This window comes from Streptomyces sp. NPDC093149, from assembly GCF_044754145.1.
GTDB lineage: Bacteria > Actinomycetota > Actinomycetes > Streptomycetales > Streptomycetaceae > Streptomyces.
Genome location: NZ_JBIVON010000004.1, coordinates 380,446 through 437,988, shown reverse-complemented (window position 1 = coordinate 437,988; position 57,543 = coordinate 380,446). Strand labels below are relative to the sequence as shown.

Sequence of the window (57,543 nt, the reverse complement as noted above, 5' to 3'; positions counted from 1 at the left end):
CGGGCGGCCGTGTCCAGGATTACGGAGCCACAGCAGTTGGCAGGCGCGTCCGCCGCGACTTCGTGGGATCCGGCGTTGAGCGTTGCCCTCACCGAGCACGGAGTTCGTGTAGAAGAGGAAGCGGTGCTCGACGAGCTGCTCTCGGACCTGGAAAAGCAGGCCCGCCGAGGTCCATCCGGAAGTGCCGAGCGCGCCGCTCCGAGCTCGCCGCGGAGTACGACCCGGTAGGCGTCGGCCCTGGGGCCGGTGGGGTACTCGCGCTCGTCGGGACCGGTGGACCGAGGGTGGCCCGGGACGTCCGCCGCGCGACATACCCTGTGCGCCTCACCTCAGGGCAGCATGGTCGCCAGCGCTCCGGCCGCCTGCCGCATCCGCTCCTCGTCGTCGCGCACGCTCCGGCTGAACTCCATGTGGAGGAACGGGACACCGTCCGCCGCCGCGCGTCGCCCCTGTTCGTTGCTGCGGCCCTCCAGCGCGCAGCGTCGTGCCCAGGCCCGGCAGACGGCGAAGCCCTCCCGCCGCAGGGCGGTCGCCGTGCGGCGGGCCGTGGTACGGCCCTGGTCGCCCTTGCCGGTGGAAGCGATCACGTCGTAGTCCGGTTCGGTGGAGTCGGCGAAGCCGTGCACCTGCAGACCCGGCAGCCGGTGCCGGACCAGTTCGTCGCAGACCACGTCGAACACCGAGTCGCTGCGGTGCGCGACATCGGCGCGGTCCCCCTTCCCGGCGTTCCGGTGGGCGCCGGCCAGCACCAGTACCCCACCGGTCCTGGCACGCAGCACCCCGATGCCCAGCTGCTCGCTGCGCGTGTCGGCGACCGGATGCGGGACCTGGACCGACCAGCGGGCCGGGGTGCTCAGGTCGACGTAGACCCGGCCCCAGCCGCGCCTGACCTCCGCCGCGCGGTCGGCGATCTCGGCGAAGCGCCGGCCGGTCCCGGTGTCGGTGAAGGTACGGATGCCGAAGTCGACCTCGGCCAGGCGGCGCCCGGCTTCGGCCCGGTGGCCGTCCAGGAAGAGCCCGACGGCCTCGGCGACGGTACGGCGCTGGGCGGGCAGAGGCCGCTGATAGTCGCTGTGCGCGACCGTTCCTCTGGTGAATTCGGTGATGCGCCGGGCCAGGTCGTCGCCGTCACGGGCGTCGGGAGCGACCGGAGCGTGTCGGGCCCGGTCGGGGGACGGGACGAGAACCGCCACCAGCGCGCCGAGCGTGACCAGTATCACCACGGTACTCAGCAGTATTGCCTTGATCGTTATCTTCACGGCAGGGTCCCGTGTCCTGTTCGAACGAAAATATCAGGGGTGTCATCATTCCCTCTCCACTCCTTCGCGGCCCGCGCCGCCGTGCTGGCGCTCCTCGCCGCCACCGCGGCGGGCTGCTCCCTGCCGGGCAGTGACAGTGACGCCGCCGACGCGCAGTCGGGCCCGTCGTTCACCGTCGCCGCCGCGGGCGACATCCTGATCCACCCCCAGCTGACCGAGCAGGCCCGCAAGGACGCCGAGTCGGCCGACGGCAAGGGTGCCGGAAGCGGCGCCACCGCGGCCGACGGGCTCGACTTCGGTGCGATCATGGCTGGCGTCAAGCCCGTGATCAGCAAGGCCGACCTGGCGATCTGTCACTTCGAGCCGGTCATCGGCAAGCCGGAGGGACCGTTCCAGAGCTACCCGGACTTCCTGGTGCCGCCGCAGATCACTGCGGCGATCAAGGATGTCGGTTACGACACGTGCTCGACGGCGTCGAACCACACGCTCGACCACGGAGCCGAGGGCGTGAAGCGCACGCTCGACACCCTCGACAAGGCAGGTCTCAAGCACACCGGTTCGGCGCGCAGCGGCGCGGAGGCGGCCAAGCCGCTGATCATGGATGTGAAGGGCGTGAAGGTCGCCCAACTGTCGTACGCCTTCGGGTTCAACGGTCGTGAGATCCCGGCCGACAAGCCCTGGATCGTCAACCAGAACTCCTTCGACAAGATCGCCGCCGCCGAGAAGGCCGCCCGCAAGGCCGGTGCCGAAGTGGTGATCCTCAGCATCCACTGGGGCCGCGAACATCACCCGGATCCGAGCGCTCCGCAGCTGAAGCTGGCCCGCAGGCTGGCGAGGGAGACCGGGATCAACCTGGTGATCGGCCACCACGCGCACGTGGTGCAGCCGATGGAGAAGGTCGACGGCACATGGGTGGCGTACGGCCTCGGCAACCAGCTGGCGCGGCACGACGTGCCGTCCGGGCTGACCGAGGAGGGCGTCATCGGCTGGTTCGAGTTCCACAAGCGGGGCGACACATGGGATGTGGACGCGCGCTACGTACCGACGCTCGTCACCATCCCGCCGGACGTCGACGAGAGCGACCCGGACTCCGTGGAGGCGGCCGGTGAGCGGGGTGCGGTGAAGGACCACCGGCTGCTGAATCTGGCCGAATCCCTACGAGACGAAAAGGACCTCTCGCCGGAGGAACGGGCGAGATACCGGCTGGCATTCGAGCGCACCCAGGGCACGATGCTCAACCGGGGTGCCGCCAAGGACGGTCTGAAGCCGTTGGAGGGCCTTCCGGACTGATCACCGTCCTCCAGGAGGACCGTACGCCGACCTTCCCGTCGATCAGCGGCCGAGCAGTAGCCGGCCGGTGGTCGACGCCTGGCTGTCCCACAGGTGTCCCACAGTTTTCCAACAGGTGACGCACAGCTGAGTGATCGCCGAGTGGGTCCGAAGTCAAGAATCTGGCTTCAAACGTCGCGTACGTCACACCGGCAACTCTCCGTACAACTTTCCGCCAAGCTTCCAGGTCGTGGAACTGATCGCTCCATCTCCATGGCATGCATCGGCGCGGGCCCTGACTCGGGCCGGAACCTGAAAGGCAACATTCATGGCCGCTTCGCCTGCGAAGCGGCGGCACAAGGTCCGACGCCGGGCCGACATGTCGCTGCTGGGTGGCATCCGCCCACCCATCGCGGTCCTCTCGGCCCTGCTGCTCTCCCTCGCGGGCATCACCGCCCTCGGTCTGGGGAGAGCCGGTCAGGACCCCGTACCCAAGGCTGTGCTGACCTCGCAGCAGCACTTCGCCGAGGACGGTGCCGTCGCCATGCGCGCCTCGATCGACGAGAGCGCCACCGACCTGACCCGTACCGCCGGCCTCTTCAGCGCCGGCGATCCGGTCTCGCCGGACGCCGTCCTCGACAAGATCGGCAGTGTCTACCAGAAATGGATGGGCACGGCCGTCGTGGAGATCAAGTCCGGGCGGATGCTTGCCGCGCGCGGTGAGAACGTGCCCGTCACCGCCGTCGACACGAGCAAGCTCGCCGAGAAGGACGGGCTCAGCCCGCGCATGGTGCGGCTGCAGAACGGCGAGACCCGGCTGCTCGCCTTCGCACTGCTCTCCTGGCCGGACCGGCCGCAGCAGTTGCTGATCGCTTCGAGCAGTCTGCGCTTCCCGGGCATCAGCCTCGGGCAGTTCCGCTCCATCGCCGTCATCGACAGCGAGGGGCGCATCCTCAGCAGCGACGGCATTCCGGAACCCGAGCAGGTCCTCACCGATCTTCAGCGTGAAGGCGTCAAGCGCTCCAACAAGCAGCTGAAAGCTTTCTCCAAGATCGCTGCCGTCAAGTCGGCGGAGCACCCGCTCAAGGCGAAGGAGCCCGGTTCCGGAGGCTTCCTCGGGGTCAGCGGCAGCCTGCTCGGCGACTCCTTCGAGGGCGACCGTTCCATCGCCGGGTATGCCACGCTCACCGGCCCGGAGCCCGGCGAAGGGACTGTCGCGACCGCGCTCGGCCTGACCGTCGTCTCCATGGTCGATGTCGCGGTGGACCCCACCAGGGTCGCCGGGCCGCTCTTCGGCCTGCTCGCCGCGGCCGCGCTGCTGCTGATCGGCGCCCTCGCGGTCGCCCTGCTGCTCGGTACGGTCCAGCGACCGCTGCTGAAACTCTTCCTGGAGAGCCGCCGGCTCACCCGCGGCGATCTGACCCGCCCCGTCACCGTCCCGAGGTACGGCGAGGCCGGGCGGATCGGGCAGGCCCTGGAACGGCTCCGCCGCCAGCTCCTCGGCGAACCGGCCGGCACCTCCGACGCGTCGTCCGGCGCGTCGCACCGCCGCCGTGTCGGCACCCGCGGCCTCGTCGTGGTCTGCGGTGTCCTGCTCCTCGCCTGGTCGGCGCCGATGCTGCTGCTCTTCAACCGCGCCGACTCGACCGTCGCCGTACCGGAACAGATCATCAGCGACCAGCGCGAGCGCACCGACACGCTCTCCGACCGGGTGCGCCGCGCGCTCAACGAGGGCCACGCCGACCTGGTCTCCGTCTCCGCGCTGATCGGCAACCGGACCAGCCCCGACGACATGAAGAAGGTCCTGGAGCGCACCCGCACCGAGCACGTGCGCTACCGGTCGCTGTACGTACGCTCCGCCGAGGGCACCGTCCTCGCTCGGGCCGGCGAGTCCCCGCACGGCCTGCCCGCGAGCGGGAGCGGCGACGACAAGCTGTCCGCGCAGCCGATCAGCGTCCTCAACGACTCGGGCAAGGAGCCCGTCATCGCCGGATACGCCGAGATCCCGGGCCGCGACGGAGCGGCCGTGATCGGTGAGTTCCGGATCGACTTCATCAACTCGCTGCTCAAGCGCCCCGGCCTCGGCCAGATCCGGGTCGTCGACGACGAACGCCGGGTCATCGGCGGCAACACCGGCTACCTCGCCTTCGAGAGCCTTCCGAAGCGGCTCGACGAACTGGCGACCGGCACCAACCAGAAGACCGGCCTCAGCGCCCGCGCGAGCGGTGTCATGTACCGCGACGGTGACGGAGTCCAGGTCGCCGGAGCCGCACCGTTCGTCGGCGGCGGAGCAGCGAAGAAGCTCGGTTGGACGGTGGTCAGCTGGCAGCCCGCCGCGGGTCTCGCGATTCCCGAGTACAGCCTGCAGAACCGCACCGTCCTGGCCGGACTGCTCGGCGTCACCGCTGCCGCCGCTTGCCTCGGCTGGCTGCACATCGTCGTCGTACGGCCGCTGCGCGAACTGGCCGGCAAGGCCGAGGCGCTCGCCGACGGCGATCGGCGCACCGTGCTCTTCCCGCACCACCACGACGAGGTCGGCGCGGTCACGCGAAGTCTCGAACTCGTCCGGCAGCAGCTCCAGGAGCAGCGCAGACGCGACGGCGCCCCCCTCGCCGGAAGGAACTGATCGGCCTTGCTCTTCCTCTACACCGTGCTCGTGATGTGCTGCGCGATCCTGCTGATCGCGGGCATCGTCGAGCAACGTCGCCACTTCAGCAATCTGGAGCGGATCCCGACCCGGGTGCTGGTCAACGGCATCCGCGGCAAGAGCTCCATCACCCGGCTCTGTGCCGGCGCGTTGCGCGGCGGTGACCTCGTCACCGTCGCCAAGACGACCGGCACCGCGGCCCGCTTCATCCACCCGGACGCCACCGAGGAGCCGGTCTACCGCAAGTTCGGCATAGCCAATGTGGTGGAGCAGATCGGCATCGTGCGACGCGCCGCCGCGTACAACCCGGACGCGCTCGTCATCGAGTGCATGGCCGTCATGCCGGCGCTCCAGGAGATCAATCAGTCGAAGCTGATCCGATCGACGATCGGCGTGCTCTGCAACGTACGCGAGGACCATCTGGCCGAGATGGGCCCGACCCTGGACGACGTGGCCCGCTCGCTGTGCCGCTCGATGCCGGAGGGCGGCATCTGTGTCACCGCGGAGAAGGACCGGTTCGACATCCTCCAGGAGGAGGCGGACGCGCGGGACTGCAAGCTGATCTACGCGGACCCGGAGACCGTGAGCGACGCGGAGCTGCGCGGGTTCAGCTGGTTCACCTTCAAGGAGAACGTGGCGATCGCGCTGGCCGTCGCCGAGCTCCTCGGCGTGGACCGGGAGACCGCCCTCCAGGGCATGTACGACGCGCCGCCGGACCCGGGCGTCCTCTCGGTCGAGCGCTACCGCACCCACGACGACAAGCGACTGCGGTTCGCGAACGTCTTCGCGGCCAACGACCCCGAGTCGACGCTGATGAACATCAACCAGCTGCTCGACCTGGGGGCGATCAGCCGGCCGCTGAACGTCGTCATCAACTGCCGCCCCGACCGGGTCGAGCGCAATGGGCAGATGGGCCAGATCATCCCCGACCTCCAGCCGGAGAAGGTCTTCGTCATCGGGCACCCGGCGAAGAGCGCCATCGACGCCATCCCCGCCGAGTGGCGGCACACGGCGGTCGATCTGGGCGGTGACAAGCGCGATCCCGAGGAGTTCATGCGCCAGTTGCTCGACCGGCTCGGCCCCGAGTCCTCGCTCGTCGCGATCGGCAACATCCACGGGCAGGGCGAAGTCCTGCTGGAGCATCTGGCCGAACTCCCCGCGGACGAGGCGGAGGACGAGCCGACGGACGCGCCGGGCGTGAGGGACATGAAGGACGCGCGGGACGGCCTGCCCGAAGAGGCCCATGCCGCAGCACACGACGACGGCCCGCCCACCGCGGCCGTTCCCGTGATCCCGGCCCAGCCCCGGCGCGAGGCGCCCGCCCTCGAACCGGGCCATGCGCGGCACGACGAGACGCTCGCGCTCCCGCGGTACACACCGCGCCTCGACCCGTTCGCGCCGTACCCCGAGGCCTACGAGGCCCGGTACCAGCAGCGTCAGCCGGCCGTGCTGCCGCTCGCCGTACGCCCCCGGCAACCCGGATCGGAGCAGTCGGGAGAGCAGCCGCGGCAGCACCCGCAGGGGCAGTCGGGACTGCCGGTGCGGCGGCCCGGACCGGAGCAGCTCGGACAGCAGCCGCAACGGCCCGGACCGGAGCAGCCGGGACTGCCGATGCGGCAGAAACGACCGGAGACGCCGGAACAGCAGCCGCAACAGCCCCCGCAGGAGCAGCCGCAGCAGCCCCCGCAGCAGCCCCCGCAGGAGCAGTCGGAACAGCGGCCGCAGCAGCCCCGGCAGGAGCAGTCGGAACAGCAGCCGCAGCAGCCCCGGCCCACATCCGGGATTCCGGCACAGAGTCCGGCGCAACCGCCCGCAAAGCCTCATGTACGCGGTCCGTTCGAGCCGGTTCGGCCGCCCGTCCCGGCCCAGCAGCAGAACCCAGGAGAACCCCGTTGATCCCCTCCGTCCTCACCCCCGAGATCGCCGCGATCGGTATCGCCCTGGGGCTGATGTTCTCCCTGGTCTGCTACCTCACGACCAACCTCTCGCCCGGCGGCATGATCACCCCGGGCTGGCTGGCCCTCACCCTCGTCGAGGACCTCCAGCGCGCGGCCATGGTGGTCGGCGTCACCGTGCTGACGTACGTCGCCGTCCTCGGCCTGCAGCGCGTCGTGATCCTCTACGGCAAGCGGCTGTTCTCCACCGTCGTGCTCACCGGCGTCATCTTCCAGGCGACGCTGATGATCGTGCTGTCGCTCGAGTTCCCGCTGATGTACACCAACCAGACGCTCGGCTTCATCGTCCCGGGCCTCATCGCCTACCAGCTCGTCCGCCAGCCCAAGGGCGCGACGCTGCTCGCGACCGGCACGGTGACGCTCATGGCGTACGTCGTACTCACCGCCGGAATCCTGCTCGGCGCCCTGCCCACCGTCTGACCGACCGACACCGCTCGACCCACCACCCGGAGCTGACCGACCCATGAGTGCCAAGACCAAGCGTGGCCCCCGCCCGGTGCTGCATGCCGTCACGGTGATCAGCCTGCTTGCGGGCAGCGCCTACCTCACCGTCGAACTGCGCAAGGACGAGCAGGCCAAGGCCCCCGCCGTGCAGGCCGTCACCGACAACCCCGCCCTGCGTTCCTCCGGCTCCGGTCTCAACGGCGAAAAGAGCTGGGAGCGACTGCAGAACCCCGCCCGCACCCTGCTGCGCGGTGCCGATGGCGAGGTCCTCGCCAGCTTCACCGACGGCGCCCGCACCGCCACGCTCACCGGTCCCAGCCGAACGTTCACCGAACCCGCCTACACCAAGTCCCGGGTCGTCACCGAGGACTGGGTCCGGCTGATGCCCTACCAGTGGAAGAAGGGCTCCGAGAAGGAGAAGTGGTTCAAGGACTGGTTCAAGGAGTTCTTCGGCAGCGAGGAGGACGACCTCTTCGCGATGGCCTTCCAGTACGTCGACCAGGCGCCGATCAAGAAGGACGACGAGGGGGTCCCGTACGCGGGGGACGCCAACTTCGGTCCGATCAACCCGAACGGCAGTCCGGGCAACGACTACCGGCTGGAGGAGTCCGACTTCTTCGACTACCTCGGCATCCCGTACACCTTCCGCAACGGCACCACGATGCAGCCGCGCGCCGAGCGCGCCCGCTCGATGGACTGCTCGGGCTTCATCCGTACGGTCTTCGGCTACCGTGCCCGCTATCCGCTGATGGCCACCGACGTCCTCGGCGACGGACTGCCGCGCACCGCGAACGGCATGGCCCGCTCCGGGCGCGGCGCGGACGTCATCGAACTCAAGGGCATCACCCCCGCGGACCGGCCGAAGAACATCGACGTGCTGCAGCCGGGAGACCTGGTCTTCTTCAAGCTCGACCGGCGGACCAAGCAGCGACTGGACCACGTCGGCATGTACATGGGGCACGACACCGACGGGCACAAGATCTTCGTGTCCAGCCGGGAGGAGGTCAACGGCCCGACCATCGGCGACAAGGGCGGCACCTCCAGGCTGGACGGGAACGGCTACTACGCTTCTACGCTGCGCAGCGCCAAGCGTCTGTGAAGCAGCCCCGGCCATTTTGCGCCGCACCGCCCGGAGTCCCGCCGCTCGGCGTGGTTCCGGGCGGTGCGGGGCACGGGGCGGGAGGCCGCCCGGGCCGTTCGCGCCGTCGTCATTGGCCGCGCCAGATGTTGTCGAAGGCCGCCTCGTCGAGCGCTCGCCGCTGCCGCTGGAACTCAAGGTCGCGCAGGGCGTCGTCCACGGCGGCGAGCACCGTCGTGATCGACTCGTCCGGCACGCCCGGGGAGTCGCCGGTCGGCTTGTCGCGGATTCCGGCCGCCGCCGCGAGCGCGGCGAGGACGGGCTCATCGGAATTCCAGCGGTCCGCCGCCCGGCGACGGGCGGGCGAATCGGCAAGGACCATCCGACTGGTCGCGGAGGGCACCCAGCGGGATCGGCTCTGCGGAGTGAGCTGTCCCTCCGCCTCGAGGGTGGCCAGATAGGCCGTGGACAGACCGCGGCCCCGGCGCCACAGCCAGTCGTCGAGCGATTCGTAGGGCGGTTGCCGGACGAGCGACGACACGGCCTCGTCCAACAGGGGATCCTCCATGGCCGGCGCGTGGCCCGGCACGATCCGATCGCCGTCCAGCCCGACGGCCTCGGCACCCAGGAGATCGATCACCTCCGCTCCCGCGAGCACCAGCGAAAGATCCCCCCGCTCCAGGGGGCGGCTTGCCGCTCTGTCGATGGCGGCGATCAACAGGTCCCGCGGTGTGCTCATGAATGGCTCCACGTCAGGGGCGTCCGGGGGGCGGGCGGGCGTATGAGCGCCTGGGCGTCGACACCATCGACGCCATCGACGCCGTCATGCGGCGAATGGCTGCGGTTACCGGTCTGCGGTTACCGGTGTCGCCGGCGGTGATGCCGCGAGTGCTGCGCTGTCCGGCGGAGCGGCACCCGTCTCCTGCTGCGACGAACGCGGCGGTGGTCACCGACGGTCCGACCCGTTGCCGACGGCGATCACGCCCGTATTCGAGTCCGATCACGCTCGCATGTCCGATCACGCTCGCATTCGAGTCTACGAAGCGAGGACGTCAGCCGCATCCCGCGCCGCCTCCCGCCCCGCCGGGGACGCGCACCCCGGCAGGAGGACCGACGGCCCCAGTGGTGCGAGGGGGCGGCCGGAGGCTCGGGGTACCGGAAACCGACGCCCCCGTCTGCGCGGACGATCACGCACCCGCTCGACTCGACGGTGCGTTCCCGGCGGTCGGCCGACACCACGTCGGCGGGATCCCGGCGAGCACGTCAAGGGGTCGGGCGGCGCAGTGCCCTCGGGAGGACGAACCACAGGCCGGTGAACATGACGAGTGTGGCGGCCGTGACCGTGACAGCGGCGGTCCGGCCGAGGACGACATCCATGAGCAGGAGAACAGCGCCGTTGAGCGCGAGGGCGAGGAAGACCAGGCCGATTTCGGCGAGCTGCGCGGACAGAGCGACAATCCGGACCTTGGCGCCCCGGTGGAACAGGCCGCGGTGCAGTGCGACCGGAGTCGCGAGCACTGCCGAGGAGACCACCGTGAGCAGCAATGTCACCACGTACGTGGTGCGTTCGAAGTCATCGAGGTGCGGAAATTGGCTGGTGAAGGCCACGCCGAGGAGAAAGGCGAAGACGATCTGTACACCGGTCTGCACAACCCTGAGTTCCTGGAGCAGCTCGACCAGGTTGCGGTCGGCCCGCTCCGCAGGCGTCTCCCGGCCGAGCGGAGACGGATCACCACCATCCATCGGGATATGAGACATGCGACTCATTGTTCTCGGGCCGCCCGGCCACCTCACGCGGCGCACCGCGTCACGTCTGAACGGGCCGAACACTTTCGTCCGGCGATCCACAGCCCTTGCCCTCGTCCCAGGGATGCCCACGGGGTCTCAGGACCGAGGAGCTCAGTGAGGAGAACGAGGGCCGACGGGGGAGTGGTGGACACCCCCGGGCCGTGACGGACCGTCGGCCGTGGTGGCGGTCGAGGCCGCTCGACGCGGCGGGCCGCGCTATCCGTACGAGAGGTTGGAGCAGGGGTTGTCGTCGGCGGAGCGTGCGTCCTCGGCGACCTGGGAGGGCAAGACGGACGGCGGGGCCGACGCGGTGGCCTCCGGCTCGGTCGCGTACGTCGTGCCGAGGACGACCGCGATGCCGGTCGTGGCGACCGGGGTGAGCTCCGCGCCGGGGAGGGCCCGCGCGACCTTCCCGGCCTGGTCCTTCTGGCCGGGGCCGTACTCGATCACGGTCTTGACCTGGGTGCGGACCGAGGCCGTCGTGGTGTCCGTGACGGTGAAGCCGTGCTCTTCGAGCATGTGGGCGGCACGGGCCGCGAGGCCGGTGACGGTGGTGCCGTTGTAGACGGCCACGGAGACACCGGTGCCGTAGTCCGGTTCGTCGGCGCCAGGTGACGGCGCGGTCGTCTCCGCGTCCCCCTTGCCGCCGGAGTCCTTGCGGCCGGCGTCCTGGCCGTCGATGGTGCGGTCGGCCCTGAGCGACGCCCACAGCGCGTCGGCGTCGGGGTGGACGATCGCCACGCGCGCACCCTGGTACTTCCACGGCACGGTCACGAACTTGGTGTTGTGCAGGTCGATGTCCTTCATCGACATCGCGAAGGAGACCAGTTTGTCCGCGGAGCCGAGTCCCGGGTCGACGGTCATCGACCTGGTGGCCGCGTCCGCGAGCGGCAGCAGTTTGGTGGGCGTGAGTCCGTCGCTCTTTATCTGCTTCAACAGGCTGGCGACAAAGGCCTGTTGGCGTTTTATGCGGCCTATGTCGGAGCCGTCCCCGATGCCGTGCCGGATGCGCACGTAGTCGAGCGCCCGCTGGCCGGAGACGGTCTGCGGGCCCTTGGCGAAGATGCGCTTGCCGCGGGTGAGGCGATTGGGATTGAGGTCTCGCTGATAGACGTCCTGCGGCAGGCAGACCTCGACGCCCCCGACGGCCTCGGTCATCGTCGCGAAGCCCTTGAAGTCGACGACGACGGTGTGGTCGACGCGCAACCCGGTCAGCTTCTCGACCGTGTTCTGGGTGCAGGCGGGGTTGCCCTTGGCCGTCCCGCCCACCGAGTACGCCGCGTTGAACATGACGTCGGTCTGCGGCCGGGACCAGGTGCCGTCGGGCAGTTTGCAGGGCGGGATGTCGACCAGGGTGTCACGCGGGATGGAGACGGCTATGGCGTGCTTCTGATCCGCGTACGTGTGCAGCAGGAACGCGGTGTCCGAGCGACCGATGTCGTCCTTGTCCCCACCGCCCAGATCGCTGTTGCCGCCGGTCCGCCCGTCCGAGCCGATCACCAGGACGTTCGACCCCTTGGTGGAGGCGGGCGGCCGGTCGCCGGACACGCCGTCCGAGCTGAACGTGCTGATGTTCCCGTTGAGCCGCATGTAGACCCAGCCCGCACCGGCCGTCACCAGGACGAGCAGTGAGACCGCGACGGTCAGGACGGTCCGGGTGCGGCTTCGCTTGCGCCGTCGACTGCGCTCGGCCGCTGCGCGCGCACGGTGCCGGGATGCCTGGCGGCTGCCTGTCATTCGTCCACACCCCATCAGTTCCGGTCAGGGGGAAGGGGTGACCGTTCCCGGCTCGACGGTTGTACAGTTGCGCAATGTAGCAAGCATTTACGAGAGATGGCGCCCCGCGTGGTCCATCGAGGAGAGAGAAGGGTTGGGTGGAGTGTTCCGTAACGCGCTGGAGCCCTGGCATCTGCTGATCCTGGGGCTCGTGATCGTCCTGCTGTTCGGTTCGAAGAAACTGCCCGACACCGCACGGGCGCTGGGGAAGTCGCTCCGCATCCTGAAGAGCGAGACCAAGGCCATGAAGGAGGAGGGGGCGTCCCCGTCGGCCGCTTCCGAGGCCGACGCCCCCGAATCGCCCGCCCCGAGGATCATCCGGTCGGCCCCGGGCGACACAGCCTCGGCCCGCCCGGTGGCGGAGAGCAGCGCCGAGCGTCACTGAGCGTCGCGCGTCCGCGGCGAGGTGGCTCGGTTCCTGCGGTGAGGTCATGGCGGTGCGTGGCTGGCGCTCCCGTCCGCGTAGGGGTCTGCGTCTGCGTGTACGGGTCCGGTGCGGGTGGGCCCCGGTTGCGGGCGCCTGCCGCCTGCGCCGCCGGGAGCCGGTCCGCGCCCCGTACGCACGGTCCGCCCCCGGGGTCTCGTCGAGAACGGCGGCCCCGGGGGCGGTCTCCGCACCCGCGTCCGGGCTGTCACCCCACGGTGACTTTAAAGGTTGCGCAATATTTGAATATGGTGGATCCACTACGCGTCCGGCGGAGCCCTGTTGTTCCGGCGGGCGCATCACCGGCGCGTGTCGAAGGAGAGCAGTGGTGTTGGGCGTCAGTCTCGCCAAAGGTCAGAACGTCGTCCTGAACCAGGACGGCACCCCGCTCGCGGACGTCACGGTCGGCCTGGGCTGGGACGCCCGTCCGGTCGGCGGCACGGACTTCGATCTCGACGCGTCCGCGATCATCTGCGGACCGGACCAGAAGGTCGTCTCCGACCGGCACTTCGTCTTCTACAACAACCTCACCAGCCCGGACGGGGCGGTGCGGCACACCGGCGACAACACCACCGGGGAGGGTGACGGCGACGACGAGCAGCTCCTCGTCGACCTCGACCGGCTCGACGAGAAGACCGGGCAGATCGTTTTCACCGTCTCCATCCACGACGCCGAGAACCGCGGCCAGAACTTCGGACAGGTCGAGGACGCCTACATCCGCGTGCTCGACAACCTCACCGGCCGAGAGATGTGCCGCTACGAACTCTCCTACGACGCCGCGGGCGAGACGGCGATGGTCTTCGGTGCCCTGTACCGCAGGGGCGGCGAATGGAAGTTCCGCGCGATCGGCCAGGGTTACGCATCGGGTCTGGCCGGTATCGCCGTCGACTACGGCGTCGACATCGCCTGAGAGCCTGTCGGGTGGCCTCCGACCGGGCGGTCACGCCCTGGCACGCACGCTTCCCGCGTCGTCGGTCGCCGACGCCCCGCGTCGACGCCCTCCTCCGCCTCAAAATCGCACGCGCCGGACCGCGGCCACCAACTGATCCGAGGCCACCCGACAGGCTCTGAGCCGGCGGGAGGGGTGGCCCCGTGCCAGGAGCGCGGGGCCACTCGGAGGCATTACGGGCGCCGTGTGCCGGGGAGGTTCGGTCCGCTGAAGTCCGGGCCCACGAAGTCCGGGCTGCTGAAGTCCGGGCTGCCGAAATCCGGACTGCTGAAGTCGGGGCTGCTGAAACGGGGCCGGTGGCCCGAGCCCGCACTCCGGCCGGGCTCCGGCGCCGCGGGCTCCTGCGCGAGCTGCTCGATGAGGAACGGCCGGATGCCGTCGCGGCGCAGGGCCCGGAGCCACGCCTCCCTGGCCCGATCGAGGTCGGCGTCGGGGCCGGGAGACCGGGGCGCACCGCTGCTCGTACGGGGTTCCCGGTGCGCGGCGGCGGTCCGGTAGAGCGCGAGGACGCCGAAGGCGGCGGTGAGCGCGGCGATGCCGAGGCTGATCCAGCCCGCCCCGATCAGCGTGCCGGCCGTGGCGGTCATGCTGTCGGCGAGCCGGAGCACGTACCCGAGGAGAAGGAACGTGGCCGCCGCAACCGCGGCGAGGACCGGGGTGAGTACCGCCAGAACGGGCACCAGGCCCGCGCCCTTCTCCTCCTGATGCCCCGGCTCGGACAGGGGCGTCGCCCGATCGACGGGCCCGCCGCCCTGGATCCGTCCCCGCAGGTCCGTGTACGACCGGTACTCGGACTCGGCGGCCGCCGCCACATGAGGACCGGCCGCCAGGCCTCTGACGCGCAACTGGTCCGCGCCGATGCCGGACTGGGCCAGCAGGCGTCGAATCTCCGCGGACCCGATGACGTCGTCGAGAGCTGACGCGTAGTCGGCTCCGTCCTCGTCCCGCAGTGGAAACGACCGGTCCATTCCATCCCCCGATTTGTGTGATCCGTTGTTCTGGGCCTTCGCGGCGGCGGCGACGGCGTTCGAGCCGCCGCGGGCGGTCGGCGAATGAGGGCATCCGGCCCTGAGGACGCGCCCGCCGTCGCCGCCGCCGATGGTGGCCGACCGTCAATTGGGCCCGGAGCGCCGCGGGTCGACGGTCAGGGAGCCGCTGTTCTCAGGGGCGGGCGCGTCGCACGAGACGCCGTGTTCAGAGGTTGACGCCGAAGTCCGCGACGATGCCGCTCAGGCCGGAGGCGTACCCCTGGCCGACCGCGCGGAACTTCCAGTCGGTGCCGTTGCGGTACAGCTCGCCGAAGACCATCGCGGTCTCGGTCGAGGCGTCCTCGCTGAGGTCGTAGCGGGCGATCTCGGCCCCGCCGGCCTGGTTGACCACCCGGATGTAGGCATTGCGGACCTGCCCGAAACTCTGGCCCCGCCCCTCCGCCTCGTGGATGGACACGGGGAACACGATCTTGGAGACCTCGGCGGGCACGGCGGAGAGATCGACCTTCACGATCTCGTCGTCGCCCTCGCCCTCGCCGGTGAGGTTGTCGCCGGTGTGCTCGACCGAACCGTCGGGGCTCTTGAGGTTGTTGTAGAAGACGAAGTGCGCGTTGGAGAGCACCTTGCCGGCCGCGTCGCACAGCAGTGCGCTGGCGTCCAGGTCGTAGTCCGTTCCGGTGGTCGTACGGACGTCCCAGCCCAGACCGACCAGCACCGCGGTCAGTCCGGGCGCCTCCTTGGTCAGCGAGACATTTCCGCCCTTGGCAAGGCTCACACCCACAGCGTTTCTCCCTCTTCACGGCATCGGCCCCGGACGGTCACCGTCCGGGCGCTCTGTGACAGCAGACTGAAATCTACAACACTGTAGAGTTGATGAGTGGCAGTTGTCCGGACGGCGTGGACGGACCGCCTGCGACGGTCGGTACGATGCCCCGTCGCCCGGCACAGCGGGCGACCGTACGGGAAGGGGACCGCGTCGTGACCGCAGAGGAGGACGGGCGGCCGGGGCCGCGCGCCCGCAGACGGGGCCAGGGGGAGCTCGAAGCCCTGGTGCTGTCCGTGCTGGGCGACGCCCGTACACCGGTCACCGCGAGCTGGGTGCAGGAGCGACTCGACGGCGATCTCTCGTACAGCACCGTCATCACCATCCTGACCCGGCTGCACGAGAAGAAGGCCGTGTCACGCACCGGCTCCGGGCGTCCGGTCCTGTGGCGGCCGGTCGCGACGGACGAGGCCGGACTCACGGCCCTGCGGATGCGCCGGCTCCTCGACAAACAGGACGACCGCGACGCGGTGCTGTCCAGCTTCGTCTCGGCACTCTCCTCGCACGACGAGGAGTTGCTGCGATCGCTGCTCAACGAGAGCGCGCCACCGGCGCCCGGAACACCGCCGGCCGAACCGGAGAGCTGAGCGATGGGCGTCTTCGTCTTCCTGCCCCTGGTACTGCCGTTGACCGCGCTGCCGATCGCGCGTCTGGCCGAGCAGCATCTGCACCCGCGGCGTGCCGCCCGTCTGCTGACCACCGTGGCGGTGATCCTCGCGTCGTGCAGCACGGTCTGTCTGGGGCTGCTGATGGTCGTCGGCACGGCCCAGCTCCCCGGAAACCCGCTGCCCGACGGCTGGTCCGACGACGAGGTGCGCGAGGCCGTCCCGCACGACAGATTCGTCGGCAAGGCGGCCATCGTCGCGCTGGCGGCCGTGGCCACGGCCTGGGCGGTCACCGTGCACCGTCACTACCGCTTCCGGTCCCGCGCCCACCGGGTCCTCGCCGCGCTGCCGTCGCGGGCCGAGGTCGCGGTCCTGTCCGACGCCGTGCCGTACGCCTACGCGCTCCCCGGCGCACCTGGCCGGATCATGGTGTCCACCAGCATGCTGGCGTGCCTCGACGAGGCCGAGCAGCGGGCACTGCTCGCGCACGAACGTGCGCACCTCTCGGGGCGCCACCACCGGCTGCTGCTCGCCGCCCAGCTCGCGAGCGGGGCGAACCCGCTGCTGCGCCCGCTCCGGGCCGCCGTCGCCTACAGCACCGAACGCTGGGCCGACGAGGAGGCCGCGCGGGTCACCGGCGACCGGCGGACCACGGCTCGCGCCGTTGGCAAGGCGGCTCTGATCTCCCACCGGGCCGTCTCGCCGACCGTCGCGGCCTTCGCCGTCTCCGGACCCGTCCCGCGCCGGGTCGCCGCGCTGCTCGGGCCCGTTCCGCCCGACCGCGGCTGGCCTCCGGCACTCACCGCGACCGGCATCGCGGCCCTGTTCGCGGCGGCGGGCACCGCAGTGTCCACGCTGTCCTCGCTCAACGCCGCCTTCGCCCTCTTCCTCGTACTCGAAGCGGCGACCCCGCTGTCATGACACAGTCGTGCCGCTTCTGTGCGCGGCCGGCCGGCCCGGCAACGACCTCTCCGTCGGGGGAGGCCGGGAGCAGCTCTTCTCTACAGGTATGTAGGGTTCGTCCACCGCAAGTTGCGGTGAACGAGTCAGTGGTGAGCGAGCGGCCGATGGGCCGGGCGGAGGGACAGCGTGAGCAAGGAACGCAGGAAACCGCGCGGCAGGGCGGGGCGCAGGGCCGACGAGAATTCACGGGGACGGCTCACCAGGCGGGGCAAGTTCGTCGTCCGCGGCGGCGTCGCCCTGGTGGTGCTGCTCCTGGTCGCCGGTGGTGCCGGTGCCTGGATCTACCAGAACCTCAACGGGAACATCCATTCCGCCGACATCGACGACAAACTCGGCGCCGACCGGCCGGCCAACATGAGTCCCGGATCCAAGAACATCCTGGTGGTGGGCTCCGACTCCCGTGCGGGCGACAACGGGAAATACGGCAAGGGCCTGACCACCATGCAGTCGGACACCCTGATGGTCATGCATGTGGCGGCCAACCGGGAATGGGCCACCGTCGTCTCCCTCCCACGGGATTCATGGGTCGGCATACCGGCATGCGACCGTGGCAACGGCACCCGGTCCACACCGCACCACTTCAAGATCAATGAGGCCTTCGCCGTCGGCGGAACCAGCGGCGACGTCGCCGGGGCGGCTGCCTGCACCATCAAGACCGTCGAACAGAACACCGGCCTGCGTATCGATCACTTCATGTCGATCGACTTCCAGGGCTTCAAAGGCATGGTGAACGCCCTGGACGGCATAGAAGTCTGTCCCGAGACGGCGATCCACGACAAGAAGGCGCACCTCGATCTGGAAGCGGGATGCCAGACGATCAAGGACGAGAAGGCCCTCGGCTATGTCAGGACCCGCTACAGCGTGGGGGACGGCTCCGACCTCGGCAGAATAGGCCGTCAGCAGGAATTCATGGAGGCGCTGGTGGCCAAGGCGCAGAAGAAGCTGACCAGCCCGACCGCCCTGTACGGCTTTCTCAACTCGGCGACCAAGTCACTGACCACGGACAAGGAACTCGCGGGGGTCACACCGATCGCCGCGCTCGCCTCCGAACTCAAGGGCATCCCCGGCGACCGGCTGACCTTTCTGACCGTGCCGAACTACGCCCGTGAGGCGGATGTGCCCACCGACAAGGCCAATGTCGTCTGGCAGTACCCCCAGGCAGCGGACCTCTTCACCTCCTTGGCCACGGACAAGGAAGTCGACAAGAAGTCGCTGGAGGCCGCCGGCAAGAATCCCGTGTACGCCGCCACGATCCAGGTACGCGTACTCAACGGGACAGGAAAGCCGGGGCAGGCCGCGACGGTCGCGGAAGCCCTGCGTACGGCGGGGTACACGGTCATCGGCACGGGCAACGCCCCTCAGGGCACGTCGAGGACGGCGGTGACGTTCCCGCAGGGACTCGACCGGCAGGCGAAGGTGTTGGCCTCCCGGCTGCCGAAAACGCGCGCGACCCAGGATGCCGCTGCCGCCCCGGGCGCGGTGACCCTGACGGTCGGCGAGGACTTCGACGGCCTTCGCTGAACCCTCGGCCGGCAGTCGCCACGCCGGTGGGCGGCATCCGTCGAACCGGCGGGCGGCTTTCGTTGCGCCGACGCATGGCTCCGCCGAACGGCGGTCGGCTCTCCGCCGCGGCGGCGGGCGGTTTCCGCCGAACCTGTGGAGGGCGGACGGCGGGCGCACCGGCACGGCGACGCCTCCGGGCAACGCGCGGTCCGGTGACGGGCATCGGACCCTCCCGGGCCGGCAGCAGGAACCGCCGGCCCGGGAGGAGGGCCGCCCCCTCGGAGGGTGAACTCATGCGGCGTCGGAGATCAGATGCGTGTGCCGGGCTTCCCGGGCCAGGCCTGACCCGGGCCGGTGAAGCCACCGTCGCCACTGACGACGATGACGCCGATCCGCATCACGGCACGCGCCTCTGCGGCTGTTTCTGGGCCGGCCGTGCTCCGTGGCGGAGCAGCCGACGGAACGATCAACGACGGGACTGCCGCCGGCCGATGAACGGTGGGCTCACCCTTCGTCGTCGCTCTCGCTCTCCTCGTCCTCGAAGGCGTCACCGATTTCGTCGACGACTTCGGCGGCGACCATGCCGCCGACGACTCCGACCGCGACGCCCGCGGCGACGCCCGCGACCACCGCACCGGTGCTGGGGCCGGAGCGCCGGTGCTCATCGCCGTGCTGTGCGCCGTGGTGGAACTCGGAGTGGTGCGCGTCGTGGTGCCCGGTGTGTCCGTACGAGGAGGAGTACGGGTCGACGGGAAAGCCGCCGTGCGAGCCGTGACCGGCCACGATCTGCTTGATCCACGAGTCGACCTCGGCGATCCAGTCCGTGTGGCCCACGGCCTGGTGGGAGACGGTGAAACGGTGGACGGCGTCGTGGCCTTCGGAGAACGGGCCGCCGCGCTTGTCGGCCTCGATGACGATCTCGACACCGCCGGACGACGCGAGGAAGGTCACCTCGATCTCATCGACGGCATGCGCGTGGTGCGCGGGCGGGGAGAGCTCGATCTCCTGGTAAAAGGGCAGCCGCTGGCCGGTGCCGTGGATGTGGCCCAGTTCCAGATCGGCGGACTTGAACCCGAAGCCCAACTGCCCCAACGCTTCGAGGACTGCTTCCTGGACGGGAAGCGGCCCCACGTCGAGAGCGTCGAGATCGCCCTTGTCCTTGGCTCCGGCCACCTCCACCTCGGTCCGCACTCCGAGGATCACCCCGAGAGGCTGCCCGTGGAGACGGGTGAGGGGTGTCTCCCACGGCAGCGTGAGAGAGAACGGGACCGTCTGGTCGGCCCCCTCCGCGAGCCGGAACCCACCGCCGACCGTGACGCGGTCGAAGACGACTGTGCCGTGTTCCTCCCCGTCGTGGCTCTCCGCCTCCACGTGGGCGACCAGGTCGAGGGTGATCTGCTCGATGGTCACGTCGGCCTGGCCGCCGCGCAGATGAACGCGTCCGGTCAGCGGGCCGCCGGGCAGGACGGGGCCGGGGTCCAGGACCGTGTCGACCGACGGACCACCGACTCCGATGGCTCCCAGCAGCTTCTTGAACACCATGGTGGCGTCCGCTCCTTCATTTGGGTCTGTACTCAGGTGTGCCGATACGCCGGGCCGCCTCATTCCTGGTCGGCGCGCCCGGCGACGGTGGGGCGGAGCGTTACTTGGCGGCGGCGTCGAGTGCGGCGAGGGTCTGGGCCCAGCGGGCGTACTTCAGGTTGGCCAGATCTGCCACCGTCTTGATCCCGAACGCCTCGTGGAGAAGATCTCCCTGACGGTCCGACACGCCCTTCAGGGCGGAGACCGGGGCCGAGAGAATCGAGGACAGGTCCTTGTCCGCGTATGCCTTGTCGAGCACCTTGTCCAGGTCGATCGGGACCACTGCTGCCTCCTGTGAGCGCACTGCCCCGCCGGTTCGGCGGAGTGCCGCGGGCGCGGCTGTCAGCAGAACTACCCCGGAAGGTAAAGCAGTTCCCAAGAAGATCGACGGGAGGTGCATTTTCGGCCATGTTGCCATGTCGTGCTGACCGGCATAATGCAAGGTCAGCCCGATGGGTCGTCCGGGGGTGGTCGGGGCGGTGCTGCTTTGCCTTTGCTTTACGCGCTCGGTCGAACGGGCTTCCGGGGGCGGCGGTGAGAGGGGTGCGCCGCCACGTTCGGGAGGGATGTGCTGCCGCGATCGGGAGGGCCGCTTCCGGTCGTGCGTCGTGCACCTCCTCCCGGCCTGCGGGGGTGCGTCGGCCGGGGCAATGGGTTTGCGGCCCGCGGTGGTCGGGGTGGGAGGCGCACCCTTCGGAACCCTTCTCCCGGATGTCTGTGGCATCGTCATCGAGCGGCACATCGAAGGGCGCGGGTCCGGTTCGTCATGAACTGGGACGATCTGGGTTGATTCCCTGCCGGAGGAAAATCGCCCGAAGCGCCGCCGACGCGTCAAGAACCCCGAATTCCTTGGGCAGGCTTCAGGGGCGACGTGGAGGATGGGACAGACCGGCGGTGCGAGGGAGAACATGATCGAGAAGATTCTGCCGTCCCAGGTGACCGTGGCCGAGGCGCTCTCCGATCCGCCCGACGCCTCGCTCTTCCCCGGTGAGGAAGAACTGATCCGCAATGCGGTGGAGTCCCGGCGCAAGGAGTTCACCACCGCACGGTGGTGCGCCCGGCGCGCGCTCGGTGAGCTCGGGCTCGCGCCCGGCCCCATCCTCAAGGGCGAACGCGGGGCGCCGATATGGCCGAGAGGCGTGGTCGGAAGCATGACCCATTGCGACGGCTACCGGGCCGCCGTGGTCGCCCGCCGGGCGGACGTTCTCACCGTCGGCATAGACGCCGAACCGCATGACCCCTTGCCTGACAGGGTGCTCGAGACCATCTCCCTCGCGACGGAGCGGCAGCGGGAACGCGAGCTGCGCGAGACCTCCCCCGAGATCCGCTGGGACCGGCTGTTGTTCAGTGCGAAGGAGAGCGTCTACAAGGCGTGGTTCCCGCTCACCCACCGCTGGCTCGGCTTCGAGCAGGCCGAGATAGTCCTCGGCAGGGACGGCACCTTCACCGCCGAACTGCTGATCTCCGCCACGGTGCCGGACCAGGTCGGCGGGTCGATTGCCGCCCCCACGGCCTTCCGTGGCCGCTGGCTGGTCGCGGACGGTCTCGTGGCGACCACGATCGCCGTGGCGAACGAGGCGGACGCACCCACCGGGTAGCCGAGCGGCCGGCGCCCCCACCACTGCGGTACAGGACGCGGCGGGCACACCCCGGGGTCACGCGTGAGGACGTCGCGAGAACGGTGACCGGTCACCCGACGCGCCGTCCGGGGCGAGGCCGGCGGGAGGTGCCGGCCGTGCCTCGTCGGACGCGTGGGTGTGCCCGTAATCTCTGACCGCATGAGCCAAGACCGCATGAGCCGACAAGGCATGAGCCAAGACCGCAAGCGTGCACGTGAGTTGGGTATACCGCTGACGGGGGAGCCGGGACCGTGGAACGCGATCACGGACGTGCCCGGTGTCGAGGTCGGGTACGTCACCCTCGTCGAGGGCGATGACGTGCGCACCGGGGTGACGGCGCTCCTGCCGCGCGGTCGCGACGGCGTGGGCACGCCCTGCGCGGCCGGCTGGCATTCCTTCAACGGCAACGGAGAGATGACCGGGACCACCTGGATCGAGGAGAGCGGCTCGCTCGCCGTTCCCGTGGTCATCACCAACACGTACGCGGTCGGACCGGTGCACCGGGGCGTGGTCGACTGGGTGCGCGTCAACTGCGGCGGCATGGCGCCGGAGTGGCTGCTGCCGGTGGTCACGGAGACCTGGGACGGCCACCTCAACGACATCCACGGCTCGGCCGTGGAGCCCCGCCACGCGGCGGCCGCGATCGAGGCCGCGGCCTCGGGTCCGGTCGATGAAGGGTGCGTCGGCGGCGGAACGGGCATGCGCTGCTACGGCTTCAAGGGCGGCTCGGGGACCGCTTCGAGGGTGGTGGAGTACGGCGAGGACCGGTACACCGTCGGCGTCTTCGTGCAGGCCAACTTCGGCGCGCGGAGCGAGCTGGTCGTGGCCGGCGTCCCGGTCGGGCGCGCGCTGTCCGATCCGGTCGAGGCACCCGCGGCCGAACCGGCGCCCGGTGGGGAACGCCCGGTGCCGCCCGGCGCGGGCTCGGTGATCGTGGTGGTGGCGACCGACGCGCCGTTGCTGCCGGGGCAGTGCAAGGCACTGGCCCGTCGGGTGACGCTGGGCCTCGCCCGCACCGGCACCACCGGCAGCCATTTCTCCGGTGATCTCTTCCTGGCCTTCTCCACGGCCAACCCGTCGGCGCTGACCAGTACGTTTCCCGAGAACGACGGCAGCGCACCGTACGAGTCGATGCGCTTCGTCCCCTGGGGCCGGATGGATCCCTTCTACGGGGCGGTGGTCGAGTCGGTCGAGGAGGCGGTGCTCAACGTGCTCACCGGCGCTGAATCGATGACCGGCCGGGACGGTCATCACGTCCCCGCGCTTCCGCTGGACCAGGTGACGGAGCTTCTGGCCGCGCGGGGACGATGACGCGGTTCTCGAAGCCGTGGCCGAAGGCGCGTTCCGAGAGGCGTGCCGAGACGCTTCCGGGTGCCTGATCGGGTGCCTGATCGGGTGCGTTCAAGGGTGCGTCAGGAGGTTCCCGCGAGGGGAGACGGGCACACGGCGCGGTGGTCACTGGTCTCGTACAGGTTCGTCGGCCATACTGCCCGCCGTGGAGCAGCGCATAGACCCCAACACTCAGCCCGGGTACGCCGCAGGGACAGACCCGGCGTACATCCCTGGTCTCACGGCCCCCGTCACTGCCGGAAAGCCTGGCACGAGCGAACCGGAGACGAGCCAGGAGCACACGGACGAGGAGCAGACAGAACGGACGGGGGAGCGGGCCCCCGGTGCCGTCGCCCCCGACGACGCCGTCGTCACGACCGTGTCCGAGGACGCGGCAGCCGACGACAAGGAGGCGGAGGAAGGCCCGGCATTCGAGGTGAGCGACCGTCGGGGATCGATCACCGCGGACCGTGGTGGCGTCACGTTCCGGCTGGACGACCAGGAGGCCGAGTTCGGCTGGGACGAGATCGGTGCGGTCGAGGTGAAGACCCCCCGGTTCGGCCGGCGGTTCACCGTCACGGTCCACATGTCGACCCGTCGATGGTTCAACGCCGAGGTCGAAGCACCCGTCAGGAGCGACCTCAAGCGCTGGGAGGAGGAACTCGACGCGGTCCTGGACGTCTACTTCGAGGAGTCCTGACCGGGTCGGCGCCGTTGGCGCGGCGCAGGGGGCCGGGATGTCCGCCGGCCCCCGCACGTCCGTGTCTCCGGCCTGACGCCCCGCCTGCTGTCCGCCCCGCGGCGGCATGCGTATCAGGCGCGGAGGGGGTGGCCGCCGCGCAGTGCGTCGAGTACGTGGGGCCAGGCATCCGTCCCGAGCGCCGCGTCCGCCGCGGGTGAACCTCCGTACAGGAACGAAGCGGAGACGGGAGCCGGACTCTCGCCCGGGAACCGTGGGCGGTGGCCCGCATCGGGGCTGCTGATCAGCCGTACCGGCAGGCCGGCCGTCCGGCGACGGGCGGCCAGTTCCTCGGCGCAGGGCAGCGAGGGCCACATCGCGTCGTCGCCGCCTGCGACGAGGACGAGGTCCGCGGCGGACTTCTCCACCGAGATCGTCGCCGCGTCGACGCGGTCGGCGAACGTCTGCCGGCTGCGTTCGTACCAGCCTCGGACGGCGACCGGAGCGCCCACCGGCCGCGGGGGCGTCGGCGCCCAGGAGTCGTCGAGCGGGACGAACGGCAGCGGCTCGCCACGCCATGTCCAGGAGGACCGTTGCGGGCGGGTCCGGCCGTCCCGGCCGGGACCGACGTTCGCCCAGGTCGTCGAAGTGGGAGAGAGCGCCACCACGGCGTCGATGCCGGGCAGCAGCACGGACAGGTGCAGGGCGGCTTCGGCTCCCTTGGACACGCCGAGGACACCGATCCGCCGGGCGCCACCCGCGCGGAGCAGCTCGATGGCGGGCGCGAAGGTCTCCAGCGGGACTTCACAGATGCCGGGCGGCTGCCCGAGCCCGCCGAACCAACGGATCGACAGGGCTGTCACGCCCTCCCGGGCCAGGATGCGGCACCGTTCGTCCTCGATGCGCCCGCTGGACCCGGCGAGGACGAGCACCGCCACTCCGCCGTCCCGGGCCGGGCGGTGCGCTGGCATGGCGAGAAACCCCTCGCGAACGCCCGGATGAGGGGCTCCGTGAGGGGTTTCGCGGGCACTCTCGCGAGCGCTCCCGCCCGGATCGCTGAACGCGCGCTCGACGATGTCCATCGGTCGGTCAGGCGTCCGCGAGCACCACCGAGCGGGTCAGGTGGCGCGGGTTGTCCGGGTCCAGGCCACGGGCGGCGGCGCGGGCGATCGCCAGACGCTGGACGCGCACCAGCTCGGCCAGCGGGTCCAGGTCGCTCTCCACCCAGCGGGCACCGGTCGCGAGCACCTGCTCGGCGAGGCCCTCGGGGGCGGAGCCGAACATCCAGGTCGCGGTGTTGGTGGTGGCGATGCTGATGGGGCCGTGGCGGTACTCCATCGCGGGGTACGCCTCCGTCCAGGACAGCGACGCCTCCTTCATCTTGAGCGCGGCCTCGTTGGCGAGCCCCGCCGTCCAGCCACGGCCGAGGAAGGTGAACTGGGCGCAGTCGAGCAGCCCTTCGGGCAGCGGCTCGGTCAGCGCGGTCTCCGCGTCGCGGACCACGGCGTCGGTGTGCAGACCGAGGTGGGCGCGGAGCAGGGTGAGCAGGGTGGTGGCGAACCGGGTCTGCACGACGGACTGCTCGTCGGCGAAGTCGAGCACGACGACATCGTCGGCGGACGTCATGACCGGAGTGTTCGGATCGGCGGTGATGGCCACGGTGCGGGTGTCACCACGGAGCCGGTCGAGCAGTTCCAGCACCTCGGTCGTGGTGCCCGAGCGGGTGAGGGCGACGACGCGGTCGTAGCCGCGTCCGAAGGGGAACTCCGAGGCGGCGAAGGCATCGGACTCGCCCTGACCGGACGCCTCGCGGAGCGCGGCGTAGGCCTGGGCCATGTAGAACGAGGTGCCGCAGCCGACGACCGCGATGCGCTCACCGGTGGCGGGCAGGGCGTCCGTCCGGGTCTGGGCCAGCTCGGCGGCGCGGCGCCAGCACTCTGGCTGACTGGCCGTCTCGATCTCGACAAATGACACTTTTGTACTCCGTATCCGTAGTGGGATGCTCGTTTGCGCACGGTATACGCGACCTGCGAGCATTATCAAGCATCCTCCTTGCAGGAGGCTTGACTGGGCGGAGCCTTGTGCGACCCTTGCGCGTGTCCGGTGACCGTACCCAAGGGGATGGGTGCCTGAAGCCCGGGTTCGTAAGGAGAGTTCTCTTGTCCAGGGATGCCCGGTGGAACGCGCTGCTGGAACTTGTCGGTAAGAACGGCCGGGTCGAGGTCGAGGATGCCGCCGTCACGCTGGATGTCTCGGCCGCGACCATCCGCCGCGACCTGGACCAGCTCGCCGAACAGCAGCTGCTCACGCGTACCCGCGGCGGCGCGGTCGCGCACGGTGTCAGTTACGAACTGGCCCTGCGCTACAAGACCGGCCGCCACGCCCCGGAGAAGCAGGCCATCGGCCGCGCCGTGTCCGAGCTGGTGGCGGTGGGCGAGGTGGTGGGGCTGACCGGGGGCACGACGCTGACCGAGGTGGCCCGCTCGCTGGCCGTGCGCTCCGACGTCGTCGGCGACACCGCGGCGGGGATGGGCGGTCACCCGACCCTGACCGTTGTCACCAATGCCCTCAACATCGCCAACGAGCTGGTGATCCGGCCACAGATCAAGATCGTGGTGACCGGCGGGGTGGCCAGGCCGCAGTCGTACGAGCTGACGGGGCCGCTCGCCAGTGGGGTGCTGGGCGAGATCACGCTGGACGTCGCCGTGCTGGGCGTCAACGCGATCGACACCGAGCGCGGCGCCTACGTCCACCACGAGGGTGAGGCCAGCATCAACCGGCTGCTCGCCGAGCAGGCGCAACGAGTGGTCGTGGCGGCCGACTCCTCGAAGATCGGCAAGCGGGCCTTCGCCAGGGTCTGCGATCTCGGGCAGGTCGACTTCCTGGTCACCGACAAGGGGATCACGCCCGAGGCGACCGCCCGCTTCACGGAGGCCGGCGTCACCGTCATCGCCGTCTGAAGCGCTCGTCCGCACGGCGGGCCGCCACCCATGAGGTGGCGGCCCGCCGTTTTTGTGTGCGTGCGGCCGAAGCCGGGCGGAGGCGGCGGGAGGGGCATGTCTGCGCCGACCGTGTCTGCTTGAGAATGTCGGTAGAGGTGATCTTCAGTGCATGATCGAGCACTCAGGATCACCTTCCGGTGGGAACCAGCCGTGCGGTCCAAGGCTCCTGATGGGCCGTTCGTCCGCACTTCTGTGCCGCTTCTGTGCCCTATATCGGGTCTTGTGCAGCCGCTCGGCGTGCGTCCCGGGCTCGCGGGGAAACTTTTTCTATGCCAATAGATGTTCGTTACCTCTGTGAAATGAACAACTCTTGCCATCCAGGTGCAGCGTCGTGAACTATGTGCCTGTTGCCGCGAAGGAGCGCAGGCCACACCCACGACGGTGCGGGCCGCCTCCGTGGATGCGCGGGACGCTCCCTTGGTCCATCAGCCCTGGAGGTGCCTGTGACGATGGCAGATGCGCCGGTCTCGGCCGTGCGGTCGCCTGTGCCGCAGCCCCATGACCGCGACGACGCGGATCGACCCGCCGGGAAGAAGCGCAAAGACATACGAATACGGCAGCCGCTCCGGCACCGTCTCAAGCGGGACAGAGCGCTGCTGCTCTTCTGCCTGCCGGGGGTGCTGTACTTCGCGCTCTTCTTCTACCTGCCGCTCGCGGGCAACGTCATCGCCTTCCAGGACTACCAGCCGTTCCTGGGCTTCAAGCAGAGCCCGTTCGTCGGGCTCGCGAACTTCACCGCGCTGCTCGCCGAACCGGACTTCTGGAGCGCGGTCTCCAACACCCTGCAGATCACCGCGATCCAGCTGCTGCTCTACTTCCCCGCGCCGATCGCGCTGGCACTGCTGCTCAACTCGCTCATCAGCGAGAAGATCAAGCGGTTCATCCAGACCGTCGTGTACCTCCCGCACTTCCTGTCCTGGGTCGTCGTGGTCGCGATGTTCAAGCAGGTGCTCGGTGGCGCGGGTTCGGTCACCACGCTCCTGATGGAGCACGGGGTCAACATCGGCAATGTGATGACGGACCCGGGCACCTTCAAGCTGCTGATCACCGCCCAGGCCATCTGGAAGGACTGCGGCTGGGGGACGATCATCTTCCTGGCGTCCATCGCCTCGATCGACATGGGGCAGTACGAGTCCGCCGCCATGGACGGGGCCGGCTGGCTGCGCAGGATCTGGCACATCACCCTGCCGGGCATCCGGCCGGTGATCCTCATGCTGCTGATCCTCCGCCTCGGCGACATCCTCTCGGTCGGCTTCGAGCAGATCATTCTGCAGCGCGACGCCGTCGGACCGGACGCCTCCGAAGTCATGGACACCTACGTCTACTTCCACGGCGTCATCGACGGCGACTGGGGGATGAGCACGGCCGCGGGTCTCATGAAGGGCGTCATCGGATTCGCCCTCATCCTCGCCGCCAACAAGCTGGCCCACCGCTTCGGTGAGCAGGGAGTGTACCGATGAGTCAGCAGACCCTTGCGTCACGGCTGCGAACCGCCCGCTTCGGCCCCCGTGGCGGCGAGCGCCGCGGAGCCTCCTCCGGCCGCCCGCCGTGGATGGAGCGGCCCCACTGGTACGGGCAGGGCGCCAAGGCGGCCGCACTGGTCGTCCTGACCGTGATCGTGCTCTATCCGTTCGTCCTCGCCATCGGCACCAGCCTCGCGGGACGCGAGGAGCTCAATGCCAACGGCGGTTACGTCCTGCTGCCCAAGCACCCGACGCTGGAGGCCTACCGGGTCATCCTCTCCGGCGGAGTGGTCACCCAGGCCGCCCTGGTCTCCATCTGCATCACGCTGATCGGCACCGCGCTGAGCCTGGCGTGCACGGTGATGATCGCGTACGGAACCTCACGTCCCGGTACCGTCCTCGGCAAGCCGATCCTCCTGCTGGTGCTGGGCACGTTCCTCTTCGCGCCGGGCATCATCCCCACGTACCTGGCCGTCCAGCAGTTCAAGATGCTCGACACCTACGCGGCGCTGATCCTTCCCGTACTGCTCAACGCGTTCAACATCGTGGTCGTGCGCTCGTTCTTCCAGAGCATTCCCGAGGAGCTGTACGACGCCGCGCGGATCGACGGCGCGGGTGAGCTGACCGTGCTCCTGCGAATCGTCCTTCCGCTCTCCAAGGCGGTCCTCGCCGTGGTCGGCCTCTTCTACGCGGTCGGCTACTGGAACAGCTTCTTCAACGCGGTGCTCTACCTCAACGACTCCAGCAAGTTCCCCATCCAGGTGATCCTGCGCAGTTACGTCCTCAACGGCCAGAGCATCAACGCACAGGCCATGGGCGTCCACGCGGTGCCGCCCGCGACCTCCTTGCAGATGGCCGTACTGATCATCGCCATCGTGCCCATCTTCTGCGTCTACCCCTTCCTGCAGAAGTTCTTCGTCAAGGGCGTCCTCACCGGGGCGATCAAGGGCTGATCCGCCCGCCCGGACATCGCCCCACGCACTTCACACACTTCAAGGAGCACCCCCATGTCCACCAACTTGTCCAGGCGCGGTTTCATGGGCGCGGCGGGGATCGCCGGCCTGACCGTGGCCGGTCTGACGTCCCTGACCGCGTGCGGCAGCGGCGCCACCGTCAGCAAGGGCGGGGCCAAGGCGTCCGCCAAGCTGAAGCTCCCGACGTACGTCGCCGCGCAGACCGCTCCGGCCGACCTCGCGGGCAACGCGGCCGGGCTGGACGCCACGTATCTGCGCTACCCGAAGAAGCTCACCAGGTCCGTGGCCAAGGCGCCCGGCGACGGCAGCCGCATCACGGCCCTCACCGAGACGTTCACCACGCCCGCGCCGCCGCAGGCCAAGAACGCCTACTGGCAGGAGCTGAACAAGCGTCTCGGGGCGCGGTTCGACATGACGATCGTCGTCGACCAGGGCGTCGACGCCTACCTCACCAAGTTCAACGCCATGATGGCGAGCGGTGACATCCCCGACCTGGTCTGGTTTCCCCCGAACCAGGGCATCCAGCGTGTGCCCGAACTGCTCGACGCCAAGTTCCACGACCTCACGCCGTATCTGTCCGGTGACGCGGTCAAGGCCTACCCCAACCTGGCGAACCTGCCGACCACCGCCTGGAAGACCGCCGTGATCAACGGCAAGATCCGCGGCGTCACCGTCGCCTACGGCTCCATGGGCCAGGTCTACGTCGTCAACGAGGACTTCTGGAAGCCGGTCGGCGGATCCGAGTTCACCAGCGCCGAGGACTTTCTCGCCAAGGGCAAGGAGCTTCTCGACGCGAAGCGCAACAAGTACGTCCTGGAGCCGGTGTACGTGAACCATGTCGGCATGTTCGGCCAGTGGTTCGGCGCGCCCGCGAGCTGGCGGCTGGAGGGCGGCAAGCTCACCCACATGTACGAGACCGAGGAGTACCAGGAGGCCCTGGCGTTCGGCGTCAAGGTGGCCAAGGCCGGTCTCTTCTGGCCCGACCCCAACCTCTCCACCACCATGGAGAAGATGGCGCAAGGCTCGCTGGGCGCCTACGTGCAGTCCTTCCCCAGCTTCCTCGTGGACGTCAAGACGTACGACTTCCCGTTCGGTGTCATCGTGCCCTTCGCCGCCAAGCCCGGCGCGAACCCGCGGTACACCATGGGATACGGCTCCGTCGGCTACACCGCCATCAGCAAGAAGGCCGACGACAAGCGGGTCAAGATGCTGCTGGGCGTGCTCGACTACCTGGCCGCGCCCTTCGGCACCGAGGAGCGGCTCTTCCTCGACAACGGCATCGAGGGCAAGCACTTCACCCGTACGTCCGCCGGTGACGTCGAGCTCACCGACAAGGGCAACGCCGAAGCGGTCACCACCGCCATGCCGCTCGCCTTCCTGGCCGCCGGTCCCGAGTACATCTACCTGCCCGGCAAGGCGGAGCTGGCCGGCCGGATCCACGGCTGGCAGCAGGAGCTCCTCAAGATCAACCAGTCCAGCCCGGTCAGCGGCCACTTCTCCGACACGTACACCGGCAAGGGCGCCTCGCTCACCACGGCGATGAGCGACGTCCAGAAGGACATCATCGCGGGCCGCAAGCCGATCTCCGCCTACAAGGAGGAGCTGCGCAAGTGGCGCTCCGGCGGCGGTGACAAGATGCGCGCCGAGTACGAGGCCTCGCTCGCCGGTAAGTAGTCCCGGCCGCACCACCGCGGACGGAGCCGCACCCACCGGCAGGGACCCGTCCGTTCCACCGCCGCGCACACGCCCGCACCACCAGCACAGACAGAAGGGACCACCGTGTCAGACCTGCGACTCGGCGTCATCGGGCTCGGCCTGCGCCGTTCCATCGCGATGTCCGCCCACCACCCCTCGGAGGGTTCGGCGATCACCGCCGTCTGCGACCTCGACCCCGAGGTGCGCCGACGTGAGGCCGAGCGCTTCGGCACCGATGTCGCGGTCGAGGACTACAAGGAGCTCCTCGACCGGGACGACCTCGACGCGGTCATCGTCGCCACACCGGACGACACCCACGAGACCATCGCCATCGACGCCCTCCGGGCCGGCAAGGCGGTCTTCGTCGAGAAGCCGCTCGGCATCACCGTCGAGAGCTGCGACAACGTCCTGCGCGCCGCGTACGAGACCGGAACCCGGTTGTACGTCGGGCACAACATGCGCCACATGGGCGTCGTGCGGCTGATGCGCGACATCATCGCCCGCGGCGACATCGGCGAGCCCAAGGCCGTGTGGGTGCGGCACTTCGTCGGCTACGGCGGTGACTACTACTTCAAGGACTGGCACGCCGACCGGACCCGCACCACCGGCCTGCTGCTCCAGAAGGCCGCCCACGACATCGACGTCCTGCACTGGCTGGCCGGCGGCTACACCCGCCGCGTCAACGCGCTCGGCGACCTCCTGGTCTACGGCGACCTGCCGCGCCGCGAGCCCGACACCCCGCGCCCGGCGAACTGGCTGCGCGAGTTCGACTGGCCGCCGACGGCCCGTAAGGACCTGCACCACATCGTGGACGTCGAGGACGTCTCGGTGATGAACATGCAGCTCGACAACGGCGTCGTGGCCGCCTACCAGCAGTGCCACTTCACCCCGGACTACTGGCGGAACTACACCGTCATCGGCACCGAGGGCCGACTGGAGAACTTCGGTGACGGCCCCGGTGACGAGGTCAAGGTCTGGAACACCGGTCCCAGTGGATACCGCGGCGACGCCGACATCACCTACCGGGTGCCGGACGCCGGCGGTTCGCACGGCGGCGGGGACACCAGGATCATGGAGGAGTTCTGCCGGTTCGTGCGTGAGGGGGGCGTCACCGACACCTCGCCGGTCGCCGCCCGGATGAGCGTCGCCGCAGGTGTGCTCGCGACGCGATCCCTGCGCGAGGGCGGTGCGCCGTACGACGTGCCGGCCCTCGACCCGGAGCTGATCGCCTACTTCGAACGCGGCCAGGTCCGCTGACGGGCGCGGCAGGAGACGTTTCGGGACCTCCGGCGACAGCGCTCTCGGGCGCCACCGCCGGAGGTCCTGATGCGATTGTTTTCGGCCATGCTCGGTGGGTAATCGGCGCATTCTCGTTTGACGGGACCCCGGAAGATGGCCAGGGCAGTGAGAGGTGATCCTGGGTGAATTGGTGGTGTTCATCCGTAAGGTGCCTTGAACGCGTGCGGGGTGCTGGTCTCGCAGGGTCACCGAGTCGCCGGTGTCGAGTGGCATGAGCGGCGATTTCACGCCAATGAGGCCTTGTGGTGGCCGAGTTCGAACGCATGGCCGGATCGCGGTCGGCATAATCGCGTCCATGTCGATCACCGGTGGAGACGTCGTTGACCTGGGACGGGGCCTGTACGCATGGCTCCCGCCGAAACGGGGCTGGGGGCTGGCGAACTGCGGTCTGCTCGTCTCGCCCCGTGGCGCCCTCTGGATCGACACCCCTTACGACACCATGTTGGCCGGCCAGTTCCTGGCCGAGTCCGTGAAGCGGCTGCCCGACGGTGTCTCCATCGACCGGGTGATCGTCACGCACGCGAACGGTGACCATTTCTGGGGGGCGGGCGTGCTCCCCGACGCGGAGATCATCGCGACCCGCGAGGCCCGGGAACACATCCACTACGAGCCCACCCCGCAGCAGCAGCACGCTCTCGTCGTCGGCGGGGACCGGGCCACCGCGCTCGGGGCCTACCTCGGACGTCACTTCGGCCCCTTCGACTGGTCGCGGACCGAGCCGGTGCAGCCGACCACCTATTTCACCGGGGAGCTCGAACTGACCCTGGGGGAGTACCCGGTCCAGCTCTCCGCCCTGCCGTCCGCGCACACCACCGGCGACCTGATGGTCCATCTGCCCGCGCAGCGCGCCGTGTTCAGCGGGGACATCATCTTCTCCTCCACACCGGACCGGCCCGGCGACCACCCCGTGCACTGGGCGGGACCGCTGAGCAATGTGATCGCGGCCTGCGAGCGGATCCTGGCCACCGGCGCCGAGATCATCGTGCCGGGACACGGACCCGTCCTCGACCCGGCCGGGGTACGCGATCACATCGTGTACCTGGAGTACGTGCGTGAGCGCGCCCACGCCTTCCACGCGGCCGGGGTTCCCGCGCTCGAGGCGGCCCGCCGGGTCATCGGGGAGGGACGCCACCCGGAGCTCGGGCTCCCCGAACGGCTGGTGGTGACCATCGGCACCGAGTACCGGCAGCTCGACGACACCGAACTGCCCGGAGTGCTCCAGGTGATGACCGATGTCGCCGTGCTCGCCCAGGAGATGGAACAGTCCCGTGAGCCGGCCGGTCCGGCGGAGCAGTAACGGCCTGATCCCCTCTCCATCGTGCACCAGGCCCTGAGCGGAGCTTCCGCCGCCGCCTGGGCCGGAAGACGTATCCGACGACAGAAACGCGGTGACGGCATGGGATGGATCGTGGCGGTGATCGCCGTCGCTGCGGCCGTGGCGGCAGCGGTCCGCGCGCAGAACGCGGCGCGCTCGGAGCACCTGGCCGTGGCCCGCGCCGAGCTGGCCGAACGGCAGTCGAAGTCCGCCGAGGCACGTACCGCAGCCCTCATCGAGGAGATCCGGCAGCTGGCCCACAAGCGAATACCGGCCGCCGCGCTCGCCCTCTCCCACCCCTCCGCCCCGGTTCCGGGACTGCGCGAGGCGGCCGGGGTCGACGGCGATTCCGCCCGGCTGCTCACCGAGGCCGTACAGGCGGCCCGCACGGCGGTCGTCGAGGAGCGCGGCCGCGTCGACGCGGCCGCGCGCGCGGCGATGCGCGGCACCTCCGCCAAGATCCAGTCCCTGCTCAACCAGTCCCAGCGACTGCTGCACGAGCTCCAGCACGAGTACGACGACCCGCGGATCCTGCAGCTGGACTTCCGTAACGAACTGGCGCTGCGGCGCACCCAGTCCACCGCCGTGCTCTGCGACGCCTGGCCGGGCCTCGCCCGCCAGAACTCGCCGCTGGTGGAGGTCGTGCTCGGCGCCCAGTCCCGGGTCGCGGGCTACGAGCGGATCAAGGTCGCCAATCACCTGCGCGACGAACGGCTCGCGCTCGTCGCCCGTGCCGCGGAACCCCTCGCGATCGCGCTCGCCGAGCTGCTGGCCAATGCCACCGCGTACTCGCACCCCGACACCGATGTCCAGGTGACCGTCCAGCAGAGCGGCGGCCGTGGCGCGTTCCTGGTCGTCGACGACGCGGGCATCGGCATGGACGACGACGCGCTCGACCGGGCCCGCGCCCTGCTGGCCGGTCCGTCCGAAGTGCTCCTGACCGAGCTGGGCGACCCACCGCAGACCGGGTTCGCCGTCGTCGGCCGACTCGTCGTGCAGTACGGCTTCCACTGCCACATCGAGGCGTCGCCGTTCGGCGGAATGCGTACGATCCTGCGCGTCCCCGCCCATCTGCTGACCGTGCTGGAGCACGACCACGGCCTCTCCGCCCTCGCCCCGAAGCCGGTGCAGGCCCAGCCCTCCCGGCCCGCCCCTGCCCCCGCCGCCGCACCGGACTCCGCTCCCGCACCGCACCCCGTCGAACTGCCCAGCCGGCGCCGACGCTCACCCCGGCCGACCCCGGCCGGGCCCGCGCCCGCCGCCGACGCCGGGGGCCGGGAAAAGGTGTCCCGTACACCCGAACAGGCCGAGGCTTCCTGGGCGGCACTCCAACAGGGCACCCTCAACGGCAGGAGCGTCGCCGGCCGGCCAACCGCACCGGCAACAAACGACCACCATCCGGACGACCACGACGACCAAGGAGACGACGAGACGTGAGCGCCCCCACCCCCACCACCGGTGACCTCGCCTGGGTGCTGACCCCCCTGCTGGAGCTGCCCGGGGTCCAGCACGCGGTGGTCGCCACCGGCGACGGCCTCGTCGAGGGCGCGTCGCCCGGCCTGGACCGGGCGTCCGGCGAACGGGTCGCCGCCATGACCGCCACGCTGCATGCCGCGGCCCGCGCGTTCACGACGGCCTTCACCGGCGTCGAGGCACCGCGCCCGGCCCAGACGGTCGTCGAGTCCGACCAGGGCTTCGCCATCGTCGTGCCGGCCGGGAACAACACCACCCTCGCCCTGTTCGCGGAACCCGGAGCAAAGCTCGGCGACATCGCCTACCAGATGCAGGTGCAGGTCACCGCCCTGACCCGGGCCATGAACGCACCCGCCCGCCAACCGGACACCAACGCCCGGCCATGACCCCCGGCCCCGGACGCCGTCTGATCCCCGCCTATCTGGTCACCGGCGGCCGGACCCGGCCCGCCGGTCCCGCCCTCGACCGGCTCGCCGTACTCGTGCGCACGGGCACGGCCCTGCCCCCGGACACCGGCTCGGAGCAGCGCAGGCTGTGCGAGCTGCTCGAACCGGGCGCGCTGACCGTCGTCGAATGCGCGGCCCACCTGGACCTGCCGGTCAGCGCCACCGTCTTCCTGGCCACGGACCTCGCGGCCGCCGGACATCTGCACACCCGACCGCCCATCCCCAGCGCCGGGGAGATCGACCGGTCGCTCGTCGAGAGGCTGCTCGTTGGACTCCGCTCCCTCCACTGACCGCACCGGCATCGGCTATCTGCCACCTGCCGCCCGGACCCTGATGAAGCTCGTCGTCACGGGTCCCTTCGGCGTGGGCAAGACCACCCTGATCCGCACCTTGTCGGAGATCGCCACGCTCCACACCGAAGAGGCGATGACCCAGTCCAGCACCCGGTTCGACGACACCGCGGGGCTGCCGGACAAGACCACGACCACCGTCGCCATCGACTTCGGCCGGCTCACCGTCCTGGACGACCTGGTGCTCTACATGTTCGGCACCCCGGGCCAGCAGCGGTTCCTCCCGCTCTGGGAGGACATCGCGCGCGGCGCGCTCGGCGCCCTCGTCCTGGTCGACACCCGCAGGCTCGCCGACTCCTTCGCGGTCATGGACATGGTCGAGGAGCAGGGGCTGCCGTACGCCGTCGCCGTCAACCGCTTCCCCGACGCCCCCGCCCACACCGACGAGGTCCTGCGCAAACATCTCGACCTCGCCCCCGAGACCCCGCTCGTGCAGTGCGACGCCCGCGAACGCCGCGGCAGCATCGACGCGCTGATCGCCCTGGCCGAGCACGTGCTGACCCGATTGCCCCGGCCAGAGGACCCGTCATGACATCGCCCGTACAGCCGCCGCAGCCCCTCGCGCTGTACGGCCCGGACTTCGCCGCCGACCCGCAGGGCCACTACCGGCGCCTGCGCGCGCACGGCCCTCTCGCCCCCGTCCGGCTCGCCCCCGGCATCGACGCCCTGCTGGTCACCGACTACCAGGCAGCCGTCGACCTGCTGCGCGACACCCACACCTTCACCAAGGACCCGCGCGCCTGGCAGGCCACCGTCCCCGAGGACTCGCCGGTCCTGCCCATGCTCGGCTACCGTCCCACCGCGCTCTTCAGCGACGGCGACGTGCACGCCCGCTACCGCGACGCCATCAACGACAGCCTCGCCCTGATCGAGCCGCACATCCTGCGGGCAGAGGTCGCCCGGGTCGCCCGGCGGCTCATCCGCGCATTCGCCGCGACCGGAAGCGGCGACCTGATCGCCCAGTACGCCCGGCGGCTTCCGTTGCACGTCTTCGTCACCTGGTTCGGCGTACCGCCCGGCGACGGCGAACGGATCGTCAACGGCATCGGCGGCATGTTCAACTCCGCCGAGGACGCCGCCACGGCGTACGCCGATCTCGTCGAGGTCGTCACCGACCTCGTCGCCGACCGGCGCGCCCGTCCGCGCCGCGACCTCACCTCGTACCTCCTCGCGCACCCGGCCGATCTGGACAATGACGAGACTGTGCGTCAGATCACTCTGATCATGAGCGCCGGCCACGATCCGACGACCAATCTGATCGGCAACGCGCTGCTGCACATGCTCACCGACACGCGTGACACCGGCTCGCTGCACGGCGGAGCGATGACGGCGTACGAGGCGATCGACGAGGTTCTCTGGCAGGACCCGCCGCTGGCCAATCTGGCGGCTCACTACCCGCGCCGCGACACGGAGTTCCACGGCGTGCGTCTGCGCGCGGGCCAGCTGCTCCTGGTCTCCTACGCCGCCGCCAACGGCCAGTCCCCGCCAGGTCTTTCGGAACCCGGGGTCGGCTCCGGGGCCAGCGCTCATCTGGCCTGGTCGGCCGGGCCGCACCGGTGCCCCGCCAAGCAGCCGGCACTGCTCATCGCCATGACCGCGATCGAACAGCTCACCAGTCAGCTGTGCGACGTGGAGCTGGATGTTCCGGTCAGTGGACTGAAGTGGCGGCCGGGACCGTTCCACCGCGCACTGGTGCGGCTTCCGGTACGTTTCACCCCCGTCGACATGAGGGCGGAAACGGACCGGCGCGAAGCCTCGGACGGCGTGTCGGACGGGCCTTCGGCGGTGTCGATCAGCCCGTGAACCGTGTCGGTGGTACGCCGAACGGGTGAGGGACGAGAGAATTGCCCGATGAACAGCGAGCGCAGCCGGCGCAACGCCGACCGAAGCACAGACGGGGTGGTCCGGTGAGCAGGTACGACAGGTACGACGTCACGGACGAGCAGTGGGAGGGGCTTGCCCAGGTCGTACCTCTGCGCAGCCGCAACGAGTGGCCGTCCAGGGTCGATCACCGTACGGTCCCCGACGAAGCGGCGGAAGCCGAACAGCGGCGCCTCGTCGTGCTGCGGGTCCAGGTCTTCGCGGACGCGCGGGAGGTGGCGGAGTACCTGGTCGCACAGGTCCCGGTACTGCTCGATCTGACCGGCGCGGAGACGGATGTGGCCAAGCGCATCCTGGACTTCACCAGCGGGGTCGTCTTCGGACTCGGCAGCGGGATGCACCGGGTCGACCGGAACGTCTTCCTGCTGTCACCGGTCGGCATGGAGGTCGAGGGGGTCACGGCGGCGGGCGTACCCGGTCCGTAGGAGGGTCCTCGGACGGGTGGCGACGGCGACCGTCGGTTCGGGACGGACGAGGGCCGGGAGGGGCGATGACCGTGGACGTCCCCCGATCGTGGGAATGCGGTTCGCGCGGGGTTGCCGCATCGGCGTAGCCCGATCGTAGGAAGGTCGTTAAGGCGGAACGGTTCTCCGGTACACGGCCTGCTTACGGTCCGCCCATGAGTGCACTCCGCCCGGGGACCGCCCCGTCGCCCCCCACCGGTACGACCGGTCCCGGTCTTGGTCCCGGCCCTGGTCCCGTTCCTGGTCCCGCTCCTGGTCCCGGTCCCGCTCCTGGTCCCGGTCCCGTTCCTGGTCCCGCTCCTGGTCCCGGTCCCGCTCCTGGTCCCGTTCCTGGTCCCGCTCCCGCGATTGTGGGCAGCACGCCCACGTCCGGCCCCGTCTCCGCGATTTCCGGTAGGCAGGTCGGCCCGCGGGCCGCGTCGCGGTCCGGCGGACCTGTCCGTTCCGCCGGGCCCGTCGTCACGGAACTGCGCTTGTCCGCCTACGCGTCGCACCGGGGTGCCGCCTTCCCCATCGGCCCGGTCACGCTCTTCGCCGGGCCCCGCGGCAGCGGCAAGTCGACTGTGTTGCGGGCGTACGAGGCTCTGGCCCGGCTGGGCGCCGGGGACCCGCTCGACGAGGTGTTCCCCGACCCCGCGGGGTGTGTGCCGGAAGGCGCCACGGCCGATGCGCAGGGCCGTCGCGGATTCCGGATCGGCTGCACGACGGACGGCCCGGCGGGCCCGGTGCGGCTCGATGTCGCCGTCCAGGCGGAGCCCACGCTCCGGATCGTCGGAGAGCGGCTCACCGGCGGCGGCGAGACCCTGCTGTCGACCGCCCTGCGCGATCCGGGGCGCTCGACGGTCCAGGCGGCCTGGCACACCGCGGGGGCCGTCCCGGTGACGCGCGCCCCGCTGCCCGACGACCGCCTCGGAACATCCCTGCTCCCGCTGCGGGTGGCGGGCAGGACCGAGGGGCAATTACAGGTCCTGGCCGCCGCTGAACAGATGGTCGTGGCCCTGCGATCGGTCTTCGCCTGTGAACCGCAGCCGCCGCGGATGCGGGCCCCGGTCCCGGCGGGCGACGGCCGGCTGCGTCGGAGCTGCGACAACCTCGCGGCGGTGCTGGAGCGTACGTACACGCAGTGCGGCCAACGCCATGCCCGGCTGGTCGCGGCCGCTCACGCCGGATGTGCGGGGCCGGTCACCGCACTGGGCGTCGAGCGGCTCGCCGACGGATTGCTGCGCGCGACGGTGGGGCGCGGCGACGGAGGGGTCACACCGGTCGGCCGGCTCGGCGACAGCGAGTTGAGATATCTCGCACTGGCCCTGGTGCTGCTCAACGGCCCCGAGGCGCTGGCGGTGGACGCGGCGGGCGAGGTGCCGGCGGCCATGCAGACCCTCACCGTGCTGGCCGACGGGCTCGATCGTGACCTGGACGGACGGCAGTTGCGCGAACTGCTGGCTCTGGCGGTACCGGTCGGGGCGGCCGGGCACCTCAGGCTGGTGGGGACGCTCACGGAATCGGGTGCGGTGCGGGCCCGGGAGACGCCCGGGGTGACGGTGGTAGACCTGGAACCGTGACAGAACTTGATGTACGGGCCCTGCAGCAGCGGCTTGCCGCGTTCGCGGCCGCGCGGGACTGGGGGCAGTACCACACCCCGAAGAACCTGGCGGCGGCACTGAGCGTCGAGGCGTCCGAACTGGTCGAAATCTTCCAGTGGTTGACGCCCGAGCAGTCGGCGAGGGTGATGGAGAGGCCCGAGACGGCGCACCGGGTGGCGGACGAGGTCGCGGATGTCCTCGCGTATCTGCTGCAGTTCTGCGAGGTGCTGGGGATCGACGTGCTGGCTGCGCTGTCGGAGAAGATCGACCGGAATGAGGTCAGATTCCCGGTTTCGGAGCGCTCGGAGCCTCCGGAATCCGGGGATCGTCACTCTTCGGAGTGATCAACTTATTCACAGTTGGCTTCGTGTCCACAGATTTCCGAATTCCCCTGGCTTTTCGGTGCCGACGCCCTCACTGTGGGTAATGAATGAGTTGAGCGGCTTTTCGTACGGACGGGGGTAACGCATGGAAGCGGAGCGGCTTGTAGGGGTCAGTCGGCGCGCCCTGGCGCAGAGCCGGGGCACGCCGGACATCATCGCGGAGGCATGGCAGGCCCAGGCGCTCGCTCAGGCGATCGGCAGCCGGCTGGCGGCCGACGGACCCAAGGAGTTACGGGGCGAGGCACGCGGACTCAGCGAGATCGGCGGGAGGTGCGGCGGCGCGCTCGACCACCCGGCGGCGCGGGCCGGGGTGGCGCGGGCCGCGCAGCTCTCCGAGCTCGTCGAACCGCGGGCGACACTGACGGGGCTGGGCGCCTTGCTCGGGGAGGTGGGGATGGCTCTGGTCGGGGTGGCCTGCGAGACCGACGAGCAGGGGCTCTACTGGCAGTGCATGGAGGCGATCGACGCGGCGGACGAGTCCATGGACCGGGTGCACGGAATGCTCCGTCGTCTCGACGAGCAGGACCGGGAACGGCAGCAGGATCTGGAGCGCGGCCGGGGGCGCGACGGCCCGTACGACACGCTCCGTGGACCGGCGGGCTCGGCGGCGGGCCGGCCGTGACGGCGGGGGACCGCGGAGGCGACGACGGCAGGGGCGGGGGCGAGACGTCTCGGACCGCAGGGGCATGACCGTGCGGGACCTCGACGGTGGCGACGGGTGGGAGGGAGGGGGAGCGACCGGCATTCGGAGGTGCAGGATGGATGCATGGATCTTCGAATCTTCACCGAGCCCCAGCAAGGGGCCGACTACGACACCCTGCTCACCGTCGCCAAGGCGACCGAGGACCTCGGCTTCGACGCCTTCTACCGGTCCGACCACTACCTCCGCATGGGCCCCGGGGACGGGCTGCCGGGCCCGACCGACGCATGGATCACTCTGGCCGGGCTGGCGCGCGAGACCAAGCGGATCCGCCTCGGCACGCTGATGACCGCGGGGACCTTCCGGCTCCCCGGCGTGCTCGCCATCCAGGTCGCGCAGGTCGACCGGATGTCCGGCGGACGTGTCGAGCTCGGCCTCGGCGCGGGCTGGTTCGAGGAGGAGCACAAGGCCTACGGCATTCCGTTCCCCAAGGAGAAGTTCGGCAGGCTGGAGGAGCAGCTGGAGATCATCACCGGGCTGTGGGCGACCGAGATCGGCAAGACGTTCAGCTTCGACGGCACGTACTACCAGCTGACCGATTCACCCGCGCTGCCCAAGCCGGCGCAGGCCAAGGTGCCGGTCCTGATCGGCGGCCACGGTGCGACGCGTACACCGAGGCTGGCGGCCCGGTACGCGGACGAGTTCAACATCCCGTTCGCGTCGCTGGAGGACAGCGAGAAGCAGTTCGGCCGGGTCAGGGAGGCGGCCGGGGCGGCCGGCCGCGGACCGGACGACCTGGTGTACTCCAACGCCCTGGTGGTCTGCGTGGGCAGGAACGACGCCGAGGTGGCGCGCCGGGCCTCCGCCATCGGCCGTGAAGTGGCGGAACTGAAGGCGAACGGCCTCGCGGGCTCGCCGGCCGAGGTGGTCGACAAGATCGGCCGCTACGGCGCGATCGGGTCGTCCCGGATCTACCTCCAGATCCTGGACCTGGACGACCTGGAACACCTGGAGCTGATCTCCTCGCAGGTCCAGTCCCAGCTCACCTGAGCCGGTGGGCCGGGAGACCGGCCACCGCACGCCGCACACACGAGCCGGTTACGACACCCGGCTCAGGAGGGAGCCGGCCATGCAGCCCGTCCCGCCGGCCGATGGCCCGCCTGCCCGTGGGCTCGACCGTGCCCTGTCCGAGGGGGTGGTGCTGCTCGACGGCGGTCTCTCCAACCAGTTGGAGGCGCAGGGCTGCGACCTGTCCGACGCCCTGTGGTCGGCCCGGCTGCTGGCCGACGGACCGGAGCAGATCGAGGCGGCTCACAGGGCCTATGTGCGGGCGGGCGCACAGGTGCTCATCACGGCCAGTTACCAGGCGAGCTTCGAGGGATTCGAGCGGAGGGGGATCGGGCGCGCAGCGGCCGCGGAACTGTTCGCCCGCAGCGTGCGGCTGGCGCGGCGGGCCGCAGGCGGCGTGACGCGGGAGGTCTGGGTCGCCGCCTCGGTGGGTCCCTACGGGGCGGTGCTGGCGGACGGCAGCGAATACCGGGGCCGCTACGGGCTCTCCGTCAGGGAGCTGGTGCGGTTCCACCGGCCTCGGGTCGAGGCATTGGCCGCCGCCGGGCCCGATGTGCTGGCGCTGGAGACGGTGCCGGACATCGACGAGGCCGAGGCGTTGCTGCGGGCCGTCGACGGGTGCGGGCTGCCCGTCTGGCTCTCGTACAGCGTGTCGGGGGACCGGACCAGGGCGGGGCAGCCCCTGGAGACGGCTTTCGCCGTCGCCTCGGGACAGGACCGGGTGCTGGCCGTCGGGGTGAACTGCTGTGACCCGGCGGATGCGGAGCAGGCGGTGCGGCTGGCGGCGGAGGTGGCCGGGAAACCGGTCGTCGTCTATCCGAACAGCGGTGAACGGTGGGATGCCGGGGGCCGGAGGTGGGTCGGCGGCCCCACGTTCGATCCCGGGAGAGTTCGGTCCTGGCAGCACGCCGGCGCCCGACTGGTGGGCGGCTGCTGCCGGGTCGGCCCGGAGACCGTCGCGGAGTTGGCCGGGCTGCTCGGCGGAGCGACCGAGGGCGACGGGAGAGGAGGGGCGACCGAGCCGTAGACACGCGAAAATACTTGGTGGGGGGCGAGTGAACCGGACCATACTCGGACGTGTGTTCCTGACGATCAGCACCACCGGCAATCCGGAGCGTCCCGCGACCGACCTCGGCTTTCTGCTGCACAAGCACCCCGAGAAGGCGCAGACGTTCTCCACCTCCCACGGCACCGCGCATGTCTTCTACCCCGAGGCATCCGCCGAGCGCTGCACCGCGGCGCTCCTGCTGGAGGTGGATCCAGTGGCGCTGGTGCGGCGCGGCAAGGGCAAGGGCCGGGGCGGCGCCCCCGACGCGGCACTCGCGCAGTACGTCAACGATCGCCCGTACGCCGCCTCCTCGCTGCTTTCCGTGGCGATGAGCGCCGTCTTCAAGTCCGCGTTGAACGGTGTGTGCCGCGCACGGCCCGAACGTGCGCAGACGCCGCTTCCGCTGCGGATCGAGGTACCCGCACTGCCGGCACGCGGCGGAGCGGAACTGGTGCGCAAGCTCTTCGGGCCGCTCGGCTGGACGAGCGTGGACGCGGTGGCCGTGCCGCTGGACGAGCGGTTCCCTGAGTGGGGGGACTCACGGTACGTACGGCTGGTCCTGGAAGGCGAGTTGCGACTGGCGGACGCGTTGCGGCAGCTGTACGTCCTGCTGCCGGTGCTCGACGACGCCAAGCACTACTGGGTCGCTCCGGACGAGGTGGACAAGCTGCTGCGGGCCGGTGAGGGCTGGCTGGCCGCCCATCCCGAACAGAAGCTGATCACCAGCCGTTATCTGTCCCGGCGCTGGGGACTGACCCGGCAGGCCATGCAGCGGCTCGAACTGGTGCGGCTCGCCGAGTCGGACGACCTCGATGTCGAGAGCATCGACAACGCCGTGGACGAGACGACCGACACCGAGGAGAAGCCGCTGCCGCTCGCCGAGCAGCGGCGCACCGCGATCCTCGACGCACTGCGCGCCGCCGGTGCGAACCGGGTCCTCGACCTGGGCTGCGGCCAGGGCCAGTTGGTGCAGGCACTGCTCAAGGACGCGGGCTTCACACAGATCGTCGGCGTCGATGTCTCCATGCGCGCGCTCACCATCGCCTCGCGGCGGCTGAAGCTGGACCGGATGGGGGAGCGGCAGGCCGGGCGGGTCACGCTCCAGCAGGGCTCGCTCACCTACACCGACAAGCGGCTCAAGGGGTACGACGCGGCCGTGCTCAGTGAGGTCATCGAACATCTCGACCTGCCGAGGCTGCCCGCGCTGGAGTACGCCGTGTTCGGTTCGGCCCGGCCGCGGACCGTGCTCGTGACGACGCCGAACGTCGAGTACAACGTGCGCTGGGAGAGCCTTCCGGCCGGGCACGCGCGCCACGGCGACCATCGGTTCGAGTGGACCAGGGCCGAGTTCCGGGCCTGGGCCCGGGAGGTGGCGCGGCGACATGGGTACGGGGTCGAATTCGTCCCCGTGGGGCCCGACGACCCCGAGGTGGGGCCGCCCACGCAGATGGCTGTGTTCACGATGACCGCAGCCGACGGATCCCCGACCCGCGGCAGGGACGGGTCCGGGAATCCGACCACCGACGAGTCCACCAACGAGTCCACCAACGAGTCCACGAACGAGTCCATGAACGAGACCGGGAAGGAGGCGAAAGCCGCATGACCAGTACCTCGCGCAAACTGCCGGTGACCGACCTCTCCCTCGTGGTCCTCATCGGAGCCAGCGGTTCCGGCAAGTCCACCTTCGCCCGTGCGCACTTCAAGCCCACGGAGATCATCTCCTCGGACTTCTGCCGCGGCCTCGTCGCCGACGACGAGAACGACCAGGGCGCCAGCCGTGACGCCTTCGACGTTCTGCACTACATCGCCGGCAAGCGGCTCGCCGCCGGGCGGCTGACCGTCGTGGACGCCACCAGCGTCCAGTCCGAGAGCCGCAGGCAGCTCGTCCAACTGGCCCGGAGCCACGACGTGCTGCCGATCGCGATCGTCCTCGACCTGCCCGAAGAGGTCTGTGTCGCGCGCAACGCGACCCGCCCCGACCGCGCCGACATGCCGCGCCACGTCATCCAGCGCCACCGCCGCGAACTGCGGCGCTCGCTGCGCGGTCTGGAGCGCGAGGGCTTCCGCAAGGTGCACATCCTGCGGAGCGAGGAGGAGGTGGAGCACGCCGAAGTGGTGCTGGAGCGCCGCTACAACGACCTGCGCCACCTCACCGGCCCGTTCGACATCATCGGCGACATCCACGGCTGCAGCTCCGAGCTGGAAGCCCTGCTCGGCAAGCTCGGCTACGTCGACGGCGCACACCCCGAAGGGCGTACGGCGGTCTTCGTCGGCGACCTCGTGGACCGCGGCCCCGACAGCCCCGGGGTACTGCGCCGAGTCATGTCCATGGTGTCGGCGGGCAACGCCCTGTGCGTACCGGGCAACCACGAGAACAAGCTCGGGCGCTACCTCAAGGGCCGCAAGGTCCAGCACACCCATGGACTGGCCGAGACGATCGAGCAGTTGGACCGGGAGGACGAGAAGGACCCCGCCTTCCGCGAGCAGGTGCGGGAGTTCATCGACGGGCTCGTCAGCCACTACGTGCTCGACGGGGGAGGACTCGTCGTCTGCCACGCCGGACTGCCCGAGAAGTACCACGGGCGCACCTCCGGGCGGGTCCGTTCGCACGCGCTGTACGGGGACACCACCGGCGAGACCGACGAGTTCGGACTGCCGGTGCGCTACCCGTGGGCCGAGGAGTACCGCGGCCGTGCCGCCGTGGTCTACGGTCACACCCCGGTGCCCAGCACCTCCTGGCTCAACAACACCATCTGCCTGGACACCGGTGTGGTCTTCGGCGGGAAGATGACCGCGCTGCGCTGGCCGGAGCGCGAACTCGTCGACGTACCCGCCGAGCGGGTCTGGTACGAGCCGGTCAAGCCGCTCCACCAGGAGGCACCCGGTGGCAGGGAGGGCCGGCCGCTGGACATCGCGGACGTGCACGGGCGCCGGATCGTGGAGACCCGGCACATGGGCCGTGTCTCGGTCCGTGAGGAGAACGCCGCGGCGGCGCTCGAAGTCATGAGCCGGTTCGCCGTCGACCCGCGGCTGCTGGGCTACCTCCCGCCGACCATGGCGCCCACCGCCACCTCGCACGAGGACGGATATCTGGAGCACCCGGCCGAGGCCTTCGCCCAGTACCGGGCGGACGGCGTGACCGAGGTCGTGTGCGAGGAGAAGCACATGGGCTCGCGCGCGGTGGCGCTGGTCTGCCGGGACGCGGACGCCGCCCGTGAGCGGTTCGGGGTGGGGGACACCTCCGACGCCTCCGGAGGCGCGGGCAGCCCGACCGGGGCGCTGTACACCCGCACCGGTCGGCCGTTCCTCGACGACGCCGCGCTCACCGAGGTGATCCTCGGCAGGCTGCGCACCGCCGTCACCGCCGCCGGACTCTGGGAGGAGTGGGACACCGACTGGGTCCTGCTCGACGCCGAGCTGATGCCGTGGTCCCTCAAGGCGGCCGGGCTGCTGCGCTCGCAGTACGCCGCGGTCGGCGCGGCATCCGGAGCCGTCTTCCCGGCGGCCGGCGCGGCCCTCGCGGCAGCGGTGGCCCGCGGCGTGGACGTGGGCGCTCTCGCGGACCGCCAGCGGGACCGGGCCGAGGACGCGGCCGCCTTCACCGAGGCCTACCGCCGCTACTCCTGGAGCACCCGGGAACTGGACGGGGTGCGACTCGCGCCGTTCCAGATCCTCGCCGTGCGAGGCCGCTCGCTGGCCGCCGTCCCGCACGACGAGCAGCTGGCCTGGCTCGACCGGCTGGTCGAGCACGACCCGACCGGGCTGCTCCAGGTCACCCGTCGGCTCGTCGTCGACACCGGTGACGAGGCATCGGTGCGTTCCGGCATCGACTGGTGGCTGGAGATGACCGGACGCGGCGGTGAAGGCATGGTGGTCAAGCCGCTCGCCGCACTCGTACGCGACGACAGGGGCAGGCTGGTCCAGCCGGGCATCAAGGTGCGCGGCCGGGAGTACCTCCGGATCATCTACGGCCCCGAGTACACCCGCCCGGAGAATCTGGAGCGGCTGCGCGGCCGGTTCCTCGGCCACAAGCGGTCGTTGGCGCTCCGGGAGTACGCGCTGGGGCTCGAAGCCCTGGACCGGCTGGCCGACGGGGAGCCGCTGTGGCGGGTCCACGAGGCGGTGTTCGCGGTACTGGCCCTGGAGTCGGAGCCGGTCGACCCGCGGTTGTAGGCCGTGTCGTCGGCGGGGGTTTCGGTGTGATCACCGGAAAACCCGCTGGCGATTCGCCGGGTGAACGGCGCTCCGCGTGGTGAGGATGAAGTCATGGGATTCCATGTCGACTCCGAGGCCGGGCGGCTGCGCCGCGTCATCCTGCACCGCCCCGATCTGGAACTGAAGCGGCTCACCCCCGGCAACAAGGACGCGCTCCTGTTCGACGACGTGCTCTGGGTGCGCCGCGCCCGCCAGGAACACGACGGCTTCGCGGACGTGCTGCGCGACCGGGGCGTGGAGGTGCACCTCTTCGGTGATCTGCTCCGCGAGTCGCTGGAGATCCCCGTGGCCAGACGGCTCGTCCTGGACCGGGTCTTCGAGGAGAAGGAGTACGGCCCGCTCGCCACGGAGCATCTGCGGTCCGCCTTCGAGGAGTTGCCGAGCGGGCAACTGGCCGAGGCGCTGGTCGGCGGGATGACCAAGCGGGAGTTCCTGGAACGGCACAGTGAGCCGACCTCCGTCCGCTTCCATGTCATGGGTCTGGACGACTTCCTGCTGGGTCCGCTGCCGAACCATCTCTTCACCCGGGACACCTCGGCCTGGATATACGACGGGGTGTCCATCAACGCGATGCGCTGGCCGGCCCGCCAGCGCGAGACCGTCCACTTCGAGGCGATCTATCGCCATCACCCCCTGTTCACCGGCCCCGACGCGGGTGCCTTCCACCACTGGTCGGAGGGGCAGGACGACTACCCCTCCACCATCGAGGGCGGCGACGTGCTGGTCATCGGCCGGGGTGCGGTACTCATCGGGATGAGCGAGCGCACCACCCCGCAGGCGGTGGAGATGCTGGCCCGAGGGCTGTTCGACGCCGGATCGGCGCACACCATCGTGGCGCTCGACATGCCCAAGCGCCGGGCGTTCATGCATCTCGACACGGTCATGACCATGATCGACGGCGACACCTTCACCCAGTACGCGGGGCTGGGCATGCTCCGCTCGTACACCATCGAACCCGGTGACGGTCCGAGGGACCTCAAGGTCACCGACCATCGGCCCGAGCGCATGCATCACGCGATCGCGCACGCCCTGGGACTGGACTCCATCCGGGTGCTGACCGCCACGCAGGACGTGCACTCGGCCCAGCGCGAGCAGTGGGACGACGGCTGCAACGTGCTGGCGGTCGAGCCGGGTGTCGTCGTCGCCTACGAGCGCAACGCCACCACCAACACCTATCTGCGCAAAGAGGGCATCGAGGTCATCGAGATCCCCGGCAGCGAGCTCGGCCGCGGCCGGGGCGGCCCCCGCTGCATGAGCTGCCCCGTGGTGCGCGACCCGGTCTGACCGGGGCGTATGAGCCCGCGCAAGGGGAATGCTTCGTATAGCGATGCAGTGCGTCGTATAGACTTCCAGGGTTAGCGTACGTGCGATCCCCGCCCTACCCAGGAGCAGTCCCATGGCCATAGACCTCGCAGGCCGCCACTTCCTCAAGGAGCTGGACTTCACGGCCGAGGAGTTCCGCGGCCTGATCGACCTCGCGGCCGAGCTCAAGGCCGCCAAGAAGTCGGGGACCGAAGTGCAGCGGCTGCGCGGCAGGAACATCGCGCTGATCTTCGAGAAGACCTCGACCCGCACCCGCTGCGCCTTCGAGGTGGCCGCGGCCGACCAGGGTGCCTCCACGACCTACCTCGACCCGTCCGGCTCGCAGATGGGGCACAAGGAGTCGGTGAAGGACACCGCTCGCGTCCTCGGCCGCATGTTCGACGGTATCGAGTACCGCGGCGACAGTCAGGCGGCCGTCGAGGAACTGGCGGCCCACGGCGGCGTCCCGGTGTTCAACGGACTCACCGACGACTGGCACCCGACCCAGATGCTCGCCGACGTCCTCACCATGACCGAGCACAGCGAGAAGCCGCTGGAGCGGATCGTCTTCGCCTACCTCGGTGACGCCCGCTTCAACATGGGCAACTCCTACCTGGTCACGGGCGCGCTGCTGGGCATGGACGTGCGGATCGTCGCGCCGAAGGCGTACTGGCCGGCCGAGGAGATCGTCACCGAGGCCCGTCGGCTGGCCGGGGAGAGCGGAGCGACCGTCACGCTCACCGAGGACATCGCCGAGGGCGTGCGGGGCGCGGACTTCGTCGCCACGGACGTCTGGGTCTCCATGGGGGAGCCCAAGGAGGTCTGGGGTGAGCGCATCGAGGCCCTCGCGCCGTACGCCGTGACCATGGACGTCCTGCGCGCCACCGGCAACGGCGACGTGAAGTTCCTGCACTGCCTCCCGGCTTTCCACGACCTCGGCACCGAGGTCGGTCGGGAGATCGAGGCCGCCCACGGGCTGACGGAGCTGGAAGTCACCGACGAGGTCTTCGAGTCCGCGCACTCGGTCGTCTTCGACGAGGCGGAGAACCGGATGCACACGATCAAGGCCGTTCTGGTGGCAACGCTGGCCACTCCGGCGACCATGAGCTGAGCACTGCATGATCATGCATCTGATTGGGTGAACATGCGCTGAGGTGACTAAGACCGACCGGCACATGGGGGGCGGCGTCGCGGGGCTGGGCACGCGCATCTGCGGCGTTGTCGTCGGTCGACAACTCCCCCATAGCCCGAAAGGCATGGGAGGGGCTTTTTCCGCGTGCCTCCCTCCTCCGCCTTGCAGCCGCACGCACCCGGCCCCGCTCCTTCTTCCATCCCCCCATGTGCCGGTCGGTCTTAACGGCCAGGTGCACGATGGAGAGCGGACGCCGGAAGCCCGCTCGCCGACGTGCACCAGGCCGTAAGGGCCGTGCCAGACTGCGGGGCATGCGACGCCTCTTCCCTGTGACCGACACGACACCGGCCGACGACGAGCGGGAGTGGAGTCTGGACGATCTGGCCGACGTCTACGCGTACCCCGAGCAGGACGGTCCCTGGCTGCGCGCCAACATGGTTTCGACGCTCGACGGCGCCGCCCAGCACGAGGGACGCTCGCAGCCGATCTCGTGCGAGAGCGACATGCGGATCTTCGGCACGCTGCGCGGTCTGGCCGATGTGGTGGTGGCGGGGGCGGAGACGGTGCGGCTGGAGGGCTACCGGCCGGCCAGGGCCCGCGAGGCCTTCGCCGCCCGCCGGGCCGCGGCCGGGCAGGGGCCCGCACCGGCGATCGCCGTGGTGAGCGGGAGCCTGGACCTGGACTTCTCGCTGCCGCTCTTCGTCTCGCCGCTCGTCCCGACCCTCGTGCTCACCGGCTCCGGAGCCCCTGCGAGCCGGATCGAGGAGGCGCGCAGCGCGGGCGCCGAGGTGGTGATCGCGGGGGAGGGGGCCCGGGTGGACCCCGCCAGGGCCGTACGCGAACTGGCGGACCGGGGACTCAAACGGCTGCTGACCGAGGGCGGGCCCAGGATGCTGGGCCAGTTCGTGGCGGCCGGCGTGCTGGACGAGCTCTGTCTGACCCTCTCGCCGATGCTGACCGCCGGAGACGCGCAGCGGATCGCCGGTGGCCCCTCGGTGGCCGTGCCGGAACGATTCACCCTGACATCGATGCTGGAAGAGGCCGGGTTCCTCTTCACCCGATACCGTCGGATCTGACAATCGGCGGAATTTACCGTTCCGCTTAGCTTCCGGTGGGCACAATTACTCTCGCAGACCCCGTGCCGGCACGGGGAAGGATGGTTTCAGCAGAGACCGGCGACGGTCACTGAAGCAGAAGGGCGCCCGTGGTGTTCACCAGCGTTTTGATGATCGAGAAGCCCCTCACTTCCGAGGACGTCGAGTTCGTCACCACCCTGCACGGGGAGGAGCGGACCTCCTTCGTCGTGCTCATGCAGCCGCGCGGTGACCAGGCCGATGTGCTGTTGCGGGCCATCGACGACCTGGCGATGGGAGAGCTGAAGGAGGCCGCCCGCGAGGGTGAGGAGCCGGAGGGCAAGAATGCCAGGCAGTCAGCCGAACTGGCGCTCGAAGTGTCACTCGAAGCGCTGCGGCAGGCAGGCTCGGAAGCTGTCGGACAGGTGATCGAGGAGCACCCGCTGGACAAGCTGAAGTCCGTGGTCGACGACGCCGAGGCGGACGAGGTCATCGTGCTCACCGCGCCGCACTACGTGGAGGAGTTCTTCCACCGGGACTGGGCGTCCAGGGCCCGGCACAAGGTCGGCGTACCGGTGCTCAAGCTCTTCGCGCACAGCGAATAGGCTGTGGGTGACTCGCATCGACATTTGGGGAGACATACGCATGGCACCCGGTATTCCTGCCGCCATGGAACGGCCGCACTTCATCGGCATCGGCGGCGCCGGAATGTCGGGCATCGCGAAGATCCTCACCCAGCGCGGCGCGAAGGTCGCGGGCAGTGACGCCAAGGAGTCGGGCACGGCCGAGGCACTGCGGGCGCTGGGGGCGACCGTCCACATCGGGCACGCCGCCGCACATCTGGCGGACGACGCCTCGTGCGTGGTCGTCTCCAGCGCCATCCGCCCCGACAATCCGGAGCTGGTGCGCGCCGCCGAGCTGTCGATCCCCGTCGTGCACCGCTCCGACGCGCTGGCCTCCCTGATGGGCGGCCTGCGCGCGATCGCGGTGGCCGGCACGCACGGCAAGACGACCACCACGTCGATGCTGGCCGTCGCCCTGTCCGAACTGAACCTCGACCCCTCGTACGCCATCGGCGGCGACCTCGCGGGTCCCGGCACCAACGCCGCGCACGGCGCGGGCGAGATCTTCGTCGCGGAGGCGGACGAAAGCGACCGCAGCTTCCAGAAGTACGACCCCGAGGTCGCGATCGTCCTCAACGTCGAGCTGGACCACCACGCGAACTACGCCTCGATGGACGAGATCTACGAGTCCTTCGAGACGTTCGCCGGCAAGATCGTTCCCGGCGGCACCCTGGTGATCTCCGCCGACCAGGCCGGTGCCGTCGAGCTGACGAAGCGGGTGCGCGACCTCTCCTCGGTGAAGGTCGTCACCTACGGTGCGTCCGAGGCCGCCGACGTACGCGTCCACAAGGTCACCCCGCGCGGTCTGACCAGCGAGGTCACGGTCGTCCTGAACGGGAAGTACCTCACGTTCACGGTCTCCGTGCCCGGCCGCCACTACGCCCTCAACGCGGTCGCGGCCCTCGCCGCCGGTGTCGCCCTCGGCATCCCGGCCCACAACCTGGCCTCGGCCCTCGGCAAGTACACCGGTGTCAAGCGCCGCCTCCAGCTCAAGGGCGAGGCGGCGGGTGTGCAGGTCATCGACTCGTACGCGCACCACCCCACCGAGATGACCGCCGACCTCGAAGCGATGCGCGGGGCCGCGTCCGACGCCCGTCTCCTGGTCGTCTTCCAGCCCCACCTCTTCTCCCGCACCCAGGAACTCGGCACCGAGATGGGGCAGGCACTCGCACTGGCCGACGCCTCCGTGGTCCTGGACATCTACCCGGCCCGTGAGGACCCGATCCCCGGCATCACCAGCGCCCTGATCATCGACGCGGCGAGGGCCGCGGGAGCCGACGTCGCCGCCGTCCACGAAAAGGCGGCGGTCCCCGGGATCGTCGCGGGAATGGCGAAGCCCGGCGACCTCGTTCTCACCATGGGGGCGGGCGACGTCACGGACCTCGGCCCGCAGATCCTGGACCACCTGTCGAGCTGAGGGAGCGACGTGTCGTACGACATCGAGAAGCCGGACGAGCAGTGGCGGGCGGAGCTGACCCCCGCCGAGTACGCGGTCCTGCGCCAGGCCGGCACCGAACCCGCCTTCGTCGGCGAATACACCGACACCAAGACCACGGGCGTCTACTCCTGCCGCGCCTGTGGCGCGGAGCTGTTCCGCTCCGACACCAAATTCGAGTCGCACTGCGGCTGGCCGTCTTTCTACGACCCGAAGGACTCCGATGCCGTCGAACTGATCCAGGACCGCAGCCACGGCATGGTCCGCACCGAGGTCCGCTGTGCCCGCTGCGGATCGCACCTCGGCCATGTCTTCGAGGGCGAGGGCTACCCGACCCCGACGGACCAGCGGTACTGCATCAACTCGATCTCACTGCGCCTGACGCCCGACGAGGGCTGACGTCGCGGCGGCCGGGGCCCGAGGGCGTCCGGGCGATCGGCGGCGGGTGAAATCCCGTCGCCGGTGGCCGGCCGCCGGGCAGCAGACCACCGGCGGGCGAAGAGGACCGACGGCACGAAGAGGACCGACGGTCATGGCCGGTGCCGTGACCGGAGAGGCCCATCGGCCAAGGCGGGGGCCGACGCCCGGCGTCAGCCCTCGTCCGCTTCCCCGGCGCTCTCCGGCCGCAGCAGCGGATGGGCGACCCCCGGAAAGACCCGGGCCCGTACGACAGGCTCCGCGGAGCCGCCCCGGACCACCGTGTCGACGACGCCCCACGGCCGACCCGGCAGCACCACGGTCAGGATGTACGAGGACGCGCAGCCCATGCAGTCGTAACGGTCCGCCCAGGTCTCCACGTCCGTGACGCTGCCGGGACGGCGCGCCACGTGCCGGTGGAGCGCGTGGCAGCGCTCGCACCTCTCGCCGGGCTCACACGTTCCCCCGCAGGGGCACGGCACATCGAGCGTCTCGGCGGGACGCCAGCGCTGGGTGAGGACCGCCTCACGCGTGGCGCCCATGTCCTTCATCGCCTTCAGATTGCGGGCGGCGACGTTGTACGACTCGCCGGTCGCGGCCATCCGGTCCCGGATGACGTCCTTGCGTCCACGGTTCGTCGTCATCTGTTCCTCATCCGTTCCTCGGGGGTCACGCAGCCCGCCAGGAGCACACGAGACAGACATGTCACACGGTACCGGTCACCCCGGACGGCCCACGACACCCGGGGGCTCCGGCCGGGCAGGCGCCGCCCTACGACCGCCGCACCCGTGCCGTCAGCCTGCTGCCAAGCCGTCTGCCGAATCCGCCCGGCCGGTTCCACGCCCGGAACGCCTCCACCGTGCGGCTGCTGCCCGTACGCTCCACGGCCTCCTCCACCGCCGTCACCTCACCGGCGGACAGGCCGCGCACCACCGGTCGCAGCACGTCCGCCAGCAGAGCCGCCCGCGTCTGGCTCCAGGCGCGGCCCGCGTGCGGGTGGGAGCTCCATACGGTGAAGCAGTCGGCCACATAGGCCGGTTCGGAACGCAGCCGGGCAAGGACCGTGTCATGGCGGGCAGCCGTTCCGTAGGCGGCGATGAGGTCCGCGTCGTCGCTGTGGACGAACGCGTACAGCTCCGCCTCGGGCCGGTCCGGGGCGAGCAGCCGTCCCGCCAGGGCGCCGAACGCCTGGTCACGCACCCCCGGTTCCACCGGCTCGGCCCCGGCGCACAGCTTCCGGGCCCGTTCCGCCCAGCCGGGCTCCGCCGCACCCGAGCGCACGTCCCGCGCGAACTCCAGCAGCAACAGGGCGCCACGCACCCGGGCGTCGATCTCCCCGGGGAAGCCGCGCAGCAGGTCATGGGCGAGTTCGGGGGCCGCCTCGTCGTCGGCGGGGGCGCCGAGAGCAGCCGCGACGAGCGCGGACCACGTACCGGCCGTACGGTGCGCGTCGGAGGTGGACCCGCTCAGCAGCTGCTTGGCCTCGTCCGCCGTGGGCGTCTCCTCGCCCCAGACCAGTCCCACCGCCGTCCGCAGCACCAGCGGTTCGGTGAAAGGTGACATACCACCGGCGCGGAGCACCATGTGCACCACCTCCAGCCGGTCGCCGCCGCGCGCCCTGGCGTCCGGCGCCGCCGCGCACATCCGCAGGTGTGGCAGCGCCTGCGTTCCGGTGAACGGCAGACGGACCCCGGTCAGCAGCCGTTCCGTCGCGGTCGGATCGTGCGGGGCGACGCGGTCCAGCTCGCCCAGCAGCGCCGTGCGGACGTCGAACTGTTCGTCCAGCAGGTCGAGCAGTACCGGTGCGCAGTCGGCGGCCCCTTCGGCCAGCAGGGACCGGGCCATCCGGCGCACGACATCGGGGAGCAGATCCGAGCAGTCCACATCGAGCAGCCGTGCGATCCGCAGCAGTTGCACCGCGCGCGCCACGGCCCGGCCGGGTGCGGTGGCCGCGGCGGGCGCACCCGTGGCCAGTTCGCCACGGAGGTCGTCGCCCAGGGCCGTGACGAGTGCGGCGACGGCACGCTCCCCGGCCGGTCCGGCGAAGGCCGAGCGTGCGGGCGGTTCGAGCGCGACATCACCGCCGCGTACCGCCTCCGTCACCAGAAGAGCGGCGAGGGAAGCCGTCGTGGCGGCGGGGGAGCGCCCGTCGAGTGCGGTCAAAAGACGTGACACACAGGCAAGTTCGGCAGTCGTACGGTCGATTCCCGGTGCCGTCAGCGCATCCGTCAGCAGCCGCGTCCGCTCCTCGTCCAGCGCGTACGGCCGCTCGGCGGCCCAGTCGGCCGCCGCGGCACGCTCGGCGGGGCCGAGGGCGATGCCCGCGCACAGCGCGGTGACGGCGAGCGGTCCGGCCGCGAAGGGCTCGCCGGGCAGTTCCGCCGCCGCCCGGAACAGCTCCGGGGACCGGTTCCGCCAGATCCGGGCACAGGTCTCGGCCCAGGCGTCGTCCACCGGTCCTTCCGGGCGCGCCCCGGAGCAGGTGTGCACGCGCAACGGGCCGTCGGGGCCGTCCGGTTCGGGCGCGTCCTGGGGCAGCACCCCGACGACCTGATGAGGGGACCGCGCCGGACGGCGGGTGTACGTCGTGAAGGTCAGCCGCTGCGCGTGCTCCGCCGGGAGTACGGCCGAGGCCAGGGCGATCCACCGGGCCACGTCGGCACTCTGCCGCTCCACGAGAACCACTCGCGTCGCCGACGGATCCTCGCGCACCCGTCGCAGATCGGCGAAGACCGCCGCCAGCCAGGGACTCCGGGAGACCGCGAAGTCGTTCAACGCCTCCGGTCCGAAGGCGGCGGAGGCGGGCAGAGAGGCTATTCGGGCGGGCGCGCCGCCGTTCGGCGCGGCGGAGGCCCAGTTCGGCGACCGCCAGGCCGTGATCGGAAGGGCGTCCCCCGGCAGCCGGGTGCCGGCCGGAAGGTGCACCGCGTGTGCGTGGAAACCACCGGTGCCGGGACCGCCGAGCGCCACTGCGCGCCCCAGCAGATGACTGCCGTCGGACAGCGCGCTGAAGCTCAACGCCTCGGGGAAGGAGCGGAGTTCGGCGGCCGTCGGGTGATACGGGGCCCCGGCCGGCGGTTCGTATCCGAGGAGCTGTTCGGCCTCGGCCAGCACGGGCGTGGGCAGGCCGGCGCTGACCGCCGTGAACCGTGCGCCGCCCCCGTCGTCGCCCGCAGAGGCAGAGGTGTAGTGCAACTGCGCGAGGCTCATGCGTCGGCCCTCTTCGTCCTTGCCGCGAACGTCCCCGTGCCGTGAGCACGCCCGCTCCCGTCGGCCGTCCGTCGAGGGCAGGGCTGACCGGGCGCAGCGACGACCCCGGCGGGGAGCGGTCCGCAATCGCGGGAGCGACGCTATCAAGCACGCCGCTCTCGTACGCACCCCGCCGAAAGGTCGTCCGGGCAGCCCCTGCCCCGGGGTCTCGGCCCGACGACGCGGTACGCAGCGCCCGTACGCCCGGAGCGGTCGGTGTCCCGGTACTGGGTCGCCATCGGGCGTTCCTTGATCCGCTTCTCGTCCTCCGCGCGGTCGCCGGTGGTGAGCGGCCTGGCGACCTCCGGCAGTGCGACGTTCGCGTCCGCATGCGTCTGCGAGATGCTGTGGTGGCTGCGCTCGGCGCAGGTCAACGCGCAACTCGGTGACGGCACCGGCAACCCCATCCGCAAGCCGGTGACCGTCCTGCCTGCGGGCAGCGCCGTCATGCGCGTGGCGACCACGGAGACGGGCAAGTCCAGCTTCGCGTACTGAGCCCGACCCAAACGGAGTTCACTTCCTCGCCGCCCCGGTTCCGGCGCGCGGCAAGGGCGCGCTCAACGCTCCTTCATCACTTCAATGGCCTACACACCGTCGGTCGGGTCGGTCGTTGATCGTCTTCGGATCGAAGAATCCCCCGCGGGCGCCGCACTCCGGGCCCAAGGGTCGCTCTGCGTACAGGAGTTACTCGGATGAATCTCAAGACTCTCTCCGCGGCCGCCGCCGTTCTGGCGCTGGCCGGTCTCACCGGTGCGTCCACGGCCAACGCGGCGCCCGGCACGGTCTCCGGTGACGGCGGCAACCGCATCGGCACCCTGCGTGCCAACGGTGACGCGTACGTGAAGGAGGGCGGTCTCAGCGCCACCTGGGTCAAGGAACACGACGACGTCAAGCAGGTCGTCCTGTCGGGCAACCGCATCGGTGTCCTCACGGGCAACGGTGTCGCCTGGGTGAAGGAGGGCGGTCTGAGCGCGACGTGGGTCCGGGAGTCGGACGACGTCAAGCAGCTCGCCCTGTCCGGCAAGCGCATCGGTGTCGTGAAGGACAACGGTGAGGCGTACGTGAAGGAGGGGGGTCTCAGCGCGACCTGGGTCAAGGAGTCCGTCAAGGTCAAGGAACTGGAGCTCTCGGGCAACCGCATCGGCATCGTCAAGGGCAACGGTGACGCCTATGTGAAGGAGGGCGGTCTGAGCGCGACCTGGGTCAAGGTGTCCGACAACGTCATCGGCATCGACCTGTCGGGCAACCGCATCGGTGTCCTCACGGGCAACGGTGTCGCCTGGGTGAAGGAGGGCGGTCTGAGCGCGACGTGGGTCCGGGAGTCGGACGAACG

53 protein-coding genes (1 of these 53 only partly in view) are annotated in these 57,543 nt (G+C 70.4%); 41 read left to right on the top strand and 12 right to left on the bottom strand.

What is annotated here, in order from left to right; genetic code table 11:
- Positions 1-228, top strand: partial view of a TIGR02679 family protein gene (locus tag ACIQCZ_RS15565; RefSeq protein WP_402282689.1) — the 3' end only. Its footprint begins 1,194 nt before the window's first position; only the last 228 of its 1,422 coding nucleotides appear in the window; its start codon lies off the left edge, out of view; it ends in the stop codon at positions 226-228.
- A 101-nt stretch (positions 229-329) separates the two neighbouring features.
- Here ACIQCZ_RS15565 and ACIQCZ_RS15560 read toward each other — a convergent pair whose 3' ends face one another.
- Positions 330-1,259, bottom strand: a complete 930-nt coding sequence (locus ACIQCZ_RS15560) for a hypothetical protein (protein ID WP_402282687.1) — start codon at positions 1,257-1,259, stop codon at positions 330-332.
- A gap of 39 nt (positions 1,260-1,298) precedes the next feature.
- Between ACIQCZ_RS15560 and ACIQCZ_RS15555 the strand changes: the two genes are divergently transcribed.
- The 5 genes from ACIQCZ_RS15555 to ACIQCZ_RS15535 all read left to right on the top strand — a co-directional run bounded on the left by ACIQCZ_RS15555 (position 1,299) and on the right by ACIQCZ_RS15535 (position 8,673).
- Positions 1,299-2,549 carry a CapA family protein gene (locus ACIQCZ_RS15555; protein ID WP_402282686.1) on the top strand — a complete coding sequence of 417 codons (1,251 nt, stop codon included), beginning with the start codon at positions 1,299-1,301 and terminating at the stop codon, positions 2,547-2,549.
- Between the two features lie 307 nt (positions 2,550-2,856).
- Positions 2,857-5,154 (top strand): HAMP domain-containing protein, encoded by a 2,298-nt coding sequence (locus ACIQCZ_RS15550; RefSeq protein WP_402282685.1) that lies wholly within the window; start codon positions 2,857-2,859, stop codon positions 5,152-5,154.
- 6 nt (positions 5,155-5,160) lie between these two features.
- Positions 5,161-7,071, top strand: a complete 1,911-nt coding sequence (pgsB, locus tag ACIQCZ_RS15545; RefSeq protein ID WP_402282683.1) for a poly-gamma-glutamate synthase PgsB — start codon at positions 5,161-5,163, stop codon at positions 7,069-7,071.
- A complete protein-coding gene (locus ACIQCZ_RS15540; protein ID WP_352269127.1) occupies positions 7,068-7,550 on the top strand; it encodes a poly-gamma-glutamate biosynthesis protein PgsC/CapC in 483 nt (160 codons plus the stop codon). The genes pgsB and ACIQCZ_RS15540 overlap by 4 nt, the downstream gene beginning before the upstream one ends.
- Before the next feature lie 43 nt (positions 7,551-7,593).
- Positions 7,594-8,673, top strand: coding sequence for a C40 family peptidase (locus ACIQCZ_RS15535; protein ID WP_402282681.1), 1,080 nt, complete (start codon positions 7,594-7,596; stop codon positions 8,671-8,673).
- 109 nt (positions 8,674-8,782) lie between these two features.
- On the opposite strand, the gene ACIQCZ_RS15530 is transcribed toward ACIQCZ_RS15535, so the two are convergent.
- The 3 genes from ACIQCZ_RS15530 to ACIQCZ_RS15520 form a co-directional block, all read right to left on the bottom strand.
- Complete coding sequence (locus ACIQCZ_RS15530; RefSeq protein WP_402282679.1) at positions 8,783-9,391, bottom strand: GPP34 family phosphoprotein; 609 nt, start codon at positions 9,389-9,391, stop codon at positions 8,783-8,785.
- A gap of 524 nt (positions 9,392-9,915) precedes the next feature.
- Entirely contained in the window at positions 9,916-10,410 is a 495-nt protein-coding gene (locus ACIQCZ_RS15525) for a DUF6328 family protein (RefSeq protein ID WP_402282678.1), read from the bottom strand.
- 246 nt (positions 10,411-10,656) lie between these two features.
- The gene (locus tag ACIQCZ_RS15520) at positions 10,657-12,177 is read right to left on the bottom strand and encodes an LCP family protein (protein WP_402282676.1); all 1,521 of its coding nucleotides are present in this window, start codon (positions 12,175-12,177) and stop codon (positions 10,657-10,659) included.
- A 142-nt stretch (positions 12,178-12,319) separates the two neighbouring features.
- On the opposite strand from ACIQCZ_RS15520, the gene tatA reads away from it, so the two are divergent.
- Together tatA and ACIQCZ_RS15510 are read left to right on the top strand one after the other, a co-directional pair.
- A complete protein-coding gene (gene tatA / locus ACIQCZ_RS15515; RefSeq protein WP_402282931.1) occupies positions 12,320-12,601 on the top strand; it encodes a Sec-independent protein translocase subunit TatA in 282 nt (93 codons plus the stop codon).
- Between the two features lie 370 nt (positions 12,602-12,971).
- Positions 12,972-13,550, top strand: coding sequence for a TerD family protein (locus tag ACIQCZ_RS15510; protein WP_402282929.1), 579 nt, complete (start codon positions 12,972-12,974; stop codon positions 13,548-13,550).
- Positions 13,551-13,762: 212 nt separating this feature from the next.
- Here the strand turns inward: ACIQCZ_RS15510 and ACIQCZ_RS15505 are convergent, their stop codons facing one another.
- Both ACIQCZ_RS15505 and ACIQCZ_RS15500 read right to left on the bottom strand, forming a co-directional pair.
- Entirely contained in the window at positions 13,763-14,557 is a 795-nt protein-coding gene (locus tag ACIQCZ_RS15505; RefSeq protein ID WP_402282674.1) for a hypothetical protein, read from the bottom strand.
- A 226-nt stretch (positions 14,558-14,783) separates the two neighbouring features.
- The gene (locus ACIQCZ_RS15500; RefSeq protein ID WP_402282673.1) at positions 14,784-15,359 is read right to left on the bottom strand and encodes a TerD family protein; all 576 of its coding nucleotides are present in this window, start codon (positions 15,357-15,359) and stop codon (positions 14,784-14,786) included.
- A gap of 197 nt (positions 15,360-15,556) precedes the next feature.
- Here ACIQCZ_RS15500 and ACIQCZ_RS15495 point away from each other — a divergent pair, with 197 nt between their 5' ends.
- The 3 genes from ACIQCZ_RS15495 to ACIQCZ_RS15485 all read left to right on the top strand — a co-directional run bounded on the left by ACIQCZ_RS15495 (position 15,557) and on the right by ACIQCZ_RS15485 (position 18,490).
- The gene (locus ACIQCZ_RS15495; RefSeq protein ID WP_402282671.1) at positions 15,557-15,988 is read left to right on the top strand and encodes a BlaI/MecI/CopY family transcriptional regulator; all 432 of its coding nucleotides are present in this window, start codon (positions 15,557-15,559) and stop codon (positions 15,986-15,988) included.
- 3 nt (positions 15,989-15,991) lie between these two features.
- Positions 15,992-16,927 carry a M56 family metallopeptidase gene (locus tag ACIQCZ_RS15490; protein ID WP_402282670.1) on the top strand — a complete coding sequence of 312 codons (936 nt, stop codon included), beginning with the start codon at positions 15,992-15,994 and terminating at the stop codon, positions 16,925-16,927.
- A gap of 168 nt (positions 16,928-17,095) precedes the next feature.
- Entirely contained in the window at positions 17,096-18,490 is a 1,395-nt protein-coding gene (locus tag ACIQCZ_RS15485; protein ID WP_402282668.1) for an LCP family protein, read from the top strand.
- A gap of 486 nt (positions 18,491-18,976) precedes the next feature.
- Here the strand turns inward: ACIQCZ_RS15485 and ACIQCZ_RS15480 are convergent, their stop codons facing one another.
- Complete coding sequence (locus tag ACIQCZ_RS15480; RefSeq protein ID WP_402282666.1) at positions 18,977-20,014, bottom strand: sporulation protein; 1,038 nt, start codon at positions 20,012-20,014, stop codon at positions 18,977-18,979.
- A gap of 100 nt (positions 20,015-20,114) precedes the next feature.
- The gene (locus tag ACIQCZ_RS15475) at positions 20,115-20,336 is read right to left on the bottom strand and encodes a hypothetical protein (RefSeq protein WP_402282664.1); all 222 of its coding nucleotides are present in this window, start codon (positions 20,334-20,336) and stop codon (positions 20,115-20,117) included.
- A 625-nt stretch (positions 20,337-20,961) separates the two neighbouring features.
- Between ACIQCZ_RS15475 and ACIQCZ_RS15470 the strand changes: the two genes are divergently transcribed.
- The 3 genes from ACIQCZ_RS15470 to ACIQCZ_RS15460 all read left to right on the top strand — a co-directional run bounded on the left by ACIQCZ_RS15470 (position 20,962) and on the right by ACIQCZ_RS15460 (position 23,701).
- Entirely contained in the window at positions 20,962-21,651 is a 690-nt protein-coding gene (locus ACIQCZ_RS15470) for a 4'-phosphopantetheinyl transferase (protein ID WP_402282663.1), read from the top strand.
- A gap of 210 nt (positions 21,652-21,861) precedes the next feature.
- On the top strand, positions 21,862-22,983 hold the full coding sequence (locus ACIQCZ_RS15465) for a P1 family peptidase (protein WP_402282662.1): 1,122 nt from the start codon (positions 21,862-21,864) through the stop codon (positions 22,981-22,983).
- Positions 22,984-23,167: 184 nt separating this feature from the next.
- Positions 23,168-23,701, top strand: a complete 534-nt coding sequence (locus ACIQCZ_RS15460; protein WP_402282661.1) for a hypothetical protein — start codon at positions 23,168-23,170, stop codon at positions 23,699-23,701.
- Between the two features lie 113 nt (positions 23,702-23,814).
- On the opposite strand, the gene ACIQCZ_RS15455 is transcribed toward ACIQCZ_RS15460, so the two are convergent.
- Together ACIQCZ_RS15455 and ACIQCZ_RS15450 are read right to left on the bottom strand one after the other, a co-directional pair.
- Entirely contained in the window at positions 23,815-24,651 is an 837-nt protein-coding gene (locus tag ACIQCZ_RS15455; protein ID WP_402282660.1) for an acyl-CoA thioester hydrolase/BAAT C-terminal domain-containing protein, read from the bottom strand.
- Positions 24,652-24,769: 118 nt separating this feature from the next.
- Complete coding sequence (locus ACIQCZ_RS15450) at positions 24,770-25,654, bottom strand: SIS domain-containing protein (protein WP_402282659.1); 885 nt, start codon at positions 25,652-25,654, stop codon at positions 24,770-24,772.
- A gap of 185 nt (positions 25,655-25,839) precedes the next feature.
- On the opposite strand from ACIQCZ_RS15450, the gene ACIQCZ_RS15445 reads away from it, so the two are divergent.
- From ACIQCZ_RS15445 to msrB, 25 genes are all read left to right on the top strand, one after another.
- The gene (locus ACIQCZ_RS15445; protein ID WP_402282657.1) at positions 25,840-26,640 is read left to right on the top strand and encodes a DeoR/GlpR family DNA-binding transcription regulator; all 801 of its coding nucleotides are present in this window, start codon (positions 25,840-25,842) and stop codon (positions 26,638-26,640) included.
- Between the two features lie 491 nt (positions 26,641-27,131).
- On the top strand, positions 27,132-28,142 hold the full coding sequence (locus ACIQCZ_RS15440) for an ABC transporter permease (protein WP_376209981.1): 1,011 nt from the start codon (positions 27,132-27,134) through the stop codon (positions 28,140-28,142).
- Positions 28,139-29,098: a carbohydrate ABC transporter permease gene (locus ACIQCZ_RS15435; RefSeq protein WP_351075059.1), complete on the top strand. Its 960-nt coding sequence runs from the start codon at positions 28,139-28,141 to the stop codon at positions 29,096-29,098. Before ACIQCZ_RS15440 ends, ACIQCZ_RS15435 begins: the two co-directional genes overlap by 4 nt.
- Before the next feature lie 54 nt (positions 29,099-29,152).
- Complete coding sequence (locus ACIQCZ_RS15430) at positions 29,153-30,793, top strand: hypothetical protein (RefSeq protein WP_402282655.1); 1,641 nt, start codon at positions 29,153-29,155, stop codon at positions 30,791-30,793.
- Between the two features lie 105 nt (positions 30,794-30,898).
- Entirely contained in the window at positions 30,899-32,071 is a 1,173-nt protein-coding gene (locus tag ACIQCZ_RS15425) for a Gfo/Idh/MocA family protein (protein WP_391743346.1), read from the top strand.
- A gap of 337 nt (positions 32,072-32,408) precedes the next feature.
- Positions 32,409-33,410, top strand: a complete 1,002-nt coding sequence (locus ACIQCZ_RS15420; RefSeq protein WP_402282653.1) for an MBL fold metallo-hydrolase — start codon at positions 32,409-32,411, stop codon at positions 33,408-33,410.
- A 99-nt stretch (positions 33,411-33,509) separates the two neighbouring features.
- Complete coding sequence (locus tag ACIQCZ_RS15415; protein ID WP_402282652.1) at positions 33,510-34,865, top strand: ATP-binding protein; 1,356 nt, start codon at positions 33,510-33,512, stop codon at positions 34,863-34,865.
- Positions 34,862-35,287, top strand: coding sequence for a roadblock/LC7 domain-containing protein (locus ACIQCZ_RS15410; RefSeq protein ID WP_351075054.1), 426 nt, complete (start codon positions 34,862-34,864; stop codon positions 35,285-35,287). Before ACIQCZ_RS15415 ends, ACIQCZ_RS15410 begins: the two co-directional genes overlap by 4 nt.
- Entirely contained in the window at positions 35,284-35,637 is a 354-nt protein-coding gene (locus tag ACIQCZ_RS15405) for a DUF742 domain-containing protein (RefSeq protein ID WP_402282650.1), read from the top strand. Before ACIQCZ_RS15410 ends, ACIQCZ_RS15405 begins: the two co-directional genes overlap by 4 nt.
- Entirely contained in the window at positions 35,615-36,229 is a 615-nt protein-coding gene (locus ACIQCZ_RS15400) for an ATP/GTP-binding protein (protein ID WP_351075052.1), read from the top strand. Before ACIQCZ_RS15405 ends, ACIQCZ_RS15400 begins: the two co-directional genes overlap by 23 nt.
- On the top strand, positions 36,226-37,500 hold the full coding sequence (locus tag ACIQCZ_RS15395) for a cytochrome P450 (protein WP_402282648.1): 1,275 nt from the start codon (positions 36,226-36,228) through the stop codon (positions 37,498-37,500). The genes ACIQCZ_RS15400 and ACIQCZ_RS15395 overlap by 4 nt, the downstream gene beginning before the upstream one ends.
- A gap of 104 nt (positions 37,501-37,604) precedes the next feature.
- Complete coding sequence (locus ACIQCZ_RS15390; protein ID WP_402282646.1) at positions 37,605-38,003, top strand: cell division protein SepF; 399 nt, start codon at positions 37,605-37,607, stop codon at positions 38,001-38,003.
- Between the two features lie 194 nt (positions 38,004-38,197).
- On the top strand, positions 38,198-39,604 hold the full coding sequence (locus ACIQCZ_RS15385) for an ATP-binding protein (protein WP_402282645.1): 1,407 nt from the start codon (positions 38,198-38,200) through the stop codon (positions 39,602-39,604).
- Entirely contained in the window at positions 39,601-39,969 is a 369-nt protein-coding gene (locus ACIQCZ_RS15380; RefSeq protein ID WP_376322393.1) for a nucleotide pyrophosphohydrolase, read from the top strand. Before ACIQCZ_RS15385 ends, ACIQCZ_RS15380 begins: the two co-directional genes overlap by 4 nt.
- A gap of 124 nt (positions 39,970-40,093) precedes the next feature.
- On the top strand, positions 40,094-40,630 hold the full coding sequence (locus ACIQCZ_RS15375; RefSeq protein WP_402282644.1) for a DUF6099 family protein: 537 nt from the start codon (positions 40,094-40,096) through the stop codon (positions 40,628-40,630).
- A gap of 144 nt (positions 40,631-40,774) precedes the next feature.
- Positions 40,775-41,698: an LLM class F420-dependent oxidoreductase gene (locus ACIQCZ_RS15370; protein WP_402282642.1), complete on the top strand. Its 924-nt coding sequence runs from the start codon at positions 40,775-40,777 to the stop codon at positions 41,696-41,698.
- A gap of 79 nt (positions 41,699-41,777) precedes the next feature.
- Positions 41,778-42,743: a homocysteine S-methyltransferase gene (mmuM, locus tag ACIQCZ_RS15365; protein ID WP_402282640.1), complete on the top strand. Its 966-nt coding sequence runs from the start codon at positions 41,778-41,780 to the stop codon at positions 42,741-42,743.
- 52 nt (positions 42,744-42,795) lie between these two features.
- Complete coding sequence (locus ACIQCZ_RS15360; protein ID WP_402282638.1) at positions 42,796-44,367, top strand: 3' terminal RNA ribose 2'-O-methyltransferase Hen1; 1,572 nt, start codon at positions 42,796-42,798, stop codon at positions 44,365-44,367.
- Entirely contained in the window at positions 44,364-46,937 is a 2,574-nt protein-coding gene (locus ACIQCZ_RS15355) for a polynucleotide kinase-phosphatase (protein WP_402282636.1), read from the top strand. The genes ACIQCZ_RS15360 and ACIQCZ_RS15355 overlap by 4 nt, the downstream gene beginning before the upstream one ends.
- Positions 46,938-47,030: 93 nt before the next feature.
- On the top strand, positions 47,031-48,263 hold the full coding sequence (locus ACIQCZ_RS15350; RefSeq protein WP_402282635.1) for an arginine deiminase: 1,233 nt from the start codon (positions 47,031-47,033) through the stop codon (positions 48,261-48,263).
- A gap of 112 nt (positions 48,264-48,375) precedes the next feature.
- Positions 48,376-49,392: an ornithine carbamoyltransferase gene (gene argF, locus ACIQCZ_RS15345; protein ID WP_402282633.1), complete on the top strand. Its 1,017-nt coding sequence runs from the start codon at positions 48,376-48,378 to the stop codon at positions 49,390-49,392.
- Positions 49,393-49,724: 332 nt separating this feature from the next.
- Positions 49,725-50,489, top strand: a complete 765-nt coding sequence (locus tag ACIQCZ_RS15340; RefSeq protein WP_402282631.1) for a pyrimidine reductase family protein — start codon at positions 49,725-49,727, stop codon at positions 50,487-50,489.
- Positions 50,490-50,638: 149 nt separating this feature from the next.
- On the top strand, positions 50,639-51,091 hold the full coding sequence (locus ACIQCZ_RS15335) for an indole-3-glycerol phosphate synthase (RefSeq protein ID WP_351255283.1): 453 nt from the start codon (positions 50,639-50,641) through the stop codon (positions 51,089-51,091).
- Between the two features lie 40 nt (positions 51,092-51,131).
- A complete protein-coding gene (gene murC, locus ACIQCZ_RS15330; protein ID WP_402282630.1) occupies positions 51,132-52,526 on the top strand; it encodes a UDP-N-acetylmuramate--L-alanine ligase in 1,395 nt (464 codons plus the stop codon).
- A gap of 9 nt (positions 52,527-52,535) precedes the next feature.
- On the top strand, positions 52,536-52,943 hold the full coding sequence (msrB, locus tag ACIQCZ_RS15325) for a peptide-methionine (R)-S-oxide reductase MsrB (protein WP_266729075.1): 408 nt from the start codon (positions 52,536-52,538) through the stop codon (positions 52,941-52,943).
- A 191-nt stretch (positions 52,944-53,134) separates the two neighbouring features.
- Here the strand turns inward: msrB and ACIQCZ_RS15320 are convergent, their stop codons facing one another.
- Both ACIQCZ_RS15320 and ACIQCZ_RS15315 read right to left on the bottom strand, forming a co-directional pair.
- Positions 53,135-53,605: a hypothetical protein gene (locus ACIQCZ_RS15320; protein ID WP_402282627.1), complete on the bottom strand. Its 471-nt coding sequence runs from the start codon at positions 53,603-53,605 to the stop codon at positions 53,135-53,137.
- Between the two features lie 127 nt (positions 53,606-53,732).
- Positions 53,733-56,171 (bottom strand): GTPase-associated protein 1-related protein, encoded by a 2,439-nt coding sequence (locus tag ACIQCZ_RS15315; RefSeq protein WP_402282626.1) that lies wholly within the window; start codon positions 56,169-56,171, stop codon positions 53,733-53,735.
- Positions 56,172-56,426: 255 nt separating this feature from the next.
- On the opposite strand from ACIQCZ_RS15315, the gene ACIQCZ_RS15310 reads away from it, so the two are divergent.
- Both ACIQCZ_RS15310 and ACIQCZ_RS15305 read left to right on the top strand, forming a co-directional pair.
- Positions 56,427-56,705 carry a hypothetical protein gene (locus ACIQCZ_RS15310; RefSeq protein WP_402282624.1) on the top strand — a complete coding sequence of 93 codons (279 nt, stop codon included), beginning with the start codon at positions 56,427-56,429 and terminating at the stop codon, positions 56,703-56,705.
- Between the two features lie 197 nt (positions 56,706-56,902).
- Positions 56,903-57,543: peptidase S1 (locus tag ACIQCZ_RS15305; RefSeq protein WP_402282622.1), on the top strand; the 641-nt coding region annotated here is incomplete at its 3' end.

Excerpts from the sequence above, each read along its gene's own strand:
- ACIQCZ_RS15435 (WP_351075059.1), top strand. The coding sequence starts at position 28,139 with ATGAGTCAGCAGACCCTTGCGTCACGGCTGCGAACCGCCCGCTTCGGC.
- ACIQCZ_RS15405 (WP_402282650.1), top strand. The coding sequence starts at position 35,284 with ATGACCCCCGGCCCCGGACGCCGTCTGATCCCCGCCTATCTGGTCACC.
- ACIQCZ_RS15350 (WP_402282635.1), top strand. The coding sequence starts at position 47,031 with ATGGGATTCCATGTCGACTCCGAGGCCGGGCGGCTGCGCCGCGTCATC.
- mmuM (WP_402282640.1), top strand. The coding sequence starts at position 41,778 with ATGCAGCCCGTCCCGCCGGCCGATGGCCCGCCTGCCCGTGGGCTCGAC.
- ACIQCZ_RS15395 (WP_402282648.1), top strand. The coding sequence starts at position 36,226 with ATGACATCGCCCGTACAGCCGCCGCAGCCCCTCGCGCTGTACGGCCCG.
- ACIQCZ_RS15550 (WP_402282685.1), top strand. The coding sequence starts at position 2,857 with ATGGCCGCTTCGCCTGCGAAGCGGCGGCACAAGGTCCGACGCCGGGCC.
- ACIQCZ_RS15490 (WP_402282670.1), top strand. The coding sequence starts at position 15,992 with ATGGGCGTCTTCGTCTTCCTGCCCCTGGTACTGCCGTTGACCGCGCTG.
- ACIQCZ_RS15335 (WP_351255283.1), top strand. The coding sequence starts at position 50,639 with ATGATCGAGAAGCCCCTCACTTCCGAGGACGTCGAGTTCGTCACCACC.
- ACIQCZ_RS15370 (WP_402282642.1), top strand. The coding sequence starts at position 40,775 with ATGGATCTTCGAATCTTCACCGAGCCCCAGCAAGGGGCCGACTACGAC.
- ACIQCZ_RS15525 (WP_402282678.1), bottom strand. The coding sequence starts at position 10,410 with ATGTCTCATATCCCGATGGATGGTGGTGATCCGTCTCCGCTCGGCCGG.
- ACIQCZ_RS15465 (WP_402282662.1), top strand. The coding sequence starts at position 21,862 with ATGAGCCAAGACCGCAAGCGTGCACGTGAGTTGGGTATACCGCTGACG.
- ACIQCZ_RS15315 (WP_402282626.1), bottom strand. The coding sequence starts at position 56,171 with ATGAGCCTCGCGCAGTTGCACTACACCTCTGCCTCTGCGGGCGACGAC.
- ACIQCZ_RS15340 (WP_402282631.1), top strand. The coding sequence starts at position 49,725 with ATGCGACGCCTCTTCCCTGTGACCGACACGACACCGGCCGACGACGAG.
- ACIQCZ_RS15415 (WP_402282652.1), top strand. The coding sequence starts at position 33,510 with ATGGGATGGATCGTGGCGGTGATCGCCGTCGCTGCGGCCGTGGCGGCA.
- ACIQCZ_RS15440 (WP_376209981.1), top strand. The coding sequence starts at position 27,132 with ATGGCAGATGCGCCGGTCTCGGCCGTGCGGTCGCCTGTGCCGCAGCCC.
- ACIQCZ_RS15470 (WP_402282663.1), top strand. The coding sequence starts at position 20,962 with ATGATCGAGAAGATTCTGCCGTCCCAGGTGACCGTGGCCGAGGCGCTC.
- ACIQCZ_RS15505 (WP_402282674.1), bottom strand. The coding sequence starts at position 14,557 with ATGGACCGGTCGTTTCCACTGCGGGACGAGGACGGAGCCGACTACGCG.
- murC (WP_402282630.1), top strand. The coding sequence starts at position 51,132 with ATGGCACCCGGTATTCCTGCCGCCATGGAACGGCCGCACTTCATCGGC.
- ACIQCZ_RS15520 (WP_402282676.1), bottom strand. The coding sequence starts at position 12,177 with ATGACAGGCAGCCGCCAGGCATCCCGGCACCGTGCGCGCGCAGCGGCC.
- argF (WP_402282633.1), top strand. The coding sequence starts at position 48,376 with ATGGCCATAGACCTCGCAGGCCGCCACTTCCTCAAGGAGCTGGACTTC.
- ACIQCZ_RS15480 (WP_402282666.1), bottom strand. The coding sequence starts at position 20,014 with ATGGTGTTCAAGAAGCTGCTGGGAGCCATCGGAGTCGGTGGTCCGTCG.
- ACIQCZ_RS15320 (WP_402282627.1), bottom strand. The coding sequence starts at position 53,605 with ATGACGACGAACCGTGGACGCAAGGACGTCATCCGGGACCGGATGGCC.
- ACIQCZ_RS15535 (WP_402282681.1), top strand. The coding sequence starts at position 7,594 with ATGAGTGCCAAGACCAAGCGTGGCCCCCGCCCGGTGCTGCATGCCGTC.
- ACIQCZ_RS15420 (WP_402282653.1), top strand. The coding sequence starts at position 32,409 with ATGTCGATCACCGGTGGAGACGTCGTTGACCTGGGACGGGGCCTGTAC.
- ACIQCZ_RS15385 (WP_402282645.1), top strand. The coding sequence starts at position 38,198 with ATGAGTGCACTCCGCCCGGGGACCGCCCCGTCGCCCCCCACCGGTACG.
- ACIQCZ_RS15430 (WP_402282655.1), top strand. The coding sequence starts at position 29,153 with ATGTCCACCAACTTGTCCAGGCGCGGTTTCATGGGCGCGGCGGGGATC.
- ACIQCZ_RS15530 (WP_402282679.1), bottom strand. The coding sequence starts at position 9,391 with ATGAGCACACCGCGGGACCTGTTGATCGCCGCCATCGACAGAGCGGCA.
- ACIQCZ_RS15375 (WP_402282644.1), top strand. The coding sequence starts at position 40,094 with ATGGAAGCGGAGCGGCTTGTAGGGGTCAGTCGGCGCGCCCTGGCGCAG.
- ACIQCZ_RS15455 (WP_402282660.1), bottom strand. The coding sequence starts at position 24,651 with ATGCCAGCGCACCGCCCGGCCCGGGACGGCGGAGTGGCGGTGCTCGTC.
- ACIQCZ_RS15355 (WP_402282636.1), top strand. The coding sequence starts at position 44,364 with ATGACCAGTACCTCGCGCAAACTGCCGGTGACCGACCTCTCCCTCGTG.